The following is a 57671-nucleotide window of genomic DNA, read 5'->3' on the forward strand; positions in this document are numbered from 1 at the left end:
CGCGTGGATTGAGAGTGGGTCTTTGCCTTCCCGGGGGGGGCTCCTAGCGGGGCCGGGGCGGGGGTTGTTGTTCCCGGGAAAAAACCCCCCCGCGCCATGTCAGACAGAGGCCTAACCGATGCCTCGCCACCCCGCAGGATCCACTCCGCCGGGCACGGAAGCCCCCTCGTCGTACGGCTGCCGGGTGAACACGAACGAACCGAGGTCGAGATGGTCGACGGTTCCCTCAGGCCGCCGTACGACCTTCAGGACCTCGCCGTGGAAGTAGCCCTCCAGGCCAGTCCAGGTGCCGTCGTCGTTGGCCCGGAAGCTCGAGCGCCGGCCTGCGCCCGACAGGGGCTCCAGCGAGACGAGTCCATCCGCTGTGAGCCGTAGGGCGAATCCGTTCGTTCCCCAGTACCACTGGCCCGCCAACTCCAGTGCGGGCGAGTCGGCCTCGCGCATCGGACGCCACGGCTCGGGAATCCGGGGTTCGGCCGCGGCCACGATCCCTACGAGATCGGCCCCCACGACGGACAGCAGCGGGCCGGAGGTGCAGTTGGCCAGCACGACCGCGGCGACGTCGTCCGCCACGCTGATCGTGAGATTCGCGAGGAAACCCGGCAGCGAGCCCGAATGCCCCACGAGCAGCCGCCCGTCACGGTGCTGGACCTGCAACCCGAGCCCGTATGAGGCACCGTCGACGAGCTCGGCCGCCCCGGCCGGTGCCGCGGGCGTGCGCATCTCGCGCACGGTCTCCGCGCACAGCACCCGGTCGTCGCCGTTCGCCAGGAAGACCGCGAAGCGCGCCAGATCCGCTGTGGTGGACCAGAGTTGACCGGCAGGAGCCATCCGCCCCAGGTTCTCGGAGGGTTCGGGCAGCATCACATCCGCCCATGGATGGACCGCCCAGCCACCCGCGTGCGGCGCTTCCGGACCGAAAGTCGTGCGGGTAAGCCCCAGTGGTGCCAGTACTTCACGCTGGAGCACCTCCTCCCACGGAGCGCCGCGCAGCCGCTCGACCAGGGCACCCAGCAGGGTGTAGCCGGGGTTCGAGTAGTGGAAGAGGCGCCCCACCGGGTGCAGGAAGGGCTGCTCGCCCAGTACGTCGGCGAGTTCGGGACGCAGATCGCCCGAGGTACGCTCCCACCAGGGCGCAGGGGTCTCGGCCGCCAACCCACCCGTATGGGCGAGGAGTTCGGCGACGGTGGCCTCCCCCGCACCTGTGCCGGGCACGTGCTTCTCCAGCGGGTCGCCGAGGTCGAGCAGTCCCTCGTCCCGCAGTCGCAGGACGAGGACGGCGGTGAAGGTCTTGGTGATCGAGCCGATGCGGTACTGCACGTTCTCGTCCGGGCCGTGCCCGTCCACCGAGGTGCGCGCACCGTGCCACACGGTCCGTCCGCCCCGCACCACCGCCGCGACCAGGGAGGGCGCCCGCCCCTCCGACTGGGCCACGGCGATCCGGTGCAGCAGCGCCCGGCGCGTGCCGGGAAGCAGCTCTTCCTGAGATGTCGTCATGCCCCCAGTCCATCCCCTGGGGCACGCGGGCGTCGACTTCTTTAGTCCCAGGGGCGCGGTGTCGGCCCGCCGACGAGCGGTTGCTGTCGGCGTGACACGGACCTCAGGTCTGGGCCATATCCACGAAGCGCGAGTAGTGGCCCTGGAAGGCGACGGTGATCGTCGCCGTCGGGCCGTTACGGTGCTTGCCCACGATGATGTCCGCCTCGCCCGCGCGGGGCGACTCCTTCTCGTAGGCGTCCTCACGGTGCAGGAGGATCACCATGTCGGCGTCCTGCTCGATGGAGCCGGACTCACGCAGGTCGGACACCATGGGCTTCTTGTCCGTGCGTTGCTCGGGACCACGGTTGAGCTGCGACAGCGCGATCACCGGGACCTCCAGCTCCTTGGCGAGGAGCTTGAGGTTACGGGACATGTCCGAGACCTCCTGCTGACGGCTCTCGGAGCGCTTGGAGCCACCGGCCTGCATCAGTTGCAGGTAGTCGATGATCACGAGCTTGATGTCGTTGCGCTGTTTCAGCCGCCGGCACTTCGCCCGGATCTCCATCATCGACAGGTTCGGGGAGTCGTCGATGTAGAGGGGCGCGGAGGACACCTCGGGCATCCGGCGTGCCAGACGGGTCCAGTCCTCGTCCGTCATGGTGCCCGAACGCATGTGGTGCAGGGCCACTCGCGCCTCGGCCGACAGGAGGCGCATCGCGATCTCGTTGCGCCCCATTTCGAGGGAGAAGATGACGCTGGCCAGGTTGTGCTTGATGGAGGCCGCGCGGGCGAAGTCCAGTGCGAGCGTGGACTTTCCCATGGCGGGGCGGGCCGCGATGACGATCATCTGACCCGGGTGCAGGCCGTTGGTGAGGGAGTCGAGGTCGGTGAAGCCGGTGGGCACACCGGTCATCTCGCCGCTGCGTGAGCCGATCGCCTCGATCTCGTCGAGCGCGCCCTCCATGATGTCGCCGAGCGGCAGGTAGTCCTCACTGGTGCGCTGCTCGGTGACCGCGTAGATCTCGGCCTGGGCGCGGTTGACGATCTCGTCCACGTCGTCGTCGGCCGCGTATCCCATCTGGGTGATGCGCGTGCCCGCCTCGACCAGGCGCCGCAGGACCGCCCGCTCGTGGACGATCTCCGCGTAGTACTCGGCGTTCGCCGCCGTCGGCACGGTCTGGACGAGGGTGTGCAGATACGACGCGCCGCCGACCTTGTTGATCTCACCGCGCTTGGTGAGTTCGGCGGCGATGGTGATGGGGTCGGCCGGCTCGCCCTTCGCGTAGACGTCCAGGATCGCCTGGAAGATCGTCTCGTGGGCGGGCTTGTAGAAGTCGTGGCCCTTGATGACCTCGACGACGTCCGCGATGGCGTCCTTGGACAGGAGCATGCCGCCGAGGACGGACTGCTCGGCGTCCAGGTCCTGGGGCGGGACCCGCTCGAAGGCCGTGCCGCCGCCGTCCCACTCGCCGGTGTCCCTGCCGCGTTCGTGCTGTTCGTCGCGCCCCCGGCCCCCGTCGCCGCGGCGGCGCGAGGAAGGCAGACGATCACTGGGACCGCTGTCGGCCCACGGGTCGTCCAAGGGCTCGGAAATACTCACCGAGCCACCTCCTCCCGTCCGCCGAGCGGACCTCGCCGTGCTTCTCATTTCTACGGCACGGCACTGACAAATGAGACGCCCAACTCCGGTTCTGGCGCGTCGGGTTTGTGATGGTTTCCAGGCCGACGGACGGAGCGGGCGCCGGACCACGGTAGGCCCGCGGGCACCGTCAGCCAATCTGGTTATCCACAGGCCATGTGGACGACGGCCCGGATGCTGTGGAGAACTCCTCAAAACCTGTGCACGACCCGGTGGACAGGCCTGTGAACAAGCTCCGGACCTTTCCGAAAGAGGTGCTCCGACCTGCATCTTCGCCGTCCACCGGCTGTGCAGAAGAAAAACTTTCCCGGTCGGCGCAAGATCAGTTCGAACTGTACACAGCGACGCACACCCCATGAACACAAGTAAGGGTCCAAAGCGGATTGCATCTCTTACCTGTGGACGATTAGATTGGTGCACATGACACAGGCGTCCGTGACCCCCAAGGCCACCCGGCGACAGCACGACCGCGAGATCGTCGCACTCGCCGTTCCGGCCTTCGGCGCGCTCGTCGCCGAGCCGCTCTTCGTCCTGGCCGACAGCGCGATCGTCGGCCATTTGGGCACCGCCCAACTCGCCGGTCTCGGCATCGCCTCGGCCCTCCTCACGACGGCCGTCAGCATCTTCGTCTTCCTCGCCTACGCCACCACCGCGGCCGTCGCCCGGCGGGTGGGAGCGGGCGATCTCCCGGCCGCCATCCGCCAAGGCATGGACGGCATTTGGCTGGCCCTGCTCCTCGGGGCCGCTGTCATCGTCGTCGTCCTGCCGGCCGCACCGTCGATCGTGGAGCTCTTCGGCGCCTCTGACACCGCCGCCCCCTACGCGACCACCTATCTGCGGATCTCCGCCCTCGGCATCCCGGCCATGCTGGTCGTGCTCGCTTCGACCGGTGTGCTCCGCGGACTGCAGGACACCAGGACTCCGCTCTACGTGGCCATCGCCGGCTTCGTGGCCAACGCCGCGCTCAACGTCGGCCTCGTCTACGGCGCCGACCTCGGTATCGCCGGCTCCGCCTGGGGCACTGTCATCGCCCAGTGCGGCATGGCCGCCGCCTACCTCGTGGTCGTCGTCCGCGGAGCGCGACGGCACGGAGCCTCCTTGCGTCCTGACGCCGCAGGCATCAGGGCCTCCGCCCAAGCCGGTGTCCCGCTGCTGGTCCGTACGCTGTCCCTGCGAGCGATCCTCATGATCGCCACAGCCGTCGCAGCCCGCCTGGGGGACGCCGACATCGCTGCCCACCAGATCGTCCTGTCCCTGTGGAGCCTGCTCGCCTTCGCACTGGACGCCATCGCCATCGCCGGACAGGCCATCATCGGTCGCTACCTGGGCGCCGAGGACACGGAGGGCGCCCGTCAGGCATGCCGCCGAATGGTCGAGTGGGGCATCGCGGTAGGAATAGCTCTCGGCGTGCTGGTCGTACTCTCCCGACCGCTGTTCCTCCCGCTGTTCACCGGTGACTCCACGGTCAAGGACGCCGCTCTGCCCGCTCTGGTGATCGTGGCTCTGTCCCAGCCGATCTGCGGAGTGGTCTTCGTCCTGGACGGCGTGCTGATGGGGGCGGGAGACGGTCCCTATCTCGCCTGGGCCATGGTGATCACCCTGGCCGTCTTCGCCCCGATAGCCCTGCTCGTGCCTGCACTGGACGGCGGACTCACCGCCTTGTGGGCGGCGATGACACTGATGATGGTGATCCGCATGCTGACCCTCTGGCTGCGAACCCGGTCAGGCCACTGGCTCGTCACCGGCGCCACCCGCTGACCGTTTCACGTGAAACACCGTGGGCCGTCCCGTTTCACGTGAAACACCGGAAGCTCGGCGCTAGCGCCACAGCATGCAAGAGGGGCCGTACCCAGACGGGTACGGCCCCTCTCACCACTGCTCAGACAACCACTGGGGTCGTCAGGCCGCGACGACCTCGATGTTGACCTTGGCGGCAACCTCGGGGTGCAGACGCACGGACGTCTCGTGGGCGCCCAGGGTCTTGATCGGCGAGCCCAGCTCGATGCGGCGCTTGTCGACCTCGGGGCCACCGGAAGCCTTGATCGCGGAAGCGATGTCGGCCGGGGTGACGGAACCGAAGAGACGACCGGCGTCGCCGGAGCGGACGGCCAGGCGGACCTTGACGCCCTCGAGCTGGGCCTTCACCTGGTTGGCCTGCTCGATGGTCTGGATCTCGTGGATCTTGCGAGCACGACGAATCTGCTCGACGTCCTTCTCGCCACCCTTGGTCCAACGGATCGCGAAGTTCCGCGGGATCAGGTAGTTGCGAGCGTAGCCGTCCTTGACGTCGACGACGTCGCCCGCGGCACCGAGGCCGGAGACCTCGTGGGTGAGGATGATCTTCATTAGTCGGTCACCCTTCCCTTATCGCGCGGTGGAGGTGTAGGGCAGCAGCGCCATCTCACGGCTGTTCTTGACGGCCGTGGCGACGTCACGCTGGTGCTGCGTGCAGTTGCCGGTCACGCGGCGGGCACGGATCTTGCCGCGGTCGGAAATGAACTTCCGCAGCATGTTCGTGTCCTTGTAGTCCACGTACGTGACCTTGTCCTTGCAGAAAGCGCAGACCTTCTTCTTAGGCTTGCGCACAGGCGGCTTCGCCATGGTGTTTCTCCTGTGTGATCAAGAAGTGTGGGTACGACCCACCCCTCGGCCCGAGGCCTAGAAGGGGGGCTCGTCCGAGTAGCCGCCGCCACCGCCGCCGCCGCCGGAGTTTCCACCCCAGCCGCCGCCACCGCCACCGCCCTGGTTGCCACCGGCGGGAGCGCCGGTGGCCCACGGGTCGTCGGCGGGAGCGCCGCCGCCGCCCTGCTGACCGCCGCCGGAGCCACCGCCCCAGCCGCTGCCACCCTGGCCGCCGGCTCCGCCGCCGCCGTAACCGCCCTGGCCACCACGGCCGGCGCCGCCGGCAGTCTTGGTGACCTTGGCCGTGGCATTGCGCAGGCTGGCGCCGACTTCCTCGACGTCCAGCTCGTAGACCGTGCGCTTGACGCCCTCACGGTCCTCGTAGGACCGCTGCTTCAGCCGGCCCTGCACGATGACGCGCATGCCTCGCTGGAGCGACTCGGCGACGTTCTCCGCCGCCTGACGCCAGACCGAGCAGGTCAGGAACAGGCTCTCGCCGTCCTTCCACTCGTTGGTCTGACGGTCGAAGGTGCGGGGGGTGGACGCGACACGGAACTTCGCGACCGCCGCACCGGAAGGGGTGAAGCGCAGCTCGGGGTCGTCGACAAGATTGCCGACGACCGTGATGACGGTCTCGCCTGCCATGGGGAACCTCTCGGCGGGTTTGCTGCTCTGGCTGCTTGGTTGCTGCTACTCGGATCCCGGGATCATCTGAGCGTGAGCTCAGTGGGTCTCGGGACGGAGGACCTTGGTCCGGAGGACCGACTCGTTCAGGTTGAGCTGGCGGTCGAGCTCCTTGACGACCGCAGGCTCGGCCTGCAGGTCGATGACCGAGTAGATGCCCTCGGGCTTCTTCTTGATCTCGTACGAGAGCCGACGACGGCCCCAGGTGTCGACCTTCTCCACCTTGCCGTTGCCCTCACGGACGACGGAGAGGAAGTTCTCGATCAGGGGGGCGACAGCGCGCTCCTCCAGATCGGGGTCGAGGATGACCATCACCTCGTAGTGACGCATGTGGAACCCACCTCCTTTGGACTCAACGGCCACGGTCGTTCCGTGGCAGGAGGGTTGTGATGCGTACGCAACGGTATCGGCCGCCACTGACAATCGGGGCTTCCTCGCGGTAGTCCCGGTCGTGACATGGGCAGACACCGTGCAGACGCTACAGACTACCCGCACACCGGCTTCCGGTTGAAATCCGGCCCCGAGCGCGGTCACTCTGTACACATCGGGTGTGTATGGCGCTACGATGCGCCGCCTTCCGCAGGAGGTGCCCTATGGCACAAGCAATGCGACCCAACACCGCCGGAGGCCTTTTCGCCACGGACGGGAAGCCCCACCCCCTCCAGGACACGCTGCTCGCGGTGACTCTGGTGCTCGGCATCACGGCCTTCGTATCGGCGATGTTCCACAACCTGCACCTGCTCAGTTCCTGGGCCGGCCTGGTGGGCATCCTCACCGGCGCCTACGGCCAGTGGATCTCGGAGACGACCCGGGAGCGCTTCGGACTGATCCTCGGTCTGGGCGCGGCGGCGGTCGGCTTCTTCCTCGGCATGGCGCACGGCGGCCTCTTCGGCGGAGTCATTAGCTGACGCCACGGGCACCGTCCCCACAACACCACCCAAAGCACCGCGGAACACCTCGGCGGCCCATGAGCCGGGGCGCAGCTTCAGTACGCCCAGTCGGGGCGCCCGCAAGGCGCAGTAGGCTTCGGCGCGAGAGCCGGAGCCCCTGTACCCATGGGGACACACCAGCCCGAGGAGCGCCCCGAATGAGCCTGACCCTGAGGACGATCAGCCGCGAGCAGCATCTGGCATACATCCAGAGCCTGCCCTCGGCGAGCCACATGCAGGTTCCTGCCTGGGCAGACGTCAAGGCGGAATGGCGCTCCGAGAGCCTCGGCTGGTTCGACGAGAAGACCGGCGAACTGGTCGGCGCGGGTCTCGTCCTCTACCGCCAGCTCCCCAAGATCAAGCGCTACCTCGCCTATCTGCCCGAGGGCCCGGTCATCAACTGGTTCGCGCCGAATCTGACAGAGTGGCTGGAACCGATGCTCGCGCACCTCAAGCACCAGGGCGCCTTCTCGGTGAAGATGGGCCCGCCGGTGATCATCCGGCGCTGGGAGGCCACCTCCATCAAGGCCGGCATCCAGAACCCCGACGTCAAGCGCCTGCGCGACATCGAGGCCGACTTCATCGAGCCGCGCGCCTTCGAGGTCGCCGACAAGCTGCGCCGCATGGGCTGGCAGCAGGGTGAGGACGGGGGAGCCGGCTTCGGTGACGTGCAGCCCCGCTACGTCTACCAGGTGCCGCTCGCGAACCGCTCCCTGGAAGAGGTCCACAAGAACTTCAACCAGCTCTGGCGCCGCAACATCAAGAAGGCCGAGAAGGCCGGCGTCGAGGTCGTCCAGGGCGGTTACCAGGACCTCGAGGAATGGCAGCGGCTCTACGAGATCACCGCGGTGCGCGACCACTTCCGGCCCCGCCCGCTGTCGTACTTCCAGCGCATGTGGACGGCCCTCAACACCGAGGACCCCAACCGGATGCGGCTGTACTTCGCCCGGCACGAGGGTGTGAACCTGTCGGCGGCGACCATGCTGATCGTCGGCGGCCACGTCTGGTACTCCTACGGCGCCTCCGACAACATCGGCCGTGAGGTCCGGCCCTCGAACGCGATGCAGTGGCGGATGCTGCGTGACGCCTACGCGCTCGGCGCGACCGTCTACGACCTGCGGGGCATCTCCGACTCGCTGGACGAGACCGACCACCTCTTCGGTCTGATCCAGTTCAAGGTGGGCACGGGCGGACAGGCCGCCGAGTACCTCGGCGAGTGGGACTTCCCGCTCAACAAGCTGCTCCACAAGGCCCTCGACATCTACATGTCGCGCCGATGACGTCGCGTTCTTCGCTTCAATAGCTCGCATACCTCTGATACACCGCAGCCACTAGAAAGGTTCCGGGTCCGGCCATGGCGCTCACGCTCTACGTCGACACCGCGCGCTGGCGGGCGCACCACAAGCACGTGCAGGAGCAGTTCCCGGGCCTCGTCCCGGTCTGCAAGGGCAACGGCTACGGCTTCGGGCACGAGCGGCTGGCGGAGGAGGCCACCCGGCTGGGTTCGGACGTCCTCGCCGTCGGCACGACCTACGAGGCCGCCCGGATCAAGGACTGGTTCGGCGGCGACCTGCTGGTGCTGACGCCGTACCGTCGTGGCGAGGAGCCGGTTCCGCTGCCCGACCGGGTGATCCGCTCGGTGTCGTCCATCGACGGGGTCTACGGCCTGGTGGGCGCCCGCGTGGTCATCGAGGTGATGTCCTCGATGAAGCGGCACGGCATCAGCGAGCAGGACCTGCCCCAACTGCACTCCGCCATAGAGAACGTCCGCCTCGAGGGCTTCGCGATCCACCTTCCGCTGGACCGCACCGACGGCTCGGACGCCGTCGAGGAGGTCATCGGCTGGATGGACCGGCTGCGCGCGGCCCGGTTGCCGCTGCACACCATGTTCGTCAGCCACCTCAAGGCCGAGGACCTCGCGCGGTTGCAGCAGCAGTTCCCGCAGACCCGTTTCCGCGCCCGCATCGGGACGCGGTTGTGGCTCGGGGACCACGACTCCACCGAGTACCGCGGTGCCGTCCTGGACGTCACCCGTGTCTCCAAGGGGGACCGTTTCGGCTACCGGCAGCAGAGGGCGGCCTCCGACGGCTTCCTGGTCGTCGTGGCGGGCGGTACGTCGCACGGGGTGGGTCTGGAGGCCCCGAAGGCCCTGCACGGCGTCATGCCGCGCGCCAAGGGGGTCGCCCGGGCCGGCCTGGCCACGGTCAACCGGAACCTTTCTCCGTTCGTCTGGGGTGGCAAGCAGCGCTGGTTCGCCGAACCGCCGCACATGCAGGTCTCCATCCTGTTCGTGCCCTCGGACGCCCCGGAGCCGAAGGTCGGCGAGGAGCTGGTGGCCCATCTGCGGCACACCACCACCCAGTTCGACCGGATCGTCGACCGCTAGAGCGGTTCGAGAGACGCAGCGAAAAGGCCGTACACGGGGGTTCCCGTGTACGGCCTTTGGGGTGTGCGGGCCAACCGGCTTACGCCGCACGGGTGCTGTTCGCTCAGAGCGAACGGTCGGTGGCCTCCCGGTCGCTGCCCCACTCCACCGGTCCGTCGAAGTGGGCCGCGTGCCGGGGCGGATGGGCGGCGGGGCCGAGCACGAAGACGTCCTCGGCGCCGTCGAGCACACCGCCCGAGGGATCGTCGTCGCCGGCCCGGCGCACCACGTCCCGTTCCGGCATGAGGATGTCGCGCACGACCATCACGCACAGGTAGGCCGTGCCCAGCAGATGCAGCCCGATGGCCCAGTGGTAGCCGTCGGTCGGCAGACCCTTGTGGGCGTTTCCGCTGGTCGTGTACGCGAGGTACAGCCAGATCCCGAGGAAGTACGCCACCTCGCACGCCTGCCAGATGAGGAAGTCCCGCCACTTCGGCCGGGCCAGCACCGCCAGCGGCACCATCCACAGGACGTACTGCGGTGAGTAGACCTTGTTGGTGAGGATGAACGCGGCGACGATCAGGAACGCCAACTGGGCGAAACGCGGCCGGCGCGGAGCGGTCAGGGCGAGCGCCGCGATGCCCGCGCAGCACAGCAGCACCAGCAGGGTGGCGAGCGTGTTGACGGTGTCGGTGCTCAGCGGGTCGGTGGAGTTCTGGGCCAGGATCAGCCAGAAGGACCCGAAGTCCACGCCCCGCTCCTGGCTGAACGTGTAGAACTTCGACCAGCCGTCGAAGGCGAAGAGCATCACCGGCAGGTTCACCACGAGCCAGGAGACGACCGCTCCGCCCAGGGCCTTGCCGAAGTCCCGCCACTTGCCGGCCCGCCAGCACAGCACGAACAGCGGGCCCAGCAGGAACACCGGATAGAGCTTGGCGGCCGTGGCGAGCCCCAGGAGGACCCCGAAGGCGAGCGAACGACCCCGCGCCCACATCAGCATCGCGGAGGCCGTCAGAGCGACCGCCAGCAGGTCCCAGTTGATGGTGGCGGTCAACGCGAAGGCGGGCGCCAGGGCGACCAGCAGACCGTCCCAGGGGCGCCGGGCGTGGGTACGGCTCACGCAGACGACGATGACGGCCGCGCAGGCCATCAGCATCCCGGCGTTGACCATCCAGTACCACTGCTCCTGGTCCTGGATGCTGCCGCTGCCGGGCGTGAGCCAGGCGGCGACCTCCATGAACACACCGGTCAGCACCGGGTATTCGAGGTACTGCATGTCGCCGGGGAGCTTGTCGAAGTACGGGACGAGTCCGTCGGCGAAACCGCGTCCCTGGTAGAGGTGCGGGATGTCCGAGTAGCACGCGTGGGTGTACTGGGTGCCGGCTCCGAAGAACCAGCCGCCGTTGTAGCAGGGCGCCTTCTGGACCAGGCCGAGCGCGAACACGCCGATGGCCACGAGCGCGATGACCCGGACGGGCGTCCACCAGGAGGTCCCCAGCAGGGCGCGCCGCCCGAGAGGACCACCGATGAACTCGCTGCCGTTCCTGGAGACCTCGTCGTCCTGGGTCGGACGCACCGGGTCCGACTCGTGCACGCTCGCTGGCGTCGATTCAGCACTGGGCATGCGGCCCATCCTGCCGTACGAGGCTAGGAGTACGCCGAGGGCCGCCGCACCTGGTGGATGCGACGGCCCATGTTTCACGTGAAACACCCTCGACGGGGCATTTGGCGTCTAACCGCCTGATCCGCCGAAGAGGCCCCCATTGCCGTTGCCGTTGGTATTGCCGCCGTTCCCCTCGGTCGATGTGGCCGTGGGTGTCGAGGTCACACCGCCGTCGGTCCCGCCGTTGTCCGTACCGCCCGTGTCCTCGCACTGCCAGTCGAACCGGCAGGTCTCGGTAGCCGTGGGCGTCGGTGAGATCAGCGTCTGGCTGGGCGTCGGGGTCGGAGTCGGGGTCGGCGACTCGGTCTCGGTGGGCGTCGGGGTGGGCGTCGGGCTCGGCTCCTCGTTGACGATCTCACCGATGGGCTCCGGCGTCGGGAAGTCGATCGCCTTCTGGCCCTTCAGCGCCTTCTCCATGTAGTCGTGCCAGATCTCGGACGGGAACGACGCACCGTGGATCTTCTCCTGGCCACCCGTTCCGTACATCTCGAGGAACGTGCGGTTCTTCTTGGTCTCGTCGTCGTCGAGCCGGAACATGGTGATCGCCGTGGAGAGCTGCGGGGTGTAGCCGACGAACCAGGCGGACTTGTTGCCGTCGGTGGTACCGGTCTTGCCCGCCACATCACGTCCGGTCAACTGGGCGTTGGTACCCGTCCCCTTGTCGACCACGGTCTTGAGGACGTCGGTGACGTTGTCGGCGACCTTCTTCTCGAAGGCCTGCTCGGGCTTCGCCTTGTGCGTGAAGACGTCGCCGTCCTTGCTCGTGACCTTCTCGACGGAGTACGGCTCGTTCTGCTTGCCGCTGGCCGCGAAGGTCGCGTACGCGCCCGCCATGCGGATCGCGCTGGGATCGGAGATGCCGATGGAGAAGGACGGGAAGTTGGTGCCGGCCAGGCTGTTCTCCTTGAGGCCCGCGTCCGTGGCCGCCTCCTTCACCTTGTCCAGGCCGACGTCCATGCCGAGCTGCACGAAGGCGGAGTTCACGGACTCCCGCATCGCCTCACGAAGATCGATCTGGTACTTGGGCGGAGAGCCGTAGGACTGCTTGCCGTCGTTCTCCTGCAGCCACTCCTTGCCCTCCTCGTTCTTCCAGATCGAGCCGTCATAGTTCTTGATCTTGAGGTTGTTCTTGCCGCTGAACAGGCTCTTCGCGTTGACGACCGTGCGCTCGTCCTGTGCCTGGCTCTCGCCGAGGTCCGGGTCGCGCACACCCCACTTCATCGCCGCGGCGAGCACGAACGTCTTGAACGTCGAGCCGACCTGGGCACCGGTGGAGTCGCAGTTGTTGGTGAAGTGGGTGGTCGCGTCCTCGCCGCCGTAGCAGGCCCGGATCGCCCCGGTCGCCGGTTCCACCGACGCCCCGCCGAACTGGACGTAGGTGTCCTTGTCCGGGCGCTTCTTGGGGTCGATGTTCTCCTTGCGGACCTTCTTGACCGCTGCCTCGAGCTCCCCGACCTTCTTCTTGTCGAAGGTCGTGTAGATCGAGTAGCCGCCCTGCTGGAGCTGGTCGGCACTGAGGATCTTGTTGTTGACCAGATAGGCCTTGGCGAGGTCGACCAGATAGCCGATCTGCCCCTTGAGCTGGGTGTTGGACCGGGGGTTCTGCCACTTGGGCAGCGTGGTGTACTTCGCCCGCTCCGTCGCGCTGAGGTGGCCGTACTCGACCATCTTGCTGAGGGTGTCCTGCATTTGCCGCAGGGCCCGCCTCTGGTTGGCCTGAGGCGTGGCCTGCGTCGAGTCGATGGAGGTCGCGCCCGCCGGGTCGTAGTACGTGGCGCCCTTGAGCATGGCCGAGAGGAAGGCGCACTCGCCCGGATTCAGGTCCTTGGCGTCCTTGTTGAAGTACGCTCGCGCGGCTGCCTGGATGCCGTAGGCGTTGCGGCCGTAGTACGCGGAGTTCAGGTACCCCGCCATGATCTCGTCCTTGTTGACCGTGGCGCCCACCTTGATGGAGATGAAGATCTCCTTGAACTTGCGCGTGACGGTCTGGGACTGGTCGTTCAGGCGCGCGTTCTTGACGTACTGCTGGGTGATGGTGGAACCACCCTGGGTGTTGCCGCCCCTGGCCATGTTGAACACCGCGCGGGCGATGCCCTTGGGGTCAATGCCGCTGTCCGTGTAGAAGGTCTTGTTCTCCTGCGAGACGACGGCGTACTGCATCGCCTTCGGGATCTGCGCGAGATTGACGATCTGTCGGTTGGTCTCGCCACCGGTGGAGACCATCTCGGAGTCGTCGGACCAGTAGTAGACGTTGTTCTGAGCCGTCGCGGTCTCCGCGACGTTCGGAACGCTCACGAGCGCGTACCCGACGCCGGCGACCGCGACCAGGCTGCCGATGAAGCCGATGAACAGGCCCGTCACCAGCTTCCAGGACGGCACCCAGCGGGCCGCGCCGTACTTGCCCGCGCGCGGGTAGTCGATGAAGCGTTTCTTGCCCGGGTCGGACGCGCGTCCCCGGCCGGCCGGCGCCCCGCGCCTGCCCCCGCGCGCAGGCTCCGCCCCTCTGCGGCGACCACCGCCGCCCGTACTTCTCTGGGCAGCACGGCGGGCCTCGGCACGGCTGCCGTACTGCCGGTCCTCGCCTCCCGGACCGTGGGATGCCGACTCCTGGGAGCTGGTCCCATAGGAGTCGGCAAGAGACCCGGTGGCGCCTCGCGGAGCCGCGCGGCGACCGGAGGACGAGCCGGACTGGCCGCGTCGGGCCGCGGCACGTCCGCCTCCCTGCGGCTGCGGCGGTTTGCGACGGTGCTCGCTCATCGAACGACTACTCCTCGGGCAGGCGCACCCTTGCGCGCCTGGAAACGGCGGCTGGTTTCCGGTCCCCCCGAAGTACGGATGTGGTCGGTCGCGCATTCATCCGTACCGCACCGGGACAGCAACGCCCCCCAGGCGTCACTCGGTTCCCGGTGGTGTGCATGCCGCACAGACTACGCACCGTCAAAACCCGCCGAGCCCCGAAGTTCACCCCAAACCAGGCAACTTGGTTCCGATGAATCACTGATGTGATCCCGTTCACCGTCTTCCCACTTGTCGCTTCCGGAAGGGCGTTCTATCGTCTTGATGTATCGAGTCGATACATCGGGGCGAGACAGTGACGAGGAGGCGACGATGAGCCGGCGTTCCGGGATCCTCGAATTCGCCGTGCTCGGCCTGCTCCGCGAGTCCCCGATGCACGGCTATGAGCTGCGCAAACGTCTCAATACATCCCTGGGCGTGTTCCGTGCCTTCAGCTACGGCACGCTCTACCCCTGCCTCAAGACGCTGCTCGCCAACGGCTGGTTGATCGAGGAACCGGGGAACACCACCGAGGACGCCCTCGCCGCACCACTCGCAGGGCGTCGCGCCAAGATCGTCTATCGGTTGACGGCGGAAGGTAAGGAGCACTTCGAGGAACTGCTCTCGCAGACGGGTCCCGACGCGTACGAGGACGAGCACTTCGCCGCTCGTTTCGCCTTCTTCGGGCAGACCTCACGCGACGTCCGTATGCGAGTCCTCGAAGGCCGGCGCAGCCGGCTGGAGGAGCGCCTGGAGAAGATGAGTGCCTCGCTGGCACGCACCCGGGAGCGCCTCGACGACTACACGCTTGAGCTCCAGCGCCACGGGATGGAGTCCGTGGAGCGCGAAGTGCGCTGGCTGAACGAGCTCATCGAGAGCGAACGGGCCGGCCGGGACCGCAAAGGTCCCGGCCAGGGCGAAGCCGCTCGCGACACCACAGAGGGAGCGCCGGGCGTCCTGCCCCGGACCGGGGACACCCCCGGGCCGGATACGCCCGGCGACACCGCCACGTGAGGCCCCTGCCAGGGCCTCACTCGTACACACAGGGAGCAACCGGAATGGGTTCGGTTCGCGTAGCCGTCGTCGGCGTGGGCAACTGCGCTGCGTCGCTGGTTCAGGGAGTCGAGTACTACAAGGACGCCGACCCGGCGGCCAGGGTGCCCGGGCTGATGCACGTCCAGTTCGGCGAGTACCACGTGCGTGACATCGAGTTCGTCGCGGCGTTCGACGTCGACGCGAAGAAGGTCGGTCTCGACCTCGCCGATGCCATCGGCGCCTCCGAGAACAACACCATCAAGATCTGCGACGTGCCGAACACCGGCGTGACCGTCCAGCGCGGCCACACCCTCGACGGCCTCGGCAAGTACTACCGCGAGACCATCGAGGAGTCCGCCGAGGCCCCGGTCGACGTCGTCCAGATCCTCAAGGACAAGCAGGTCGACGTCCTCGTCTGCTACCTGCCCGTCGGTTCCGAGGACGCGGCGAAGTTCTACGCCCAGTGCGCCATCGACGCCAAGGTCGCCTTCGTCAACGCCCTCCCGGTCTTCATCGCCGGCACCAAGGAGTGGGCGGACAAGTTCACCGAGGCGGGCGTCCCGATCGTCGGCGACGACATCAAGTCCCAGGTCGGCGCGACCATCACGCACCGCGTCATGGCGAAGCTGTTCGAGGACCGCGGCGTCGTCCTGGACCGCACGATGCAGCTCAACGTCGGCGGCAACATGGACTTCAAGAACATGCTCGAGCGTGACCGCCTGGAGTCCAAGAAGATCTCCAAGACGCAGGCCGTCACCTCCCAGATCCCCGACCGGGACCTGGGCGAGAAGAACGTCCACATCGGCCCGTCCGACTACGTTGCCTGGCTCGACGACCGCAAGTGGGCGTACGTCCGTCTTGAGGGCCGCGCCTTCGGTGACGTCCCGCTGAACCTGGAGTACAAGCTCGAGGTCTGGGACTCCCCGAACTCCGCCGGTGTCATCATCGACGCCCTGCGCGCCGCGAAGATCGCCAAGGACCGCGGCATCGGCGGCCCGATCCTGTCGGCCTCCAGCTACTTCATGAAGTCCCCGCCGGTCCAGTACTTCGACGACGAGGCCCGCGAGAACGTCGAGAAGTTCATCAAGGGTGAAGTCGAGCGCTAAGGCTCACTCAGAACGCTCCTGCCAGGGCCGCCGAGGGTCCCCGGGCTTGTCGCCCGGGGACCCTCGCCGTATGTGAGGCTGTGCCCCATGTCCGTCGTCCGCGATCTGCGTGTCCTTCTCCGCCTCCGGGACTTCCGGCGCCTGCTCTCCGTGCGCCTGCTCTCCCAGGGCGCCGACGGCGTCTACCAGATCGCGCTCGCCGCCTACGTCGTGTTCTCCCCGGAGAAGCAGACCTCGGCCACGGCGATCGCCTCCGCGATGGCGGTCCTGCTGCTCCCGTACTCCTTGGTGGGCCCCTTCGCCGGCGTCCTCCTGGACCGCTGGCGCCGCCGCCAGGTCTTCCTCTACGGCAATCTCGTGCGCGCCCTGCTGGCATCGGCGACGGCCGCCCTGATGCTCAGCCACGTACCGGACTGGCTCTTCTACGTCTCCGCCCTCTGCGTCACCGCCGTCAACCGCTTCGTCCTGTCCGGCCTGTCCGCCGCACTGCCCCGGGTCGTGGACGAGGACCGTCTGGTGATCGCCAACTCCCTCTCCCCGACGGCCGGGACCCTCGCCGCGACGGCGGGCGGCGGCCTCGCCTTCCTGGTGCGACTGCTGGTCGCCGACTCCGACGCGGCCGTGGTGCTGCTGGGAGCGGGCCTGTACCTGTGCGGTGCGCTCGCCGCGCTGCGCATGCCACCGGAACTGCTGGGCCCCGACCGCCAGTTGGTCCGGCCCCGCCTCGGTGACGCTCTCACCGGCACCGCACGCGACCTGGCCGCCGGCGTACGACACCTGGCCGCACCCGCTCGCCGGTCGGCCGCCCGAGCGCTCGCAGCGATGTCGGTCATGCGGTTCTGCTACGGCGCTCTGCTCGTCATGGTGCTCATGCTCTGCCGGTACGCCCTGACGTCCGACCCGGACGACGGGCTGGCTCTGCTGGGGCTGGCGTTGGGCATTTCCGGCGCCGGGTTCTTCGCTGCCGCTGTCCTGACCCCCTGGGCCGCGGGCAAACTCGGACCGGAGTGCTGGATCGTCGTGTGCGCGGCGACCGCCGCGGTACTGGTGCCTGCCCTCGGGCTCCCCTTCGCCACCGTCCCCATGCTCGTCGCGGCGTTCGTGCTGGGCCTGATCACCCAGGGCGCCAAGATCGCCACGGACACGATCGTGCAGTCGTCCGTCGACGACGCATTCCGGGGCCGGATCTTCTCTGTCTACGACGTCCTGTTCAACATCGCTTTCGTGGGCGCCGCGGCCGTGGCTGCCCTGATCCTGCCGCCGGACGGTCGCTCGGCGGCCTTGGTGGTCACGGTCGCCGTCCTCTACGCGACGGTCGCTGTGGCGATGACGAGGCAGCGGCAGATGGCACCAGAACGCTGAAGGGGCGATGTTTCACGTGAAACACCGCCCCTCGATGCGCTCCGGGTCATGTTTCACGTGAAACATGACCCCGTTGCACAGCCTCAGCCCTGTGCGGCCCACCACTCCTTGAGGGCGGCCACCGCTTCGTCGCGCTCCATCGGCCCGTTCTCCAGGCGAAGCTCCAGCATGTGCTTGTACGCACGGCCCACGGCAGGACCGGGTGCCACGCCGAGGATCTCCATGATCTGGTTGCCGTCGAGGTCGGGCCTGATCGAGTCCAGCTCCTCCTGCTCCTGAAGCTGGGAGATCCGCTCCTCCAGACCGTCGTAGGCACGGGACAGCGCGGCTGCCTTGCGCTTGTTCCTGGTCGTGCAGTCCGAGCGGGTCAGCTTGTGGAGCCGGTCGAGCAGCGGACCCGCGTCCCGGACATAGCGGCGAACCGCCGAGTCCGTCCACTCACCGGTGCCGTACCCGTGGAACCGCAGATGGAGCTCGACGAGCCGGGAGACGTCCTTCACCAGCTCGTTGGAGTACTTGAGAGCCGTCATCCGCTTCTTGGTCATCTTCGCGCCGACCACCTCGTGGTGGTGGAACGAGACCCGGCCGTCCTTCTCGAAGCGGCGGGTGCGCGGCTTGCCGATGTCGTGAAGCAGCGCGGACAGGCGCAGGGTCAGGTCCGGCCCTTCCTTCTCCAGCGCGATGGCCTGCTCCAGAACGATCAGCGTGTGCTCGTACACGTCCTTGTGCCGGTGGTGCTCGTCGCTCTCCAGTCGCAGGGCCAGCAGCTCCGGCAGCACATGCTCGGCGAGGCCCGTGTCGACCAGCAGCGTCAGCCCCTTGCGCGGGTGGCCGGACAGGATGAGTTTGTTGAGCTCGTCCCTGATCCGCTCGGCCGAGACGATCTCCAGGCGTCCGCACATCTCCGTCATCGCGGTGACCACTTCGGGGGCCACCGTGAAGTCGAGCTGCGCCGCGAAGCGCGCGGCCCGCATCATCCGCAGCGGGTCGTCCGAGAAGGACGCCTCCGGAGTACCCGGCGTCCGCAGCACCCGCGCCGCGAGGTCGTCGAGACCGCCGTGCGGGTCGATGAACTTCTTCTCCGGGAGAGCGACGGCCATCGCGTTCACGGTGAAGTCCCGCCGGACGAGGTCCTCCTCGATGGAGTCGCCGTACGACACCTCGGGCTTGCGCGAGGTGCGGTCGTAGGCCTCGGACCGGTAGGTGGTCACCTCGATCTGATAGCCGTCCTTCTGCGCCCCCACGGTGCCGAAGGCGATCCCGACCTCCCAGACGGCGTCCGCCCAGGGCCGCACGATCTTCAGTACGTCCTGGGGACGGGCGTCGGTCGTGAAGTCCAGGTCGTTGCCGAGCCGGCCGAGCAGTGCGTCCCGTACCGAACCGCCGACCAGGGCGAGTGAGAACCCGGCCTCCTGGAACCGGCGGGCGAGCTCGTCGGCGACAGGTGCGACCTCGAGCGGTTCGTCCACCGCGCGGTCCTGCACCTGACTCGGGGCACTGAGGTTGTCTTCGTTGGCGTTCGGCACAACAGAAGAGGGTACGTGGCCCGGGCGTACCCGGGCGCCTCCATTAAACGTGCACAGACTCGCCATCCGGACCTGCACAAGGTCTGCCCCGGAGTCCCATGCGCGTGCTCCCCTCTATACATACACATTCGGGACAGTGCGGCAGGGTTCCCCGATCTTGTGGAGCGGTCCGCGGCACTTCCCCTCAGCGCGCATCGTTACCATGCGTGGACGCACATTCCGACGACCACTGACGACGACGAGGGACGGGCGAGCGCGTGGCCGAGGCGGCAGACTTCCAGGGGACGAGTCCCTCACCTGCCCGCCGCTGGCTGCGGCGCACCGGGGCCCTGCTCGCGGGGGCCCCTCTGCTGGCCGGTCTGTGCCAGCTCTCCGCCCCCGCGCCCGCCGAGGCCGCCGACAGCTCCGGATCGGTTTCCGTCGCAATCGACACGCTCAGCCCGAGCGCGCCTACGGAGGGTGACACCCTCACCGTGTCGGGGACGGTGACCGCCACCGGCAAGCAGGCCGTGTCGGGCGCCCATGTCGGCTTGCAGGTGGGTCCGGAGCTGAACACCCGCTCGTCGATCGACAGGGTCAGCGGGGACGCGGACTCGTTCCAGGGCGACACGGGCTCCGAGGTCGGCGCGAAGTACGAGGCGAAGTTCGCCAAGCTGACCCCCGGGGTGGCCCAGCCCTTCACCATCTCCGTCCCGGTCGACGAATTGGACCTCGGTGACGCCGGCGTCTACCAGTTCGCCGTCGCGGTGTCCGGCAGGACCGCGGCCCAGTCGTGGGACCACCCACTGGGCATCCAGCGGACTTTCCTGCCCTGGCAGTCCGACGAGGTGGACACGAAGACGAAGACGACGTTCCTGTGGCCGCTGATCTCCACCGTGCACATGACGGCGGAGACCGGCTCGAACGCCCAGCAGACACCGGTCTTCCTCAACGACGACCTCGCCGAGGAGATCTCGGCGGGCGGGCGGCTGGACCAGATGCTGTCGCTGGGCGAGAACCTGGACGTCACGTGGGTGATCGATCCGGACCTGCTGGCGTCCGTGGACGCGATGACCCGCAGCTACCGGATCCAGGGCGAGGGCGACACCACCATCGCCGGCACCCACCAGGCACTCGCCAAGCAGTGGCTGGCCAAGCTCCAGACAGCGGTGGAGGACAAGGAGGTCGTCGCGCTCCCCTTCGCCGATCCCGACCTCGCCTCCCTGGCTCACAACGGGACGAGCGTCACCGGCTCGCTCAGCCATCTCGACGAGGCCACCGACGTCGCGGCCACCACGGTGCGGACCGTGCTCCACGTGACACCGAGCACCGACTTCGCCTGGCCCGTGAACGGCGCGGTGGACCCGTCGATCGTCAAGGTCGCCACCTCAGCCGGTGCCGACAAGGTGATCGCCCGCAGCGACAGCCTCCAGGAGACCGCCGGACTGTCGTACACGCCTTCCGCGGCCCGTCCCATCGGCGGCGGCACCACTGCGGTCGTCGCGGACGCGCGGCTGTCCACGGCCTTCCAGGGCGATCTGACGAAGGCCTCGTCCGCCACACTCGCCGTCCAGCAGTTCCTCGCCCAGAGCCTCGCTCTCGACCTCCAGACGGACAAGCAGCGCAGCATCGTCGTCGCCCCGCAGCGCACGCCCACAGCCGCCCAGGCGGACGCCATGGCCGAGGCGATCACCGCGCTGCAGGGCGGCAACTGGTCGCAGTCCCAGAAGCTCACGGCGGCCGCCGCGGCCAAGCCCGACCCCGAGGCCACCACCAAGGTGCCCTCCGCGTCCGCCTACCCCGCCTCGCTGCGCAAGCAGGAACTGCCGAAGTGGGCCTTCCAGCAGATCGCGAGCACGCAGAACAAGCTCGACAACTTCAAGGTGATCCTCTCCGACCAGTCCCGCGTCGTGACCCCGTTCGGACGGGCCATGAACCGCGAGATGTCCACGTCGTGGCGGGGCCGCGCCTCCGAGGCGAGCGGCTTCCGCGCGGACGTCGAGGCCTACCTCGACGAACTGATCTCCCAGGTGAGCCTGATCGACAAGTCGGAGACCAAGCTCTCCGGACGCAGCGCCACGATCCCGGTGACGGTCCAGAACAACCTGGTGCAGGGAGTGGAGCACCTGCGGCTGCGGCTGACCTCGCTGAGCCCGAACAGGCTCGAGATCGGCGGCTCCTCCTACTACGAGCAGCAGGTCGAGGTCTCCGGCGGCCACAGCCAGACGGTGAAGTTCACCACGACGGCCAACGCCAACGGCAAGGCCTCGGTGATCGCCCAGTTGTACACGGAGGACGGCCAGCCGTACGGCGAGCCCGTGAGGTTCGACGTGAAGGTCACCGAGTTCACGGCTACGGTGATGCTCGTCATCGGTGGCGGTGTCCTGCTGCTGGTGCTGGCAGGATTCCGGATGTACACCCAGCGCAAGCGAGCAGCGGCCCGCGGGGCCGGGCCGCAGGGCCCGGACGACGAGGCGGGTGAAGCCGTGGACGGTCCGGAGAACCCGGATGGCTCCGAGGACCGTCTCAAGGAGGAGTCCGGCACCGGACCCCGTGCGGACGACCCGGAGCAGCCGAGTGACCTGACGGCGGACACCGAAGCGGAAAGCGCCGACCCGTCCGGCACGGGTGAGAGAGTGGACCGTTGAGGATGTCGTGGCCGGTGGGCCCGGGACGATGAGGTGGGGTAACCATGAACGCGCCGTACGACGGTGATCGCGGTCAGGGCGCGGACAACTCGGGTCGCCCCGAGGGGCCGCCGCCCGAGCACGGCCAGGTGCCGCCGCAGGCTCCCGCGGACATGTACCTCCAGGACGCCTACGAGCAGGACCCCTACCGGGCGCAGGACCTGCACGCCCAGGACCCGGTCGCGGAGGCCCTCTACGACCGCGCCGCGCATCCCCCGCCGCCGCCCGGCACCTATCAGCCGCAGCAGCCGCTCTACTCCCAGCCGCCGCAGTCTCCCTACGCCCCGGACCCGCACGTGTGGGCGCAGACCCCGGCTCCCGAGCCGGAGGGGCCGACGCAGTACCTGCCGTACGGCGACAACCCCCGCACCACGCAGTTCGTGGGGGTCGACGACCTGGTGAGCGAGGCCGGCGAGGAACGCCACGAACCGGACGCGTTCGCCCACCTGTTCCGCGACCAGCAGCAGCGTGGCGGCCGGCCGACGGACCCCCCGTCGGTACCGGGGCCGGGCGGGCCGGCCCAGCAGTTCCAGGTTCCCGCGGCGCCCGCGCCGTCGGCCGACGAGACCATGAACCTGGGGACCGCGCCGGTCGCGGCCGCGGCGGCCCCCGAGGCTCCCGCCGCCCCCGCGAAGAAGGGCGGCAAGGCGACCGGCCTGCTGAAGTCGAGCGCCGTGATGGCGGCCGGCACGATGGTCTCGCGCCTGACCGGCTTCATCCGTTCGGCACTCATCGTCTCGGCGCTCGGCACCGCCTTCCTGGGCGACTCCTTCCAGGTGGCCTACCAGCTACCGACCATGATCTACATCCTCACCGTCGGCGGCGGCCTGAACTCCGTCTTCGTGCCGCAGCTCGTTCGCGCCATGAAGGAGGACGACGACGGCGGCGAGGCCTTCGCCAACCGCCTGCTGACGCTCGTGATGGTGGCTCTCGCCCTGCTCACCGCGCTCACCATGTTCGCGGCACCGCTCCTGGTGCGGGCGCTGTCGAACCCCGTGGCGACCAACCCCGCGGCCAACGACGTCGCCATCACCTTCACCCGCTACTTCCTGCCCTCCATCTTCTTCATGGGCATCCACGTGGTGATGGGGCAGATCCTCAACGCGCGCGGCAAGTTCGGCGCGATGATGTGGACTCCGGTCCTCAACAACATCGTCATCATCGTCACGCTCGCGATGTTCCTGTGGGTCTACGGCACCGCCGGGCGCTCCGGCATGAGCGTCACGAACATCCCGGCGGAGGGCCAGCGGCTGCTCGGCGTGGGCATCCTGCTCGGCCTCGTGGTGCAGGCCCTCGCGATGATCCCGTACCTGCGCGAGACCGGGTTCCGGCTGCGCCTGCGCTTCGACTGGAAGGGCCACGGCCTCGGCAAGGCCGCGATGCTCGCGAAGTGGACGATCCTGTTCGTCCTCGCCAACCAGGCGGGCGCCCTGGTCGTCACCCAGCTCGCCACCGCGGCCGTCGCCGACACCAAGATCCCCGGCACCGGCTTCAGCGCCTACGCCAACGCCCAGCTCATCTGGGGCCTTCCGCAGGCCATCATCACCGTCTCGCTGATGGCCGCGCTGCTGCCGCGCATCTCCCGCTCGGCCGCGGAGGACGACGCCGGCGCGGTCCGCGACGACATCTCGCAGGGCCTGCGCACCACCGCGGTCGCCATCGTGCCCATCGCCTTCGGCTTCCTGTCGCTCGGCATCCCGATGTGCACGCTGATCTTCGGGGCCTCCAGCACCGGCGCCGCCACGAACATGGGCTACATGCTGATGGCCTTCGGCCTCGGCCTGATCCCCTATTCGGTCCAGTACGTCGTCCTGCGCGCCTTCTACGCCTACGAGGACACCCGGACGCCCTTCTACAACACCGTCATCGTGGCCGCCGTCAACGCCGCGGCCTCCGCCGCCTGTTACGCCGTGCTGCCGCCCCGCTGGGCCGTGGTCGGCATGGCCGCCTCGTACGGTCTCGCGTACGCGATCGGTGTCGGTGTCGCTTGGAACCGGCTGCGCAAGCGCCTCGGTGGCGACCTGGACGGCAACCGCGTCCTGCGCACCTACGCCCGCCTCTGCATCGCCTCCGTCCCGGCGGCCCTGCTCAGCGGAGCGGCCTGCTACGGCATCGGTCACTCGCTCGGCCAGGGAGTCGTCGGTTCGTTCGCCGCGCTGATCGTGGGCGGAGCGGTTCTGCTCGGGGTCTTCTTCGTCGCCGCCCGCAAGATGCGCATCGAGGAGCTGAACTCGTTGGTCGGCATGGTCCGGGGGCGTCTGGGGCGCTGAGGCAGGGGTACGCGCACAACCATCGACCGCCACCGTGTGTCGTGCATAGCGGCGGACTGTGGGCACAATTGGATTCTGCGTCGCACGGCGCGCAATGAATGGGGAGGCAGGGAACGACGGTGGCGGAACGGAGCACGGCTGCCGTCGACGTGGCAGACACCAGCGGTGACCAACCGCTGACCGCCAAGGCGGACCAGTCCACGGCCGACGGCGTGGCCAAGAACCGGGAGCGGGACACGGAAGACGTCGAGGCACAGGGGAGTGGCGGGACCGAGAGTCCTGGCAAGGCGTCACCGCCGGAGCTGCACAGCGGCCACAAACTCGCCAGACGCTACCGTCTCGAGGAGTGCGTCACCCGGTTGGACGGGTTCAGCAGTTGGCGTGCCGTGGACGAGAAACTCCGTCGGGCCGTCGGCGTGCACATCCTGCCCGCCGACCATGCGCGGGCGCGCTCCGTCCTGGCCGCGGCCCGTTCCTCCGCGCTGCTGGGTGACCCGCGCTTCGTCCAGGTCCTGGACGCCGTCGAGGAGAACGACCTCGTCTACGTCGTCCACGAATGGCTGCCCGACGCGACCGAGCTCACCACCCTCCTCGCCCCGGGCCCGCTGGAGGTGTACGACGCCTACCAGATGGTCAGTCAGGTGGCGTCCGCCATGGCAGCGGCCCACCGCGAGGGCCTCGCGCACCTGCGGCTGAACCCCAACGCGGTCCTGCGCACGTCGAGCGGGCAGTGGCGCATCCGCGGCCTCGCCGTGAACGCCGCGCTGCGGGGCGCCAGTTCGGAGAGTCCGCAGCGCACGGACACCGAGGCGATCGGCGCGCTCCTGTACGCGGCGCTCACCCAGCGGTGGCCGTACGAGAGCGACGCCTACGGTCTGGCCGGCCTGCCCAAGGACGTGGGCCTCATCGCCCCCGACCAGGTGCGGGCGGGTGTCCACCGCGGACTGTCCGAGCTCGCCATGCGGGCCCTCGCCAACGACGGGGCGACCGCCTCCCGCCACGAGTCGGCGTGCACCACACCCGAGGAACTGGTCAAGGCGATCGGGGAGATGCCCCGCATCCGCCCCCCGGAGCCGGCGTTCACGGCCCCGCCCGAGTACCAGCGCACGACGTACCAGCAGGGCACCTACGGCCGTCCGGCGCCGCCCGGTGTCACCCAGCCCGTGGTGCCTCCGCCCCCGCCGCTGCAGAGCCGTACCGGCCGGGCCCTGAAGTGGGCGGTCTCGGCCCTCCTCATCGCCGCGCTGGGCCTCGGCAGTTGGCAGCTCGCGGACGCCCTGATGGACCGGGGCGGCACGTCGGACGAGAACCAGACGCAGACGAACGACGACGGCGACAAGAACAGCACCGCGCCTAAGCCGACGAAGACCCTCAGCATCGAGAACGCCCAGGAGTACGTGGCCGAGGGCGACGCACAGCACCCCGCCGACGTGAAGCTCACGTACGACAGCAGCATGACGACGGGATGGCGGACCAGCAGTTACAAGGACGGTCCGAAGATAGTGATCAAGCCCGGCGTCGGCATCGTCTACGACCTCGGTTCCGCTCAGGAGGTGTCGGCCGCCACGCTGTCGCTCCGGTACGGCGGCAACCACACCACGGCCGAGCTGTACGCCTCCGACTCGCTCACGCCGTCCTCGCTGGACTCGCTGGACAAGATCGGTTCGGCCACGACGAACGGCACCACGGCCACGGTGAAGGTCGGCAAGCCGGTGAAGTCGCGGTACGTCCTGGTGTGGCTCACCGCGCTCCCTTACTCCGGAGCCGACTCCGCGAACTACAGCGACCCCGGCTACAAGCAGGCCATCACCAACGTGAAGTTCACCGGCTGAGCACTCACCGCAGACAAGGGGAGGGGGTCCGATGGCAGATGACACCGCATACGGCGACACCAGCGATCAGGACCTCCTGGCCCGTCACGTAGCGGGCGACCCCGACGCCTTCGGTGAACTCGTACGGCGGCACCGGGACCGGCTGTGGGCCGTCGCCCTCCGCACGCTCGGAGACCGCGAGGAAGCCGCTGACGCCGTCCAAGACGCGCTCGTGTCCGCCTACCGGGCCGCGCACACCTTCCGGGGGCAGTCGGCGGTCACGACCTGGCTGCACCGGATCACGGTCAACGCCTGCCTGGACCGGGCCCGAAAGGCCGCCTCCCGCAAGACCTCCCCGGTGGACGACACCGAGCGCCTGGAGCAGCTCTTGGAGCCGCACGAGGAGGCCTCGGCACCGGCCGAACGCAACGACCTCCACCGCCAGCTCGTGGAGGCCCTCGGTACGCTCCCACCCGACCAGCGCGCGGCCCTCGTCCTCGTGGACATGCAGGGCTACCCGGTCGCCGAGGCCGCCAGCATGCTCGACGTCCCGACGGGGACGGTGAAGAGTCGCTGCGCCCGGGGAAGAGCCAGACTGCTCCCGCTTCTCACCCATCTGCGGCCGGAAAACGCCGGAACAGGCAGAGAAGCGGGCGTCGGACGGAACCGGACGCAGGAGACATCCGTCCCACCCGCAGCGGGACCTCCGTCGGACGGCTCGCCAGATTCGGGACCAAGCGATTCAGCCGTAGTGAAGGGCGGAGGTGGGCGAGCGTGACTTCCACGACAGACACAGACGGGCACCCGGACGTCGCGGAGATCTCCGACCTCACTGAGGGCATCCTCTCCCCCTCCCAGACCGCTGACGTACGCCGGCATCTGGACGAGTGCGAACTCTGCGCGGACGTACACACCTCATTGCAGGAGATCCGCGGTCTGCTCGGCACGCTGCCGGGACCGCCGCAGATGCCCGCCGACGTCGCCGGCAGGATCGACGCCGCCCTCGCCGCGGAGGCGCTCCTCCAGGCCACCGCTCCCGAAGCGGTGAACGCACCGGCGCCGGTCGACAGCGCGCGTGTTTCACGTGAAACATCGCCCACCGCCGACCGCCCCACGGGGCATGCCCGTACTTCCAGCACCGGCCCGGGGCGGAAGGACCGCCGAAGGAACGGACGCCGCAAGGTCGCCGTCCTCGGAGCCGTCTTCACCGTCGCCGCACTGGGATTCGGTTCCGTCCTGCTGTCGTCGTTGGACGACGGCAAGCCGAACGACTCAGCACGCGGCCAGAGCACCGCCTCCGCCGACACCTTCTCCGCGAGCGGACTCGAGAAGCAGGTGTCGAAGCTGCTCATCGAGAAGAGCACAAGCGGTGGTTCCCGGGCTCCGCACAGCAGCATGGGCGCGGCGCAGAACATCCCCGGCTCCGAGGATCCCCGCATCCTGGTGACGCCCGAGGTTCCCCAGTGCGTCCAGAACGGCATCCACTCCAGCGATGCCCCGCTCGCGACCGAGGACGGCGTCTACAAGGGCACGGATGCGATTCTGGTCGTGCTGCGTGATCCCTCCGACAGCACCCGGGTCACCGTCTACATCGTGGATGCGTCGTGTGTGAAGAACGCCCCGACCGGCACCGCGAAGGTTCTCCTGAAGCGTTCCTACGCCCACTCCTGACCGAGCACGCTTCGTCTCCGCCCTGCGTGGTAATGCGTACGGTGTGGCCTCTCCGTGTGCCCGGACACACCGGGAATGCGCGCCCCTTAGGATCCGTTGGGTGGGGTGAGAGTTCTGCGAGGGGCTCCACCGGTCCGACGACGCAGTCCAGAGACGAGGAACCAAGCCGTGAGCGACGTCCGTAACGTGATCATCATCGGCTCCGGGCCCGCCGGCTACACGGCGGCGCTCTACACCGCGCGCGCGTCGCTGAAGCCGCTGGTGTTCGAGGGCGCCGTCACCGCCGGTGGCGCGCTGATGAACACCACCGAGGTGGAGAACTTCCCCGGCTTCCAGGACGGCATCATGGGCCCCGAGCTCATGGACAACATGCGCGCCCAGGCGGAGCGCTTCGGTGCCGAGCTCATCCCGGACGACATCGTCAACGTCGACCTGACCGGCGAGATCAAGACCGTCACCGACACCTCGGGTACGGTCCACCGGGCGAAGGCCGTCATCGTCACCACCGGCTCGCAGCACCGCAAGCTGGGCCTGCCGAACGAGGACGCCCTCTCCGGGCGCGGTGTCTCGTGGTGTGCCACCTGTGACGGCTTCTTCTTCAAGGACCAGGACATCGCCGTGATCGGCGGCGGTGACACCGCGATGGAGGAGGCCACCTTCCTCTCCCGCTTCGCCAAGTCCGTGACGATCGTCCACCGCCGTGACACCCTGCGCGCCTCCAAGGCGATGCAGGAGCGTGCCTTCGCCGACCCGAAGATCAAGTTCGTGTGGGACAGCGAGGTTGCCGAGATCCAGGGCGACCCGAAGCTCTCGGGCCTGAAGCTGCGCAACCTCAAGACCGGTGAGCTCTCGGACCTGGCGGTCACCGGCCTGTTCATCGCGATCGGCCACGACCCGCGCACCGAGCTCTTCAAGGGCCAGCTCGAGCTGGACGACGAGGGTTACCTGAAGGTGGAAGCGCCTTCGACCCGCACCAACCTGACCGGCGTCTTCGGCGCCGGTGACGTGGTCGACCACACCTACCGTCAGGCGATCACGGCCGCCGGCACCGGCTGTTCCGCCGCTCTCGACGCCGAGCGCTTCCTCGCCGCCCTCGCGGACGCGGAGAAGGCCGAGCCCGAGAAGACCGCTGTCTGACCCCCTTCCCGCCCCACCGCACCAACCCAGTTAAGGAGCCCGCCGTGGCCGGCACCCTGAAGAATGTGACCGACGATTCCTTCGAGCAGGACGTCCTGAAGAGCGACAAGCCCGTCCTGGTGGACTTCTGGGCCGCCTGGTGCGGACCGTGCCGTCAGATCGCTCCGTCCCTCGAGGCGATCGCCGCCGAGTACGGCGACAAGATCGAGGTCGTCAAGCTGAACATCGACGAGAACCCGGGTACGGCCGCCAAGTACGGCGTCATGTCCATCCCGACGCTGAACGTGTACCAGGGTGGCGAGGTCGCCAAGACCATCGTCGGTGCCAAGCCGAAGGCCGCGATCGTCCGCGACCTCGAGGACTTCATCGCCGAGTGATGTTTCACGTGAAACACGATGGGGCCGGTCCGAATGGACCGGCCCCATCGTGTTGTCAGCGGCTCCGCCGCATCACAGAGGACGCAGCGCCGGTTCCTTCTGTACAGCCCCCAGCAGCCGGTCCAGTGCCATCTCCACGTCTTCCTTCCAGGAGAGCGTGGTGCGCAGCTCCAGCCTCAGCCTCGGATACGTGGGATGGGGTCGGACCGTCTTGAACCCGACGGCGAGGAGATGGTCGGCGGGCAGCAGACAGGCGGGCTCCTTCCAGCGGGCGTCACCGAAGGCCTCGATGGCCTTGAAGCCCCGCCGCAGCAGATCCTTGGCGACCGTCTGCACCATCACCCGGCCCAGCCCCTGCCCCTGATACCCCGGCATGATGAACGACGTCATCAACTGGACGGCGTCCGGCGAGACAGGACTCGTGGGGAACGCGGTGGACCGGGGGACATACGCGGGAGGGGCGTAGAGGACGAAGCCGACCGGTACGTCGTCGACGTAGACGACACGGCCGCACGATCCCCAGTCCAGCAGGACGGCGGAGATCCAGGCTTCCTTCTCCAGGGCGGCTGTTCCCGCCTTTACCGCTGCTTCTCCGCTGACGGGGTCCAGCTCCCAGAAGACGCACGAGCGGCACCGCTGGGGTAGGTCCGGAAGGTTGTCCAGCGTGAGCGGTACGAGCCGACGCCCCATGAAGGCTGTTCCTCGCTTTCTGCGCCTGCCGCGTCGCGGGCGGCCGTCAGAGCGCTCCGTTCCCGGAGCAGGCTGCCGACGAAACCGCCGACCGCCCCCAGTCCCAGGCCCGCGCTCACCAGTCCGCTTCTGCTCATCGTTCGCATGGCCCCTCCCTCCCCTCAGAGGTGCTGCCGGGTGGATGTGCCGCACCCATTCGCATCGTATCCACACAGAGAATCCATCGATACCGCTCCAAAGCAAAGAGCGGGCCGTGTCCGGTACACACCGGACACGGCCCGCTCTTGATGCCAGACCTGGGCTGGGTCACTCTCGTGCGACCCGGCTCAGGCTTCCGTTTCCTCGTCCTCGCCGTCCAGCAGACTGTTCTGCAGAACCGGTCCCTCACCGGGGGCGAGGGAGCTGAGGATGCGCTCGAGATCCTCCATGGAGGCGAACTCGACGGTGATCTTGCCCTTCTTCTGCCCGAGGTCGACCTTCACCCGCGTCTCGAAACGGTCCGAGAGACGAGTCGCGAGGTCGGTCAGCGCCGGAGAGACCCGGGCGCCGGCGCGCGGCCCCTTGGATCGTTGGGCGGTCTGCGGCCGCGAACCCATGAGGGTCACGATCTCCTCGACCGCACGCACCGACAGCCCCTCGGCCACGATGCGATGGGCCAGGCGGTCCTGCTCCTCCGAGTCCTCGACGGAGAGCAGGGCACGGGCGTGTCCGGCCGAGAGCACTCCGGCAGCCACACGACGCTGCACCGCCGGCGAGAGCTTCAGCAGACGCAGGGTGTTGGAGACCTGCGGGCGGGACCGGCCGATGCGGTCCGCGAGCTGGTCGTGCGTGCAGTTGAAGTCCTTCAGCAGTTGGTCGTAGGCGGCTGCCTCTTCCAACGGGTTGAGCTGAGCCCGGTGCAAGTTCTCCAGGAGGGCGTCCAGGAGAAGCTTGTCGTCGTCCGTGGCCCGCACGATCGCGGGGATCGCCTCCAGGCCGGCCTCACGACTGGCCCGCCAGCGCCGCTCGCCCATGATGAGCTCGTAGCGGCTGGGCCCGACCTGCCGTACCACGACGGGCTGGAGGAGGCCGACCTCCTGGATGGAGGTGACCAGCTCCTGGAGCGCATCCTCGTCGAAGACCTCACGCGGCTGACGCGGGTTCGGCGTGATGGAGTCGAGGGGGAGTTCCGCGAAGTGGGCGCCCATGGGAGGCGCGGGCGTCTCCGGGTAGCCGTTGACCGCCGGCGCCTCGGTTTCATGTGAAACAGGCGGCAGCGTGGCCACCTTCGCCGCGGCCACCCCACGGTCCGTCGTCAACACCGGCACGGACGTCGGAGACGCGGAACCGGCGCCTCCCATCGCCGCCGGGGTCGGCGTCTTCTCGGTCGGGGCAGCAGGGATCAGTGCGCCGAGACCACGGCCCAACCCCCTCCGTCGCTCGCTCACTGGATCCCCTCCACCATGCTCGGGTTGCTCTGTGCGCCGATGTGCGCCTGCGTCGGGTCATAGCTGACACCGACGCCCTTCAGCGCGATCTCTCGCGCCGCCTCAAGGTAGGACAACGCGCCGCTCGATCCTGGATCGTAGGTCAGCACCGTCTGTCCGTAACTCGGCGCCTCGGAGATACGGACCGAGCGGGGAATGCTGGTCCGCAGCACCTCGTCGCCGAAGTGGGTGCGCACCTCGTCCGCGACCTGGGACGCGAGGCGCGTCCGGCCGTCGTACATGGTGAGCAGGATGGTCGATACGTGCAAGGTGGGGTTGAGGTGACCCCGCACCAGATCGACGTTGCGCAGGAGCTGTCCCAGCCCCTCCAGTGCGTAGTACTCGCACTGGATCGGGATGAGGACCTCCGCACCGGCCACGAGCGCATTGACCGTCAGCAGGCCGAGCGAGGGCGGACAGTCGATGAGGATGTAGTCCAAGGGCTGCTCGTACGCCTGGATCGCACGTTGCAGTCGGCTCTCCCGCGCCACCAGGGACACCAGCTCGATCTCCGCACCGGCGAGATCGATGGTGGCGGGGGCGCAGAAGAGACCTTCGACATCAGGAACCGGCTGAACAACCTCGGCCAGCGGCCTGCTCTCGACCAAGACGTCGTAGATGGACGGGACTTCGGCGTGGTGGTCGATACCCAGCGCGGTGGACGCGTTGCCCTGGGGGTCGAGGTCGATCACCAGGACACGGCCGCCGTGCAGAGCCAGCGAAGCAGCAAGATTGACGGTTGTCGTCGTCTTGCCCACTCCACCCTTCTGGTTGGCAACGACCATGATCCGGGTCTGCTCGGGCCGTGGCAGGCCCTCGCCGGCACGGCCAAGAGCCTCTACCGCCAGTTGGGCAGCACGACCGATCGGAGTGTCGTCCATCGGAGGCGGTGTTTCACGTGAAACATCCTCCCCCATCGACTCGGTTCGGGGACCGGGGACCGGATCGGTCATCGGTCCCGCGATGTTGGCGTCGGACCGCAAGGATTCACTCTCCTCGACTTCAGGCTCGCAATGAACAGAGCCTCCCATGTCTTCGGGGTCGTGAACCAGTGAGGCCTGTTGTTCTGTGGAGAAATCCACCTCTGTGGACAACTCCGTTACCTCTCCGAGTGACCCGAGAGGCTTTCGGTCGCGGGGTTCGGCCGCAGCGCGGCCCCGGCTGATGATGCCGTGCAGCAGTGAGCGACGTTTCACGTGAAACACGATGCAGGGCAGCCGTGCCCGTTCTGCCGCGACACTCCGGGATGCATAGGTTTGACAGCTTGTGTGGAGTAAGTCTCGTCGTCAGGGCGGATCAGCGACGTCGACGGGTCCGCCCCGTCCGGGCCGCCTTGGCACGCTTGGCCGCGAAGCGCACACCGCCGGGGCTTTCCCCGACTTCGACCCTCACCACGGTGGACAGGGGATCGACCACGCCCTCACCCACATGCAGGATCGACGTGCCCACGGCACCGAGCTTGCTCAGGGCGGTGTTTGCCGCCTTGAGCTCCTCCTCCGCGGTGTCGCCCTTGAGGGCGAGCATCTCCCCGTAGGGACGCAGCAGCGGGACACCCCAGGTCGCCAGGCGGTCCAGCGGGGCCACGGCTCGCGCTGTCACCACGTGCACGGGGGTCAGCTTGCCCATGACCTCCTCGGCGCGACCCCGCACGACCGTCACATGGTCCAGGCCCAGCAGCTCGACGACCTCCGTCAGGAAGGTCGTGCGCCTCAGCAAGGGTTCCAGCAACGTGATCTTGAGGTCCTCGCGGACGAGGGCCAGGGGAATGCCGGGCAGGCCGGCACCGGAGCCGACGTCGCACACCGTCACGCCCTCGGGAACGACCTCGGAGAGCACCGCGCAGTTCAGCAGGTGCCGCTCCCACAGGCGGGGCACTTCACGGGGGCCGATGAGACCGCGCCGCACACCCGCCTCGGCGAGCAGCTCGGCGTAGCGCACCGCGTTCTCGAAGCGATCGCCGAACACCTCGCGCGCCTGCTCGGGCGCGGGGGGAAGCTCCGCTGCCTCCGTCACGGGGAACCGTCCTTCCGTACCGCATCAGCGCACGGGGCGCCGACCATCAGAACTATCAGGCTGACAAAGTTCGGCCCCGCCTGCTCTACAGACGGGGCCGGAGGAACGTACGGACCGATCAGGCGGGAAGGACGACGACGAAGCGCTGCGGCTCCTCACCCTCGGACTCACTGCGGAGCCCGGCTGCCTTGATCGCGTCGTGCACGACCTTGCGCTCGAACGGCGTCATCGGCTTGAGCTTCACGGACTCGCCGGTGCTCTTCACCTCGGCGGCGGCCTTGGCACCCAGCTCGGAGAGCTCGGCACGCTTCTTGGCCCGGAAACCGCCGATGTCCAGCATCAGTCGGCTGCGGTCCCCGGTCTCCCGGTGCACGGCCAGGCGGGTGAGCTCCTGCAGGGCTTCCAGCACCTCGCCGTCACGACCGACCAGCTTCTGCAGGTCGCGGCTGCCCGAGTCGCTGATGATCGAGACAGCGGCGCGGTCGGCCTCGACGTCCATGTCGATGTCGCCGTCGAGATCGGCGATGTCGAGCAGACCCTCGAGGTAGTCCGCCGCGATCTCGCCCTCCTGCTCAAGGCGGGTCAGGGTGTCTGCACCCTCGGCAGCGGCGGAGGTGGTGCCTTCCGTCACGGGATGGACTCCTTCTTACTTCTTGGACGGGGACTTGGGCCGCTGCGGACCCTTGCGCTGTCCGGACTGGGCCTTGCTGCGGGTACCGCCGCCGGACTGCTTCTTGGCGGGAGCGGCGGGCTGGGCGTCCTCGGGCTCGTCGGACTTGGTCAGCGAGGTCGGCTCCGACGGGCTGTCGCCGGCCGCCTTCGAGCCGGCCGCGGCCGCACCCGACTGGCGCTGGGACTTGCTCTGTCGCTTGGGCTGCTGACGCTTGGGAGCCGCCGCGCTCGCCGTCGAACCGTCCTCGGTCTGCACCGCGGCCTGGGACTCGCTCTGGATGACCGAACCGTCGGCCTGGGCCGCGAGGCCGGCCTTGTTCAGACCGTTGATGAACTTGCGCTCGAACTCGTTGCGGTCGCGGCCCTTGGCGACGATCGCCTTGATGATGGTGCGCTCGCTGCGCTTGCGGGCCTTGCCGTGCTGCGTGACGTGCTTGGTCAGGCGCTCCAGGTAGGCGGCCTGCGCCTTGGAACCCGGGGTCGGGTTGTTGCGGATGACGTACATCTGCTGGCCCATGGTCCACACGTTGGTGGTCAGCCAGTAGACGAGGACACCGACCGGGAAGTTGATGCCGAAGACGGCGAACATGACCGGAAAGACGTACATCAGCATCTTCTGCTGCTGCATGAACGGCGTCTTGACCGTGGTGTCGACGTTCTTCGTCATCAACTGGCGCTGCGTGTAGAACTGCGACGCCGACATCAGGACGATCATGACCGCGGTGACGACCCGGACGTCGGTCAGCGAGGCGCCGAGGGCCTCGACCTTGCTCGAACCGTCCGTGAACTTCGCGGCCAGCGGGGCACCAACGATGTGCGCCTTACGGGCACTGGCCAGCAGCGACTCGTTGATGACGCCGATCGTCGAGCCGGTCGCGATGCCGTTGAGCACGTGGTACAGGGCGAAGAAGAACGGCGACTGCGCCAGGATGGGAAGGCACGAGGAGAGCGGGTTGGTGCCCGTCTCCTTGTACAGCTTCATCATCTCTTCGGACTGACGCTGCTTGTCGTTCTTGTAGCGCTCCTGGATCTTCTTCATCTCGGGCTGGAGCGTCTGCATGGCCCGCGTCGACTTGATCTGCTTCACGAAGAGCGGGATCAGGCAGATACGGATCAGGATCACCAGGGACACGATCGACAGGCCCCAGGCCCACCCGGTGTCGGGGCCGAAGATGGCGCCGTACACCTTGTGGAACTGGACGATGACCCAGGAGACGGGTGTCGTGATGAAGCTGAAAAGACTGGCAATCGTGTCCACTAATCATGCTCCTTGGGCATGGGACGGAGTCTCTGCGGCCGGGCTCGAAGGAGTCTGCCCCTCGGTGGCCGAGGCGGCGGAGGGCCCGCCCCTACGTGCACGCCAGGCGTTACGCAGCATTTCGTGCCACCGCGGACGCTTGCGCGGCGGGACATGGTCCACACCGCCCAGCGACCACGGATTGCACCGCAGGATGCGCCAGGCGGTGAGTGCCGTTCCCTTGATCGCACCGTGCCGGTCGATGGCCTGGTAGCCGTAGTGGGAGCACGACGGGTAGTACTTGCACACCGGCCCGAGCAGCGGGCTGATGGTCCACTGGTACAGCTTGATCAGTGCCAGCAGCGGGTACTTCATCGTGCGCCCCCTCCCAGCAGCCGCTGAACGGCGGCATCCAGGTCTCGGGCCAGTTGTTCCTGATCGGCGTCGCCCGCCTCGGGCAGCGCTCGTACGACTACCAGGCTACCGGGGGGAAACAGGGCGACCCTGTCGCGCATCAGATGACGAAGCCTGCGCTTCACCTTGTTGCGCACCACGGAACCACCCACGGCCTTGCTCACGACGAAACCCGCACGCGTCGGGGGAGCGCTCTCCCCAGGCGCGTGCGGGTCCGTGGCACCGCTACGAAAGTGAACGACGAGGGACGGGCGTCCGGCCCGGCGCCCTCGTCGTACCGCGGTCGCGAAGTCCTCGCGCCGCCTCAGCCGGTTCTCGGTGGGCAGCACGACGGCATGACCTGACCGGGATCAGGCGGACAGGCTGGCGCGACCCTTGCTGCGGCGGTTCGCCAGAATCGCGCGGCCGGCACGGGTACGCATCCGCAGACGGAAGCCGTGGGTCTTGGCGCGACGACGGTTGTTCGGCTGGAAGGTGCGCTTGCTCACTCGGGGGCTCCAGAAATCAATCGGTGGTGGCGGGTGCCGTCCTGGCTGTCACCGTGCGCCCACGAGTAGCTCGCAGTTACGCCCGTGTGCACCGCTTCCCGATCACCTGACGCGATCTGTGCCCATCGGAGGCAGGCGGCAGCAGCCATCGACAACTCGACCTGGTTACGGTACGCGCGGCTACGCCATCCGGTCAAACCAGTGGTCACCGGGAGACACTATCCACAGGCTGGGGACAACAACTTGAACCGCACCCGTCGCCCTGACTACCGTGGCTGAACTCCGATTCGTTCCCTTGACCCCTGTGTTTCGGCTCCACCCCATTTGAATCCCGACTCGTCCCACAACCACACGTTCGTGGGACCCGTGAGAGAGCGTGCCCTGTGGCTGACGTACCTGCCGATCTTGCCGCAGTGTGGCCACGCGTACTCGAGCAACTCCTCGGTGAGGGTCGCGTCCAGGGTGTGGAGGCGAAGGACGAGCACTGGATCCGCCGCTGCCAGCCGCTCGCGCTGGTCGCCGACACCGCCCTGCTCGCCGTACCGAACGAATTTGCGAAAGGCGTACTGGAGGGCCGGCTGGCCCCGGCCGTCAGCGAGACGCTGAGCCGGGAGTGCGGCCGCCCGATCCGTATCGCGATCACCGTCGACGACTCCGCGGGCGAGCCCCCGGCGGCGCCCGCGCCCCCGGCCCCCCGGCCCCAGCCGCGCTACGAGGAGCCCGAGCTCCCCTCCGGCCCGTACGACAACCAGTACGAGGGCGGTTACGGTCGCCACCGCGCCGACGACTCCCGTCCGGGCCGCGACCAGCGCTCCGGACACCAGGGCGACAACGCGCCCCGCCCGGACCAGCTCCCGACCGCGCGCCCCGCCTACCCCTCGGAGTACCAGCGCCCCGAGCCCGGCGCCTGGCCGCGGCCGCCGCAGGACGACTACGGCTGGCAGCAGCAGCGGCTCGGCTTCCCCGAGCGCGACCCGTACGCGTCGCCGTCGCAGGAGCCCTATCCCCAGGAGCCGTACAAGCCGGAGTCCTACAAGCCGGATTCCTACAAGCCGGATTCCTACAAGCCCGAGCCGTACCAGCAGGAGTCGTACCAGCAGGAGTCCTACGGCCCTCCGTCGCAGGACTACCGGCCGCAGCCGATGGAACGCTCCTCCTACGACGGCCCGCGCTCCGACTACGACCAGCGGCCGGACTACGACAAGCGGCCCGACTACGACCAGCGCGACGCCCGCCGGGAACTGCCCGATCCGCCCTCCGGCTCCGGGCATGTGCACCGCGGCGGCCCGATCGGCTCCAACCTGCCCACCACCGGCGCCCCCGGCCCGCTGGCCGCGCAGCCCGCGCCGGCGACCGGCCCCGGTGAGCCCACCGCGCGGCTGAACCCCAAGTACCTCTTCGACACCTTCGTCATCGGCGCCTCCAACCGCTTCGCCCACGCGGCCGCGGTGGCGGTCGCCGAGGCGCCGGCCAAGGCCTACAACCCCCTGTTCATCTACGGGGAGTCGGGGCTCGGCAAGACGCACCTGCTGCACGCGATCGGGCACTATGCGCGCAGCCTGTATCCCGGCACGCGCGTGCGGTACGTGAGCTCGGAGGAGTTCACCAACGAGTTCATCAACTCCATCCGTGACGGCAAGGGCGACAGCTTCCGCAAGCGCTACCGCGAGATGGACATCCTGCTCGTCGACGACATCCAGTTCCTCGCGGACAAGGAGTCCACGCAGGAGGAGTTCTTCCACACCTTCAACACGCTCCACAACGCGAACAAGCAGATCGTGCTGTCCTCCGACCGGCCGCCCAAGCAGCTCGTCACGCTGGAGGACCGGCTGCGGAACCGTTTCGAGTGGGGTCTGATCACCGACGTCCAGCCGCCCGAGCTGGAGACCCGGATCGCGATCCTGCGCAAGAAGGCGGTGCAGGAGCAGCTCAACGCCCCGCCGGAGGTCCTGGAGTTCATCGCCTCCCGGATCTCGCGCAACATCCGCGAGCTGGAGGGCGCGCTGATCCGGGTGACGGCGTTCGCGTCGCTCAACCGGCAGCCGGTGGACCTGGGCCTGACGGAGATCGTGCTGAAGGACCTGATCCCCGGCGGCGAGGACTCGGCGCCCGAGATCACCTCGACGGCCATCATGAGCGCCACGGCGGACTACTTCGGCCTGACCGTCGAGGACCTGTGCGGCACCTCGCGGGGCCGCGCGCTCGTCACGGCCCGCCAGATCGCCATGTACCTGTGCCGCGAGCTGACGGACCTGTCGCTGCCGAAGATCGGCGCGCTGTTCGGCGGCCGCGACCACACGACCGTGATGCACGCGGACCGCAAGATCCGCAATCTGATGGCCGAGCGGCGCTCCATCTACAACCAGGTGACCGAGCTGACGAACCGCATCAAGAACGGCTGACAGGACGGCCGCGAAGGCCGGGTCACGGCGTTTTCGACGCCGAGGGCGCCCTGGGGACGAGTTCCCGAGGGCGCCCTCGGCGTTTCTCGGGTCACGGCGCCGTAGCCCGGTGTTCGATTCCGCGCCGGGTTACGGCCTCCCTCCACAGATTCGGCAACTTTTTCCCGTCCACATCCTGGGGACTGCCGAGTTGTCCAGATCACGGTCCACAGGCGCGCTGCCGAAAGACCATCAGGCCAGGTCAGGTGGCTGTGGATTCGTGGACGAACGATCTCCACAGACTGTGGACAGCGGGAAGATCCACAGGCTGTGCACCGAGTTGTCCACGGACCGCCCACAGGTTGGGGCCGGTTGTCCCCAGCGATCAGCCGCTTCTCCACATGCCTGTCCACTGTTCGGCAACGCGACGCGCCTGATCACCGGGGCGAGTGAAAGGCGTCACACGAAGGTGCCGGGTTGGGCTGTGGGAAACGGGGGTAAAGCTGGGGACGGCGCTGGGGAGAAGTCGCCTCAGGCTGTGCACGGAGTGTGCAGAACTTTCTGTTCTCCACAGAAGAGCCCGGTTGTCCACCGGTGTCGCCCACAGGGCCCGTGGACAAAATTTCCCCTCTGAGCTGGGAAAACGGGGTTATCCACGGTATCCACAGCCCCTACTACTACTGACAACTAGAGAGAGCTGGGAATCCGTTTCGAAGGGGGTCCTGTGCACAACTCGCCGTCCGGTGCCCGGCTGCCCCTCGTCACGACTTGACCCCGAGAGGCACCTACTGTCAGTGGGGTGCGTCAGACTGTTCCCCGTGTCCTTCCCGTCACAGGGGCCGACGACACCGAGACAGACGACGAAGCCAGGCAGGCCGAGCAGCGCCGGCAACAGCAGGAGGCGGCAACAGTGAAGATCCGGGTGGAACGCGACGTACTCGCGGAGGCAGTGGCCTGGGCGGCGCGCAGCCTCCCGGCCCGTCCGCCGGCGCCGGTCCTCGCCGGCCTTCTCCTGAAGGCCGAGGAGGGCCAGCTCAGCCTGTCCAGCTTCGACTACGAGGTCTCCGCGCGGGTGTCCGTCGAGGCCGAGGTCGAGGAGGAGGGCACGGTGCTCGTCTCCGGCCGCCTGCTCGCCGACATCTGCCGCGCCCTGCCCAACCGCCCGGTGGAGATCTCCACAGACGGTGTACGGGCGACGGTGGTCTGCGGCTCCTCGCGGTTCACCCTCCACACCCTGCCTGTGGAGGAGTACCCGGCGCTGCCGCAGATGCCCAGCGCGACCGGCACCGTCCCCGGTGAGGTCTTCGCCTCCGCCGCCTCCCAGGTGGCCATCGCCGCCGGCCGTGACGACACGCTGCCCGTCCTGACCGGTGTGCGCATCGAGATCGAGGGCGACACCGTCACCCTGGCGTCCACCGACCGCTACCGCTTCGCGGTCCGCGAGTTCCTGTGGAAGCCGGAGAACCCCGAGGCGTCCGCGGTGGCCCTGGTGCCCGCCAAGACGCTCCTGGACACCGCCAAGGCCCTCACGAGCGGCGACAGCGTGATTCTGGCGCTGTCCGGCTCGGGCGCGGGCGAGGGGCTGATCGGTTTCGAGGGCGCGGGCCGCCGTACGACCACGCGTCTGCTCGAGGGCGACCTGCCGAAGTACCGCACGCTGTTCCCGACGGAGTTCAACTCCGTGGCCGTGATCGAGACCGCCCCCTTCGTGGAGGCCGTCAAGCGTGTGGCCCTGGTCGCCGAGCGCAACACCCCGGTGCGGCTCAGCTTCGAGCAGGGCGTGCTGATCCTGGAGGCCGGCTCCAGCGACGACGCACAGGCTGTGGAAAGGGTCGACGCCCAACTGGAGGGCGACGACATCTCGATCGCCTTCAACCCGACCTTCCTGCTGGACGGCCTGAGCGCCATCGACTCCCCGGTGGCCCAGCTCTCCTTCACGACGTCCACCAAGCCGGCGCTGCTGAGCGGCAAGCCGGCCCTGGACGCCGAGGCGGACGAGGCCTACAAGTACCTGATCATGCCGGTGCGCCTCAGCGGCTGAGTCAGAGCCAGGCTGAGTCAAAGCCCCAGGTGAGGGCATACGTTTGAGCGCGTATGCCCACAGGTGTGCGTGAGCGTCCGGGTTTAGGCTCGTACGTGGGTACGAAGGTGCCACACACGCCACAGCAACCTAAGGAACAACTGATGGAGCTCGGTCTCGTCGGCCTCGGCAAGATGGGCGGCAACATGCGCGAGCGGATCCGCCGCGCAGGCCACACCGTGATCGGATACGACCGCAACCCGGACCTCGCCGATGTCCACAGCCTCAAGGAGCTTGTGGACGCGTTGCACGGTCCGCGGGTCGTGTGGGTGATGGTCCCGGCCGGTGCGCCGACCCAGGCGACCATCGACGAGCTGGCCGAGCTCCTGGAGCCCGGCGACGTCGTGGTGGACGGCGGGAACTCCCGCTGGACGGACGACGAGAAGCACGCCGGGGAGCTGGCCGCCAAGGGCATCGGCTTCGTCGACTGCGGCGTCTCCGGCGGCGTGTGGGGCCTGGAGAACGGCTACGCGCTGATGTACGGCGGCGACGCGGAGAACGTCGCCAAGGTGCAGCCGGTCTTCGACGCCCTCAAGCCCGAGGGCGACGCCGGCTCGGTGCACGCCGGCAAGGTCGGCGCGGGCCACTTCGCGAAGATGGTCCACAACGGCATCGAGTACGCGATGATGCAGGCCTACGCCGAGGGCTGGGAGCTCCTGGAGAAGGTCGACTCCGTGACCGACGTCCGGGAGGTCTTCCGCTCCTGGCAGGAGGGCACGGTCATCCGTTCCTGGCTGCTGGACCTCGCGGTCAACGCCCTCGACGAGGACGAGCACCTGGACAAGCTGCGCGGTTACGCCCAGGACTCCGGCGAGGGCCGGTGGACCGTGGAGGCCGCCATCGACCACGCGGTGCCGCTGCCGGCGATCACCGCGTCCCTGTTCGCGCGGTTCGCGTCCCGCCAGGACGACTCACCGCAGATGAAGATGATCGCGGCGCTGCGCAACCAGTTCGGCGGCCACGCGGTCGAGACGAAGTAGTCCACAGGACTGTCACCACAGTCCACAAGCTGGGGGAGGTCGGCGACCGACCATGCACGTCACGCATCTGTCGCTGGCCGACTTCCGCTCGTACGCCCGGGTCGAAGTTCCGCTCGACCCGGGCGTCACCGCGTTCGTGGGCCCCAACGGACAGGGCAAGACGAACCTGGTCGAGGCGATCGGCTACCTCGCCACCCTGGGCAGCCACCGGGTCGCCTCCGACGCCCCCCTGGTCCGCATGGGCGCCGACCGCGCGATCGTCCGGGCGCAGGTCCGACAGGGCGAGCGGCAGCAGCTCGTCGAGCTGGAACTGAACCCCGGCCGGGCGAACCGCGCCCGTATCAACAGGTCCTCGCAGGTCAGGCCCCGTGACGTGCTGGGGATCGTGCGCACGGTGCTGTTCGCGCCGGAGGATCTCGCCCTCGTGAAGGGCGACCCGGGCGAGCGCCGCCGCTTCCTGGACGAGCTGATCACCGCCCGTTCCCCGCGCATGGCCGGCGTCCGCTCCGACTACGAGCGTGTCCTCAAGCAGCGCAACACCCTGCTGAAGTCGGCCGCCCTCGCGAGGCGGCACGGCGGCCGCTCGATGGACCTGTCCACCCTCGACGTCTGGGACCAGCACCTCGCGCGCGTGGGCGCCGAGTTGCTGGCCCAGCGGCTCGACCTGATCGCCGCGCTCCAGCCGCTGGCCGACAAGGCGTACGAGCAACTGGCCCCCGGCGGCGGCCCGGTCACCCTGGAGTACAAGCCGTCCGCACCGGGCGAGGCACACACGCGTGAAGCCCTCTACGAGCAGTTGACGGCGGCCCTCGCCGAGACGCGCAAGCAGGAGATCGAGCGGGGCGTGACCCTCGTGGGACCGCATCGGGACGACCTGCTCCTCAAGCTCGGCCCGCTGCCCGCCAAGGGCTACGCCTCGCACGGCGAGTCCTGGTCGTACGCGCTGGCGCTGCGCCTCGCGTCGTACGACCTGCTCAGGGCCGAGGGGAACGAGCCGGTGCTGATCCTCGACGACGTGTTCGCCGAGCTGGACACCCGGCGCCGCGAGCGCCTGGCCGAGCTGGTGGCGCCCGGTGAGCAGGTCCTGGTGACGGCGGCGGTCGACGACGACGTGCCGCATGTGCTGGCGGGCACGCGGTACGCCGTGGCCGAGGGGACGGTGGAGCGCGTATGACCGACGAACGGCCTGCCGCGGAGAACTCCGGGGTCCCCGGGCCCGCTGCCGAACCCTCCGGCGTCGACCTCGCGCGCGTGGCGCTCAGGGCCGCGAAGGAACAGGCACGCGCGCGTGGGGACGCGGCACAGCAGAAGAGGCAGGCGCGCCGCGGCGGGGGCCTGCGCTCCGGGGCGCACGCCGACGGGCGCGACCCCATGGCCTTCGGTGCCGCAATCAACCGTCTGATCACCGAGCGGGGGTGGGAGGCGCCGGCCGCCGTGGGCGGTGTCATGGGGCGCTGGCCGCAGATCGTCGGCGAGAAGCTGGCCGACCACTGCACGCCCCAGAGGTACGACGAGGACGAGCGCGTCCTGATCGTGCAGTGCGAGTCGCCGGTCTGGGCGACCGAGGTGCGCCGCCTCGCCCCGAGCCTGGTCGCCCGTCTCAACGAGGACCTGGGCCACGGCACGGTGCGACAGATCAGGGTCCTCGGACCCGGCGGTCCGCCCCGCAACTACGGCCCCCTGAGGGCCCCGGGAAGCAGCAGACCCGGCGACAGCTACAGGTGACTTACGTCACGTGGCCCGGGCGTGATCAGCGCCGTCGCGGCACTGCACGCGGTTGCGAATTCCGACCTGACTCCCAAGTAGCCAAGGGTAGACAGCCCGAAGCGCTGAGTGCCGCTGTGAGCCTCTTGGAGCCCCGCTCCGTATATGGGGACCCGGAAGACGCCGGTTCAGGGCGGCACATGCGGACTCAGGTACCGGCAAACCCCCATCACTGTCGGCGCTACCGGTAGACTGGAAGCCAATCCCGCCCCGACCGTGGGGACCGCCCGGGAGAAGCTGAGCAACGCTGATCAAGGCTTACCAACGCAACATGCCGCAGCCGCTCCGGCAACCCGCCGACGAGCCCGGCTCGTGCTGTGCCAGAAAGGGCGCTTCGTGGCCGATTCCGGCAACCCCAACGAGAACATTCCGTCCACCGACGCCGAGGCGACCTCGTCGAACGGCGAGGTAACCGCCTCGTACGACGCCAGCGCCATCACCGTCCTCGAGGGTCTGGACGCGGTCCGCAAGCGACCGGGCATGTACATCGGCTCGACCGGCGAGCGCGGTCTGCACCACCTGGTGCAGGAAGTCGTCGACAACTCCGTCGACGAGGCACTGGCCGGGCACGCGGACACCATCGACGTGACGATCCTCGCCGACGGCGGCGTGCGCGTGGTCGACAACGGCCGCGGTATCCCGGTGGGCATCGTCCCCTCCGAGGGCAAGCCGGCCGTCGAGGTCGTGCTGACCGTGCTGCACGCGGGCGGCAAGTTCGGTGGCGGCGGCTACGCGGTCTCCGGCGGTCTGCACGGCGTGGGCGTCTCCGTAGTGAACGCCCTGTCGACCAAGGTCGCCGTCGAGATCAAGACCGACGGCTACCGCTGGACGCAGGACTACAAGCTGGGCGTGCCGACCGCCCCGCTGGCCCAGCACGAGGCCACGGACGAGCACGGCACCACGGTCACCTTCTGGGCCGACCCGGACATCTTCGAGACCACGGAGTACTCCTTCGAGACGCTCTCGCGGCGCTTCCAGGAGATGGCGTTCCTCAACAAGGGCCTGCGGATCAACCTCACCGACGAGCGCGAGTCGGCGAAGGCCACCGCCGGCGCGGACGAGGCGGGCGAGGACGAGAAGCACGAGGTCAAGAGCGTCTCGTACCACTACGAGGGCGGCATCGTCGACTTCGTGAAGTACCTCAACTCCCGCAAGGGAGAGGTCGTGCACCCCACGGTGATCGACCTCGAGGCCGAGGACAAGGACAAGAACCTCTCCCTCGAGCTCGCGATGCAGTGGAACGGCGGTTACAGCGAGGGTGTGTACTCCTTCGCCAACATCATCCACACGCACGAGGGCGGCACGCACGAAGAGGGCTTCCGCTCGGCGCTCACCTCGCTGATCAACAAGTACGCGCGCGACAAGAAGCTGCTGCGCGAGAAGGACGACAACCTCACGGGTGACGACATCCGCGAGGGTCTGACCGCGATCATCTCGGTGAAGCTGAGCGAGCCGCAGTTCGAGGGCCAGACCAAGACCAAGCTGGGCAACACCGAGGTGAAGACCTTCGTCCAGAGGGTCGTGTACGAGCACCTCACCGACTGGCTGGACCGCAACCCGGTCGAGGCCGCGGACATCATCCGCAAGTCCATCCAGGCGGCCACCGCGCGCGTGGCGGCCCGCAAGGCCCGCGACCTGACCCGCCGCAAGGGCCTGCTGGAGACCGCGTCCCTGCCGGGCAAGCTCTCCGACTGCCAGTCGAACGACCCCACCAAGTGCGAGATCTTCATCGTCGAGGGTGACTCCGCCGGCGGCTCGGCCAAGTCCGGCCGCAACCCCGAGTACCAGGCGATCCTCCCGATCCGCGGCAAGATCCTGAACGTCGAGAAGGCGCGGATCGACAAGATCCTGCAGAACCAGGAGATCCAGGCGCTCATCTCGGCCTTCGGCACCGGGGTCCACGAGGACTTCGACATCGAGAAGCTGCGCTATCACAAGATCATCCTGATGGCGGACGCCGATGTCGACGGCCAGCACATCTCCACCCTCCTGCTGACCTTCCTGTTCCGCTTCATGCGGCCGCTGGTCGAGGCCGGGCACGTGTACCTCTCCCGTCCCCCGCTGTACAAGATCAAGTGGGGCCGGGACGACATCGAGTACGCCTACTCCGACCGCGAGCGCGACGCGCTGATCGAGATGGGCCGCCAGCGCGGCAAGCGCATCCGCGAGGACTCCATCCAGCGCTTCAAGGGCCTCGGCGAGATGAACGCCGAGGAGCTGCGCGTGACCACCATGGACCAGGAGCACCGCGTCCTCGGCCAGGTCACCCTCGACGACGCCGCCCAGGCCGACGACCTGTTCTCCGTCCTGATGGGCGAGGACGTCGAGGCCCGCCGCCAGTTCATCCAGCGCAACGCCAAGGACGTCCGCTTCCTCGACATCTGAGTCGGTCTCAGCCTGACCGCACCAGGAAGGATCTTCACCAGCAATGGCCGACGAGAACACTCCCGTCACCCCTGAAGAGGGCGGCGAAGTCGCGATGCGTGTCGAGCCCGTCGGGCTCGAGACGGAGATGCAGCGTTCGTACCTGGACTACGCGATGTCCGTCATCGTGTCCCGCGCGCTGCCGGACGTCCGGGACGGTCTCAAGCCCGTCCACCGCCGCGTCCTCTACGCGATGTACGACGGCGGCTACCGCCCCGAGCGCGGCTTCTACAAGTGCGCGCGCGTGGTCGGCGACGTGATGGGCAACTACCACCCGCACGGCGACTCCTCGATCTACGACGCACTGGTGCGCCTCGCCCAGCCGTGGTCGATGCGGATGCCGCTGGTGGACTCCAACGGCAACTTCGGCTCCCCGGGCAACGACCCGGCGGCCGCCATGCGGTACACCGAGTGCAAGATGGCGCCGCTGTCGATGGAGATGGTCCGTGACATCGACGAGGAGACCGTCGACTTCACGGACAACTACGACGGCCGCTCCCAGGAGCCGACCGTCCTGCCGGCCCGCTTCCCGAACCTGCTGATCAACGGCTCGGCCGGTATCGCGGTCGGCATGGCGACCAACATCCCGCCGCACAACCTGCGCGAGGTCGCGGCCGGCGCCCAGTGGTACCTGGAGAACCCGGAGGCCTCGCACGAGGAGCTCCTGGACGCTCTCATGGAGCGCATCAAGGGCCCCGACTTCCCGACCGGCGCGCTCGTCGTCGGCCGCAAGGGCATCGAGGAGGCGTACCGCACCGGCCGTGGCTCGATCACCATGCGCGCGGTCGTCGAGGTCGAGGAGATCCAGAACCGCCAGTGCCTGGTGGTCACGGAGCTGCCGTACCAGACCAACCCCGACAACCTCGCGCAGAAGATCGCCGACCTGGTGAAGGACGGCAAGGTCGGCGGCATCGCGGACGTCCGGGACGAGACGTCCTCGCGCACGGGCCAGCGGCTCGTGATCGTGCTGAAGCGCGACGCGGTCGCCAAGGTCGTGCTGAACAACCTCTACAAGCACACGGACCTCCAGTCGAACTTCGGCGCCAACATGCTGGCGCTCGTCGACGGCGTCCCGCGCACGCTGTCCCTGGACGCGTTCATCCGGCACTGGGTGGCGCACCAGATCGAGGTCATCGTCCGCCGTACGAAGTTCCGGCTGCGCAAGGCCGAGGAGCGGGCGCACATCCTGCGCGGTCTGCTCAAGGCCCTGGACGCCATCGACGAGGTCATCGCGCTCATCCGGCGCAGCGACACCGTCGACATCGCGCGCACGGGCCTGATGGAGCTCCTGGAGATCGACGAGATCCAGGCCAACGCCATTCTCGAGATGCAGTTGCGCCGACTCGCCGCCCTGGAGCGCCAGAAGATCGTCCAGGAGCACGACGAACTCCAGGCGAAGATCACCGAGTACAACGAGATCCTGGCCTCGCCGGTCCGCCAGCGCGGCATCGTCAGCGCCGAACTCGCCGCGATCGTCGAGAAGTACGGCGACGACCGCAAGACCATGCTGGTGCCCTACGACGGTGACATGTCCATCGAGGACCTCATCGCCGAGGAGGACATCGTCGTCACGGTCACGCGCGGCGGTTACGTCAAGCGCACCAAGACCGTCGACTACCGCGCCCAGAAGCGCGGCGGCAAGGGCGTACGCGGGACGAAGCTCAAGGAAGACGACATCGTCGACCACTTCTTCGTCTCCACCACGCACCACTGGCTGCTGTTCTTCACCAACAAGGGCCGCGTCTACCGCGCCAAGGCGTACGAGTTGCCGGACGCCGGCCGTGACGCCCGTGGTCAGCACGTCGCCAACCTGCTGGCCTTCCAGCCGGACGAGGCGATCGCCGAGATCCTCGCGATCCGCGACTACGACGCGGCGCCGTACCTGGTGCTCGCCACGAAGGCGGGTCTGGTCAAGAAGACGTCACTGAAGGATTACGACTCTCCGCGTTCCGGTGGTGTCATCGCCATCAATCTGCGGGAGCGCGAGGACGGTTCCGACGACGAACTGATCGGCGCCGAACTCGTGTCGGCCGATAGTGATCTGCTTCTGATCAGCAAGAAGGCGCAGTCGATCAGGTTCACCGCCTCGGACGACACTCTGCGTCCCATGGGCCGCGCCACCTCGGGCGTCAAGGGCATGAGCTTCCGCGAGGGAGACGAGCTGCTCTCGATGAATGTTGTTCGACCCGGTACGTTCGTGTTCACTGCTACGGACGGTGGGTACGCGAAGCGGACCGCCGTCGACGAGTACCGCGTCCAGGGTCGCGGCGGCCTCGGCATCAAGGCTGCCAAGATCGTGGAGGACCGCGGGTCGCTCGTCGGCGCGCTGGTGGTCGAGGAGACGGACGAGATCCTCGCCATCACCCTGTCCGGCGGTGTGATTCGTACGCGAGTCAGCGGAGTCAGGGAGACGGGCCGTGACACCATGGGCGTCCAACTGATCAACCTGGGCAAGCGCGATGCCGTGGTCGGCATCGCACGTAACGCCGAGGCGGGACGTGAGGCGGAGGAGGTCGACGGCGATGTGGCCGACGACGAGACCGTCGACGGTGCCGCCGAGACCATCGGCACGGACGAGGGTGAGGCACCCTCGTCCGAGTAGCACGAGGAGAGAGTCATCGTGAGCGGAGCCACGGGCGCCGGATCGACCGGAACCTCTAGGGGGTCCTCCCCCGGCACGGAGGCGGACGGCGGCGGCCGTGGCTCTGCCGCGCGTGCGGCGGAGGCGCGGGCGGCGGAAGCGCACCCGACAGATACGCACACGACCCAACTCAAGGCGATCAAGCCGCCCGCGACGGAGTCGCGCTCGCCCGAGACTCATGGATCCCAGGGGGGACCTGTGACGGACACCCAGCCGCCGGTCCAGCCGACGGCGCCGGCCGCACCGCCGAAGGCGGCCCAGCCGCAGCCCCAGCCCTCACCCTCCCCGCTGCCGGGGGAACGGCAGCCGCAGCAGCAGGCCGGGCCGTACCACCCGCCGCAGGCCTACCCGACCCAGGCCGCACCCGCCGGTGCCGTACGCCGTCCGCGCACGGGTGCGCGCACCGTGCCCCGCACCCGCAAGGCACGTCTGCGGGTGGCCAAGGCCGACCCGTGGTCGGTCATGAAGGTCAGCTTCCTGCTCTCCATCGCGCTCGGCATCTGCACGATCGTCGCGGCCGCCGTGCTGTGGATGGTCATGGACGCGATGGGCGTCTTCTCGACGGTCGGCGGGACGATCTCCGAGGCCACCGGCTCGAACGAGTCGAACGGCTTCGACCTCCAGGCCTTCCTCTCCCTGCCGAACGTCCTGATGTTCACGACGATCATCGCGGTCATCGACGTCGTCCTCGCGACGGCGCTCGCGACCCTCGGCGCGTTCATCTACAACCTCTCCGCGGGCTTCGTCGGCGGCGTCGAGCTGACGCTGGCCGAGGACGAGTAACGCTGCCGCGAACCCACGTGGGCGGTCCCCGGGGAACCGATTTTGGGACTGCCCACGTCGTGCGCTAATCTTCAGGAGTCAGCGCGCGGGACACACTCCGCAGAGCGCGGCGGGGCTATAGCTCAGTTGGTTAGAGCGCATCCCTGATAAGGATGAGGCCACAGGTTCAAATCCTGTTAGCCCCACCAGCACGAAGACCCCCGGCCGATACGGCTGGGGGTTTTTGTCATCCACGAGCGACATCGGTCCTCGGTGCCGTGTCGTTCGGCTTTCCTTCAGCGCTGGTCTTGAGGCTCATGGCGCGAAGCGCGTAGGCATCGGCCGGGGTGACCAGTCGTGTCTGCGTCCCGAGCCAACTGTGTCGGTGGGAAACCCTGAGGGGCACGGGGGCACGGGGGCAGGCGGACACGGATGGCGCGTCCATCGTGTGCGATGCCCTCCGGAGCACGTCCTCACGGTGTGGTGCTCGGTTCTGCGGTGCGGTGTGCGACGTCGTCACTTCTTCGGCGCTTCTTCGGTACGTCTTTGCGGCTGCGGCTGTGGTGTCTCTCGCATGCGTCTTTGCTTACGTGTGTGCTGTGTGCTGCGTGCGTCTTCATTACGTCTGTGCTGCGGCTACGGCGTTTCGCGGTGCGTGCCGTGGCGTCACGTGCAGGCCGGTCCAGCCGGTTCGGCCGTGTCCTTCGTATCTGTGCCCTGGTCCGTGTCCGGGGCCGCGGCCGTGTCCGTGTCGGCGAGGGAACGGGGGCGACAGCCGGGAGTCTTGCCGTGGGCCTCGGCCCGGATCCGCTGCTTCATCGTGGGCGGCAGGGATCTGACGTAGGACCAGAGGCCGTGGGAGGCCGCCGGGGGCCCCGCGTGGGTGGCGGCGGTGTTGCGGGCCGGCTGGGTCTGCGGTACCGCAGCGGCGGCGGTCGTCGTGATCAGGCCGAGCGCCGTGAACAGCGCGAGGACGGCGGTGATGACGACCGTCCACAGCTTCATGACCTTGTTCCTGGCCATGGTCCCTCACTTTCGGGTTGGGCGATTTGCGTACTTTCCTCATGATGTGTATGGGCGGCGCGAAAGCACGGACCTGAGCCTGTGGCGCGTCGATCTTCAGATGAACACCACACGGATGGGTGCATGAAAGGCGAAAAAGTGGAGAAGCAGGGCGAAAGAGGCTGAGGAGGGCTGCCTGCGGGGGTGTGACCACCCGTGTGATCACCCGCTGATCGGAGGTCCCTGCTCCGCTTCTAATGGGGCGTTCCCGACGGGAGTTGAGGGCCCGGACACAGGTCACCGATCGGTATCGGTCGGTGTGTATAGTCGGGCGCCAGAGGTCCCCTACGTCAAGGAAAGACGAGGTCGCGCGGTGAAGAAGCTTCTCCTGGTCGCACTGGCCGCCATCGGCGGGCTCCTCGTGTACCGCCAGATCCAGGCGGATCGCGCCGAGCAGGATCTGTGGACGGAGGCGACTGACTCCGTGCCCACGGGTTCGTGAGTACCGAGATCGGATTCTGAACAGACCCCGGCCGTTGTTGCGGTCGGGGTTTTGTGTTGTCCGAGGTCCGGGCCAGTGAGGGCGGGGGTTTCGGACGGTCGTACGGATTGCGAGGTGGGCGGCGGCCCGGCGGGGCAGGATGGGCCACGGCCGCCCGGCCTGGCGGCCGGACCGACGGTCATTCGAGGACGGTCGTAGGGGCGCGGAGGGGTGGCGCGGGATGGGGTGGCGTACGGCGTGGTGGCGGGTGGCCGTCGTGGGGGGCGTGCTGGGCGCCGTGATCGGCGGCCCGGGATCGCGGGGCTTCGCCGCCTCTCCTTCCCCCTCGGTCTCTCCCTCCTCTGCTTCCCCTTCTCTTTCTACGGCCTCCTCGTACGCCTTCGCCGCAGACGCCCCCTCGGTCACCGGGGCGACGGAGACCGCGGACGCCGGGCGTCTCGAACCCGGCACCACGTACCGGAGTTCGCTGCCGAGCGACGGCAAGGTCTACTACCGCCTCGAACTCGACGGTTCGTCGACGGTGTACGTGGCCGCGACCGCCGTACCCCCGGCGGACGCCGCGGTGACCCCCACCGAAGGAGTCCGGGTGTCCGTACAGGATGCCGAGGGCCGTTCCTGCTCGGCGGCGGACACGGCCGGCATCGGCGCCGGCCGGAGCCCGCGTCCGCTCACCGTGTGGGGCGCGCGAGAGCTCCCGTCGAGCCGGTCGTCGTGCCAGAGCGCCGGTACGTACTACGTCGTCGTCGAACGGGTGCTGCGCACCGAGTCCACACCGGGCGACTGGGACCTGGAACTCGCGCCCGTGCTGGAACCGCGGTTGCGGAAGGCGGATGCGACCAGTGCGCCCCCCGAGTCCTGGGACTCGGCCACGCCCTCACCGCCGCCCGGCGGTGAGGCCGTACGGCTGCGGGGCGGCGGGGGCTTCGACTCGGCCGCGGCGCTGGAGCAGGGGGCCTGGCGCGACGACGTACGGCCGGGGCAGACGCTGTTCTACGAGGTTCCGGTCGACTGGGGACAGCAGGTGTACGCCACGGCCGATCTCAGCAGTGCGGGCGGTGCTGGGGCGGGCGGGGGCTTTGTGCCGGGGGGCGTGAATCTGGCGCTGTACAACCCCGTGCGCGGACTCGTCGACGACACGAGCATCAGTTACAACGGCGACCGGAAGTCGGGTGCGCTCGCCGCGCTGCCGCCGGTCGGCTACGCCAACCGGTACGCCGTTTCCGACCGGGTGGGCGGGATGCGGTTCGCCGGGTCCTACTACCTCGTCGTGCATCTCGCGGCGCGGGTCGGCGAGGAGTTCGGGGACGGGCCGTACGGGCTGACGCTGCGGGTGCGGGTGAAGGGGGAGGCGGCGGCCGGGCCTGGTTATGCGGGGCAGTCCGAGCCTGCGGGGATCTTCCAGGTGGGGGTTCTCGGGCGGGGTGGCTCGGCGGCGGTGGGGGACGCGGGTTCCGACGGTGCCGGGGCCGGGGGCGGCACCGGGATGAAGCTGGTGGCCTTCGGGGGGATCGGGGTGGGGACCCTGCTGTTGGTGGTTCTCGGGGTGTGGGTCGTGGTGGGGCGGCGGAGGGCTGCCGGGGTGTAGCGCCTCGGTTCTCAGACCTGCGTGAGCGCCCAGAACCCCACGGCGTAGCAGGCCAGGGCCAGGAGCAGCAGAGAGATCGCCACCTTCGCGGGTGGGCCGCTTCGGCGTGCCCGCGAAATCGGGGAGGCGGGAGGGGGAACCTGCGGGCTCTGAGCGGTGTACGAAGCAGTAGAGGTGTCAGCGGGGAGCTGATGCGGGGCCGCGTGAGCGTGGGGGGAGGGCAGGACGTGAGTGGACGGTGTGGGGTCCTGAGGGGAGACGTAGGCCGGGTACGGCGGTGGTGCGGCAGGCCGCTGCGGGTGTGGCTGTGGCTGTGGTTGTGCTTGGGCCTGTTGGTGAGGGTGGTGCTCCGATGGAGTGCGCTGCGCGGACTGGAACGGGCTGGGGGGAGTGGGCCAGGAGGTGCCGTGGCCCGGCACGGGGGAGGACTCGTCGGTGCCAGGGGAGGGGGAGGTCTCGCGGGGCCAGGACGGCGTAGCGGGCTGTGCGGGCCACGGGGTCGATTCCCTGGGCCAGGACGCCGAGTTCGCCTGCGCAGGCCCTTCGGCAGGTCTTGGTGCCGGGCTGCTTCCGCCGGCGCGCCGGGAGACCTCGTTGTCCTGGCCGGGCCAGTTCGGCTGGGCGGGGTGGTGGGCCGACCCGGGCGCGCTCCCGGGCTGGTAGGCGGAGCCGTTCGGCTCGCCGTGCCCGTAGGCGGCTCCCGCCACGCCATCTCGCTGGTAAGGCGTCTCACCGGGCTCGGGGGGCGGGGAAGGGAATCCGCTTCCGCTAGCGTCACTGTGCCAGTAGGGCACCTGACCGGGCCTCTCGGGGTAATGGGACTGCCCACCGCCCTCGCCGGACCAGTTGGGGGCTCCGCCTTCCTCTCCGGGCCGGAGGTCAGGGTGGGACCCCGTCCCCAACCCGTCGCCCTCGCCGGACCAGTTGGGCGTCCCGCTCACACCGCCAGGCTGGAAGGCTCCCGGCCCGTTTCCTCCGCCGTCGGACTGGAAGGAGCCGTCGCCCCCGTCAGCAGGCCGCACTCCCACCCCGTTGCCTTCGCCGAACCAGGAGGACCCCCCACCTGCCCCACCGGCCCGGGAATCCACACCGTTCCCCTGGCCAGGCCAGGAGGGCACGCCGCCTGCCTCACCAGCACCGGAGCGGTCGCCTTCGCCGGGTCCAGCAGCACCACCGGGCAACGCCCCGGAACCCCATCCCGTACCGGGCCCCGATCCCGCACCGGAACCCGGCCCACGAACCCCCGCACCCGGCCCAGCCCAATCAGCCCCGGCACCGAAACCGGCCCCAGCCCCAGCCCCAGGCCCATGCCGACCAGCCTCGTGACCCGAACCCGCCTCAGCACCACCGGCCCCGCCCCCGGAACCGGCCCCCGCACCACTGCCCCCGCGACCGGCGCCGGGCCAGACGGCACCCCCGTCCCCGTCCCCAGAGGCAAAAGCACCCGAGTCCGCTCCGCCACCCTCAGAAGGCACCCCACTCCCCCCGGAGGGAACCCCGCTCACACCGGAAGGGAGCCCGCTCTCGTCACCACCCCCGGCAGGAACCCCACTCCCCCTACCACCCTCAAACGACCCGCCACCATCCCCCGCCCACGCCCCAGCCTCTTCCCGCGCCCACGCCCCGGCCTCTCCCCCCGTCCCGAACCGAGCCCCCGCGCCCGACCCGAACTGAGACCCTCCCCCTGGCCCGAACTGCGACCCTCCCGTCGCAGAACCCCCGTTCCGCGTTCTGTTCGGGTCCACCCCCGGGGCCTGCTTGAGGGGTCCCTGGGGGCCGAATCCAGGTGGCAAGGGGCCGAGTTGGTCGAAGATTTCGATCGACTCGTCGTCGGGGCCCGGGTCCGGGAGGAGCTCTCTCGCGGCGGCGAGGGCCTTGCGGGCCCCCGTGGCGGTGCGGAAGCGGGCCTGCGGGTCCGGCTGGAGGAGGGAGGCCACGACCTGCCAGAGCGGGTCGGGGACGCTCTGGGGCGCGCCAGGGGTGCCGTGGGCGGAGAAGTACTCGATGAGTGCCTTGGCGTCGGGCTTGGCACCCTCCAGGAGGTACAGCGCGACCAGGCCGACGGCGAAAAGGTCGGCGGGGTAGTCGGGTTCCGCGCCCTGCATCTGCTCGGGGGCGAGGTAACCGGGCGTGCCCACGACGAGGTTGGTCTCGGTCAGGCGCGGTTCGCCCAGCCGCATGGCGATGCCGAAGTCGGACAACCGCAGCCGCGGACGGGTGGTGCCGGTGGCTTCGAGCAGGATGTTGGCCGGTTTGATGTCACGGTGCACGACACCTTCCGCGTGCACCGCGGCCAGCCCCGCGAGGAGCTGGTCGAGCAGGGTGCAGACGAACGCGGGCGGCAGGGGACCGTAGTCGCCGACCAGGTGGACCAGGGAGCCGCCGGCGACCAGGTCCATGGTGAACAGGACCTTGTCGTCGTCGGCGGCCCAGCTCGCGGGCGCGAGGACATGGGGGTGGTCGATCCGCAGGGCCTGTTCGCGGACGAAGCGCAGCAGGGAGTGGGCGTCGCTCTGCAGCAGCACCTTGGCGGCCACATACCTGCGGCGCCGGTGGTCCCAGGCACGCCAGACGGCGCCGACGCCTCCGCGTCCGATCGGATCGGCCAGTTCGTACCGGCCGGCGAACACCTCACCCATGACTGCGCGTCGCTCCTCCCCCTGCGGCTACCCCCCTTGCTTCCCCCTCGATGAGCGATACGACCCCTCGTGGCCTCCCGGATGAGAGATACGGCCCCGTGTTCCAGCCCCCGTGTTCCTCGTCCGCCCGGCGGCCGACACACCCCCGCGTGTCGAGCGCCGCCGCCCGGCCCGGCTGCCGAACCCCCTTCGGCGACCGGACGGACGGCTCAGTTCTGGTGGGACTGGTAGTGCGTGACGGCGTCGGAGGTGCGGCCGGCGCCGTAGACCCGGAGGAACTCTGCCAGCTCCGGGTGGGTCGGGGCGAGGGTGTCGGCGGCGTCGATGATGTCTCCGGCGGCGGCCACCGAGCGCAGCAGCGACTGGATCTCGCGGACGACCCGCTTGACCGTCGGCGCACCCGAACTGCTGGTCGTGGTCGTAGTGTTGCTGAGCACCGAGCCCCCCTGCGACTTCTTGATCTCGTCCATGCGCTCGGTCGCCTCGGCCGCGCTCACGCTGCCGTCCGCGACCTGCCCCGCCAGGTCCTGCAGCAGTTGCACCCGCTGGACCACGGCGGGATTGCCGATCTTTGCCCGCTGGCCGCTCATGAGCTGCGACAGCATCGGAGCGGACAGTCCCAGCACCCCCGCGAGACGAGCCTGGTTGAGGCCCAGGTCGTCTATGAGCTTACGGAAGAGCGCCCCCAGCGGCTCCCCGTACCAGTTCCGCTGCAGTTCCCGCGCTCTTGCGGTCGCTTCCTGCTGTGCGGCGTCCATGTGCGTCTCCCCATCGCTTCCCCAAATACCGCGGTTCGCGACAGCGAACCACGGTTGAGCATCTTACGGAGAGTGGTCGTTCGCGGGGACCCCCAATCTTTTTGCGGAATACCGGGGATGACCCGGTACTCTGGTCTGCGGCGCCCACCGGCAAGCGGTTCTTCCGGCGGACGTCCCTCTTCCCGGGGCCTTAGCTCAGTTGGTAGAGCGCTGTCTTTGCATGGCAGATGTCAGGGGTTCGACTCCCCTAGGCTCCACTTCAGGAGACCCCTCCGACCTGCGGATTCGCGGGCGGAGGGGTTTTTCGTGCCCCGGCCGTGGACGGGCCGGCCCCCACCCCGGCCGCCTACCGCATCAGCGAGCGGTACACCGCGGAGGACCTCGGGTGGGTCCGGCAGCCCCACACTCCGTGCGGGCAGTAGTCGGTGATGGTCTGGTAGAGGGGACGCTGCCGGGCGAACCAGGTGAGCATGCCGCGCAGGTAAGCCGGGTCGTCGCCGTTCTCGTACAGGCCCCACTCCGGGTAGGAGAACGGTTTGCCGTGGGCGCGGGCGAAGCGGACGTGGGCGCGCAGCCCGTACGGCTCGCGCACCTGGTCGGCGAAGCGCAGGCCGAACGGGGCGTCGTAGGCGTCCATGCCGATGATGTCGACGACCTCGTCGCCCGGGTAGCAGCGCGGCCACGGGATCGCGTCGCGGCCGCGGTTGGGCGTGAACTCGAAGCGGAAGCGCTGACCGGGCACCGAGCGCATGGCGCGCACGATGCGCGTCCAGTACGCCTTCCAGGCGGCCGGGTCCGGGGCGCAGCGGTGGGTGTAGGTGGTGCCGTTCATCTCCCAGCCGAGGACGAGGATCGTGTCCGGGACGCCGAGAGCCGTCAGTCGCCGGGCCAGGGTGCGGAAGTGGCCGTCGTAGTCGCCGCGCGCCCCGCGCCGGAGCTGCTCGCGGACCGTGCTGTCGGGGAGATGGGCCTCCGTGCGTTCCAGCAGGGGCACGTTGAGGACGAACATGCGGTGCGGGCCGGACCGCCGCCAGGTCGCCCAGGAGTCCAGGTAGCCCGGCGCCCCCTCGATGTTGCTCCAGCGGTCGCCGGGCAGGTACACGTGCCCGACCCGGGGCGGGGGGCCGCCGAGCCAGGCGCCCAGGGCGTCGAGCCGCTCCACGTCGGCGGGTTCGTAGCCGACGTACGCGCCGTACGCGGGAGCCGCCGCGGGCTCGGGGGCGCGGCTGGTGCAGGCCGCGGCCAGGAGCAGCAGGACGACGGTCAGGGCGAGCGGCCCGCGGCGCGTGGGCTTCATCAGGGCGGCGGTCCGTCCGGTGCGAGGAGGTGTCCCCGCGACTGTGGCGCACGGTGGCCGTGCCGCACCGGTTTGGCCACCCCGTCGGGTGAACACGACGGTGGGGCGGAGAATCTCCGCCCCACCGGTGGTACACGCCGGGATCGGCGTCAGCGCCCTTCGTCGTGCCTCGCGGCGTCCTCCTCGGCCTCCTTCGCCTGGACCTCCGGGTCCAGGACGGACGTGCCGGTGCCGTCCACGGACGTCAGGCGGCCCGTCTCCGGGACCTCGGTCGCTGCGGGCGGTTCGACCAGCCAGTCGGGGTTGGCCTGCTTGTCCCACCACTTCCAGGCGGCGTAGGCGCCGCCCGCGACGAGGCCCGCGACCGCCAGTGCCTTGGCGAGCCGTCCTGCACGGGCCCGCCGCTCGTGCTTGCGGACCAGCTTCTGGACCTCCTTGGGCGAGATCTGGCCGCGCAGGGCGGCCAGTGCGGCCACGCTGCGGGCGGTGGCCTCCTCACGGACCGGGCCGGCCGCGGCGACGGCCTGCTCGATCCTCGGGCGGGAATAGTCGGCGGCCTGCCGAGCGGCCTTGCGGGTGCGTACGGCGGCCTCGTGGGCTGCCTGGTCGACCTTCGGCGGAACATGCGTACGGGCCTGCTCCAGGCGCGGCGCGACGTAGGCGCCGTACTGGACACGTGCCTGCTCGGCCGCCTGCGAGACCTTAGGCGCGAGCCGTACGCGTGCTTCCGTCGCGTAGTGCGAGGCCTTGTCCTTTGCC

General features: G+C 68.9%; 46 protein-coding genes, 2 tRNA genes and 1 pseudogene (1 of these 49 only partly in view). 26 read left to right on the top strand and 23 right to left on the bottom strand.

Features of this window, described 5'->3' with window-relative positions; translation table 11 throughout:
• Positions 1 to 111: 111 nt before the first annotated feature.
• Positions 112 to 1497, bottom strand: a complete 1386-nt coding sequence (locus tag ACZ66S_RS18350) for a serine hydrolase domain-containing protein (RefSeq protein WP_469902555.1) — start codon at positions 1495 to 1497, stop codon at positions 112 to 114.
• A gap of 103 nt (positions 1498 to 1600) precedes the next feature.
• Positions 1601 to 3079, bottom strand: a complete 1479-nt coding sequence (gene dnaB / locus ACZ66S_RS18355; RefSeq protein ID WP_469902556.1) for a replicative DNA helicase — start codon at positions 3077 to 3079, stop codon at positions 1601 to 1603.
• A 459-nt stretch (positions 3080 to 3538) separates the two neighbouring features.
• Here dnaB and ACZ66S_RS18360 point away from each other — a divergent pair, with 459 nt between their 5' ends.
• Positions 3539 to 4876, top strand: coding sequence for an MATE family efflux transporter (locus tag ACZ66S_RS18360; RefSeq protein ID WP_469902557.1), 1338 nt, complete (start codon positions 3539 to 3541; stop codon positions 4874 to 4876).
• A 141-nt stretch (positions 4877 to 5017) separates the two neighbouring features.
• Here ACZ66S_RS18360 and rplI read toward each other — a convergent pair whose 3' ends face one another.
• The 4 genes from rplI to rpsF form a co-directional block, all read right to left on the bottom strand.
• Positions 5018 to 5464, bottom strand: a complete 447-nt coding sequence (rplI, locus tag ACZ66S_RS18365) for a 50S ribosomal protein L9 (RefSeq protein WP_020134131.1) — start codon at positions 5462 to 5464, stop codon at positions 5018 to 5020.
• A gap of 18 nt (positions 5465 to 5482) precedes the next feature.
• Entirely contained in the window at positions 5483 to 5719 is a 237-nt protein-coding gene (gene rpsR, locus ACZ66S_RS18370) for a 30S ribosomal protein S18 (protein ID WP_003949403.1), read from the bottom strand.
• 57 nt (positions 5720 to 5776) lie between these two features.
• Positions 5777 to 6385 carry a single-stranded DNA-binding protein gene (locus tag ACZ66S_RS18375; RefSeq protein WP_469902558.1) on the bottom strand — a complete coding sequence of 203 codons (609 nt, stop codon included), beginning with the start codon at positions 6383 to 6385 and terminating at the stop codon, positions 5777 to 5779.
• 78 nt (positions 6386 to 6463) lie between these two features.
• On the bottom strand, positions 6464 to 6754 hold the full coding sequence (rpsF, locus tag ACZ66S_RS18380) for a 30S ribosomal protein S6 (RefSeq protein ID WP_007383258.1): 291 nt from the start codon (positions 6752 to 6754) through the stop codon (positions 6464 to 6466).
• A 263-nt stretch (positions 6755 to 7017) separates the two neighbouring features.
• On the opposite strand from rpsF, the gene ACZ66S_RS18385 reads away from it, so the two are divergent.
• From ACZ66S_RS18385 to ACZ66S_RS18395, 3 genes are all read left to right on the top strand, one after another.
• Entirely contained in the window at positions 7018 to 7332 is a 315-nt protein-coding gene (locus ACZ66S_RS18385) for a hypothetical protein (protein WP_359427080.1), read from the top strand.
• Between the two features lie 179 nt (positions 7333 to 7511).
• The gene (gene femX, locus ACZ66S_RS18390; protein ID WP_020134135.1) at positions 7512 to 8633 is read left to right on the top strand and encodes a peptidoglycan bridge formation glycyltransferase FemX; all 1122 of its coding nucleotides are present in this window, start codon (positions 7512 to 7514) and stop codon (positions 8631 to 8633) included.
• Between the two features lie 74 nt (positions 8634 to 8707).
• Positions 8708 to 9739 carry an alanine racemase gene (locus ACZ66S_RS18395; RefSeq protein WP_469902559.1) on the top strand — a complete coding sequence of 344 codons (1032 nt, stop codon included), beginning with the start codon at positions 8708 to 8710 and terminating at the stop codon, positions 9737 to 9739.
• A 103-nt stretch (positions 9740 to 9842) separates the two neighbouring features.
• Here the strand turns inward: ACZ66S_RS18395 and ACZ66S_RS18400 are convergent, their stop codons facing one another.
• Together ACZ66S_RS18400 and ACZ66S_RS18405 are read right to left on the bottom strand one after the other, a co-directional pair.
• On the bottom strand, positions 9843 to 11342 hold the full coding sequence (locus ACZ66S_RS18400; RefSeq protein WP_469902560.1) for a glycosyltransferase family 87 protein: 1500 nt from the start codon (positions 11340 to 11342) through the stop codon (positions 9843 to 9845).
• Positions 11343 to 11450: 108 nt separating this feature from the next.
• Positions 11451 to 14138, bottom strand: coding sequence for a transglycosylase domain-containing protein (locus ACZ66S_RS18405; protein WP_469902561.1), 2688 nt, complete (start codon positions 14136 to 14138; stop codon positions 11451 to 11453).
• A gap of 351 nt (positions 14139 to 14489) precedes the next feature.
• Between ACZ66S_RS18405 and ACZ66S_RS18410 the strand changes: the two genes are divergently transcribed.
• The 3 genes from ACZ66S_RS18410 to ACZ66S_RS18420 all read left to right on the top strand — a co-directional run bounded on the left by ACZ66S_RS18410 (position 14490) and on the right by ACZ66S_RS18420 (position 17659).
• Positions 14490 to 15170 carry a PadR family transcriptional regulator gene (locus ACZ66S_RS18410; protein ID WP_469902562.1) on the top strand — a complete coding sequence of 227 codons (681 nt, stop codon included), beginning with the start codon at positions 14490 to 14492 and terminating at the stop codon, positions 15168 to 15170.
• 44 nt (positions 15171 to 15214) lie between these two features.
• A complete protein-coding gene (locus ACZ66S_RS18415) occupies positions 15215 to 16297 on the top strand; it encodes an inositol-3-phosphate synthase (RefSeq protein ID WP_469902563.1) in 1083 nt (360 codons plus the stop codon).
• An 87-nt stretch (positions 16298 to 16384) separates the two neighbouring features.
• Positions 16385 to 17659: an MFS transporter gene (locus tag ACZ66S_RS18420; protein WP_469902564.1), complete on the top strand. Its 1275-nt coding sequence runs from the start codon at positions 16385 to 16387 to the stop codon at positions 17657 to 17659.
• 83 nt (positions 17660 to 17742) lie between these two features.
• On the opposite strand, the gene ACZ66S_RS18425 is transcribed toward ACZ66S_RS18420, so the two are convergent.
• The gene (locus ACZ66S_RS18425) at positions 17743 to 19185 is read right to left on the bottom strand and encodes a CCA tRNA nucleotidyltransferase (protein ID WP_469902565.1); all 1443 of its coding nucleotides are present in this window, start codon (positions 19183 to 19185) and stop codon (positions 17743 to 17745) included.
• Positions 19186 to 19442: 257 nt separating this feature from the next.
• Between ACZ66S_RS18425 and ACZ66S_RS18430 the strand changes: the two genes are divergently transcribed.
• From ACZ66S_RS18430 to trxA, 7 genes are all read left to right on the top strand, one after another.
• Positions 19443 to 21812 (top strand): DUF6049 family protein, encoded by a 2370-nt coding sequence (locus ACZ66S_RS18430; RefSeq protein ID WP_469902566.1) that lies wholly within the window; start codon positions 19443 to 19445, stop codon positions 21810 to 21812.
• Positions 21813 to 21856: 44 nt separating this feature from the next.
• Entirely contained in the window at positions 21857 to 24121 is a 2265-nt protein-coding gene (gene murJ, locus ACZ66S_RS18435) for a murein biosynthesis integral membrane protein MurJ (RefSeq protein ID WP_469902567.1), read from the top strand.
• A gap of 119 nt (positions 24122 to 24240) precedes the next feature.
• Positions 24241 to 25953: a protein kinase family protein gene (locus ACZ66S_RS18440; protein ID WP_469902568.1), complete on the top strand. Its 1713-nt coding sequence runs from the start codon at positions 24241 to 24243 to the stop codon at positions 25951 to 25953.
• 31 nt (positions 25954 to 25984) lie between these two features.
• Positions 25985 to 26710, top strand: coding sequence for an RNA polymerase sigma factor SigM (sigM, locus tag ACZ66S_RS18445; RefSeq protein WP_469902569.1), 726 nt, complete (start codon positions 25985 to 25987; stop codon positions 26708 to 26710).
• A complete protein-coding gene (locus ACZ66S_RS18450) occupies positions 26707 to 27603 on the top strand; it encodes an anti-sigma factor family protein (RefSeq protein ID WP_469902570.1) in 897 nt (298 codons plus the stop codon). The genes sigM and ACZ66S_RS18450 overlap by 4 nt, the downstream gene beginning before the upstream one ends.
• Before the next feature lie 168 nt (positions 27604 to 27771).
• Positions 27772 to 28740, top strand: a complete 969-nt coding sequence (trxB, locus tag ACZ66S_RS18455; protein ID WP_469902571.1) for a thioredoxin-disulfide reductase — start codon at positions 27772 to 27774, stop codon at positions 28738 to 28740.
• 44 nt (positions 28741 to 28784) lie between these two features.
• Positions 28785 to 29117 (top strand): thioredoxin, encoded by a 333-nt coding sequence (gene trxA / locus ACZ66S_RS18460; protein ID WP_003991504.1) that lies wholly within the window; start codon positions 28785 to 28787, stop codon positions 29115 to 29117.
• 72 nt (positions 29118 to 29189) lie between these two features.
• On the opposite strand, the gene ACZ66S_RS18465 is transcribed toward trxA, so the two are convergent.
• The 9 genes from ACZ66S_RS18465 to rpmH form a co-directional block, all read right to left on the bottom strand.
• On the bottom strand, positions 29190 to 29807 hold the full coding sequence (locus tag ACZ66S_RS18465; protein WP_469902572.1) for a GNAT family N-acetyltransferase: 618 nt from the start codon (positions 29805 to 29807) through the stop codon (positions 29190 to 29192).
• 326 nt (positions 29808 to 30133) lie between these two features.
• On the bottom strand, positions 30134 to 31234 hold the full coding sequence (locus tag ACZ66S_RS18470; protein ID WP_469902573.1) for a ParB/RepB/Spo0J family partition protein: 1101 nt from the start codon (positions 31232 to 31234) through the stop codon (positions 30134 to 30136).
• Entirely contained in the window at positions 31231 to 32304 is a 1074-nt protein-coding gene (locus tag ACZ66S_RS18475) for a ParA family protein (RefSeq protein WP_078935937.1), read from the bottom strand. Before ACZ66S_RS18475 ends, ACZ66S_RS18470 begins: the two co-directional genes overlap by 4 nt.
• Before the next feature lie 265 nt (positions 32305 to 32569).
• Complete coding sequence (rsmG, locus tag ACZ66S_RS18480) at positions 32570 to 33286, bottom strand: 16S rRNA (guanine(527)-N(7))-methyltransferase RsmG (RefSeq protein WP_469902574.1); 717 nt, start codon at positions 33284 to 33286, stop codon at positions 32570 to 32572.
• 118 nt (positions 33287 to 33404) lie between these two features.
• Entirely contained in the window at positions 33405 to 33917 is a 513-nt protein-coding gene (locus tag ACZ66S_RS18485) for a Jag family protein (RefSeq protein WP_469902575.1), read from the bottom strand.
• 15 nt (positions 33918 to 33932) lie between these two features.
• On the bottom strand, positions 33933 to 35216 hold the full coding sequence (yidC, locus tag ACZ66S_RS18490; protein WP_469902576.1) for a membrane protein insertase YidC: 1284 nt from the start codon (positions 35214 to 35216) through the stop codon (positions 33933 to 33935).
• Between the two features lie 3 nt (positions 35217 to 35219).
• Complete coding sequence (yidD, locus tag ACZ66S_RS18495) at positions 35220 to 35570, bottom strand: membrane protein insertion efficiency factor YidD (RefSeq protein ID WP_037707204.1); 351 nt, start codon at positions 35568 to 35570, stop codon at positions 35220 to 35222.
• Complete coding sequence (rnpA, locus tag ACZ66S_RS18500; protein ID WP_469902577.1) at positions 35567 to 35938, bottom strand: ribonuclease P protein component; 372 nt, start codon at positions 35936 to 35938, stop codon at positions 35567 to 35569. Before rnpA ends, yidD begins: the two co-directional genes overlap by 4 nt.
• A 21-nt stretch (positions 35939 to 35959) precedes the next feature.
• On the bottom strand, positions 35960 to 36097 hold the full coding sequence (gene rpmH, locus ACZ66S_RS18505; RefSeq protein WP_005482975.1) for a 50S ribosomal protein L34: 138 nt from the start codon (positions 36095 to 36097) through the stop codon (positions 35960 to 35962).
• Between the two features lie 383 nt (positions 36098 to 36480).
• Here rpmH and dnaA point away from each other — a divergent pair, with 383 nt between their 5' ends.
• The 9 genes from dnaA (at position 36481) to ACZ66S_RS18550 (ending at position 49338) form a co-directional block, all read left to right on the top strand.
• Positions 36481 to 38499 carry a chromosomal replication initiator protein DnaA gene (gene dnaA, locus ACZ66S_RS18510; RefSeq protein ID WP_469902578.1) on the top strand — a complete coding sequence of 673 codons (2019 nt, stop codon included), beginning with the start codon at positions 36481 to 36483 and terminating at the stop codon, positions 38497 to 38499.
• 889 nt (positions 38500 to 39388) lie between these two features.
• Complete coding sequence (dnaN, locus tag ACZ66S_RS18515) at positions 39389 to 40519, top strand: DNA polymerase III subunit beta (protein WP_037707198.1); 1131 nt, start codon at positions 39389 to 39391, stop codon at positions 40517 to 40519.
• 143 nt (positions 40520 to 40662) lie between these two features.
• The gene (gene gnd, locus ACZ66S_RS18520) at positions 40663 to 41538 is read left to right on the top strand and encodes a phosphogluconate dehydrogenase (NAD(+)-dependent, decarboxylating) (RefSeq protein ID WP_469902579.1); all 876 of its coding nucleotides are present in this window, start codon (positions 40663 to 40665) and stop codon (positions 41536 to 41538) included.
• A 52-nt stretch (positions 41539 to 41590) separates the two neighbouring features.
• Positions 41591 to 42712, top strand: a complete 1122-nt coding sequence (recF, locus tag ACZ66S_RS18525) for a DNA replication/repair protein RecF (RefSeq protein WP_469902580.1) — start codon at positions 41591 to 41593, stop codon at positions 42710 to 42712.
• Positions 42709 to 43263, top strand: a complete 555-nt coding sequence (locus ACZ66S_RS18530; RefSeq protein WP_469902581.1) for a DciA family protein — start codon at positions 42709 to 42711, stop codon at positions 43261 to 43263. Before recF ends, ACZ66S_RS18530 begins: the two co-directional genes overlap by 4 nt.
• A 375-nt stretch (positions 43264 to 43638) precedes the next feature.
• Positions 43639 to 45687 carry a DNA topoisomerase (ATP-hydrolyzing) subunit B gene (gene gyrB / locus ACZ66S_RS18535; RefSeq protein ID WP_469902582.1) on the top strand — a complete coding sequence of 683 codons (2049 nt, stop codon included), beginning with the start codon at positions 43639 to 43641 and terminating at the stop codon, positions 45685 to 45687.
• A gap of 43 nt (positions 45688 to 45730) precedes the next feature.
• A complete protein-coding gene (gene gyrA / locus ACZ66S_RS18540) occupies positions 45731 to 48328 on the top strand; it encodes a DNA gyrase subunit A (RefSeq protein WP_469902583.1) in 2598 nt (865 codons plus the stop codon).
• Between the two features lie 18 nt (positions 48329 to 48346).
• Complete coding sequence (locus tag ACZ66S_RS18545; protein ID WP_469902584.1) at positions 48347 to 49150, top strand: DUF3566 domain-containing protein; 804 nt, start codon at positions 48347 to 48349, stop codon at positions 49148 to 49150.
• Between the two features lie 111 nt (positions 49151 to 49261).
• Positions 49262 to 49338 (top strand) — tRNA-Ile (locus ACZ66S_RS18550).
• A gap of 457 nt (positions 49339 to 49795) precedes the next feature.
• Here the strand turns inward: ACZ66S_RS18550 and ACZ66S_RS18555 are convergent.
• Positions 49796 to 50152, bottom strand: coding sequence for a DUF6344 domain-containing protein (locus ACZ66S_RS18555; protein WP_469902585.1), 357 nt, complete (start codon positions 50150 to 50152; stop codon positions 49796 to 49798).
• Between the two features lie 352 nt (positions 50153 to 50504).
• Here ACZ66S_RS18555 and ACZ66S_RS18560 point away from each other — a divergent pair, with 352 nt between their 5' ends.
• A complete protein-coding gene (locus ACZ66S_RS18560; RefSeq protein WP_003999697.1) occupies positions 50505 to 50633 on the top strand; it encodes a DLW-39 family protein in 129 nt (42 codons plus the stop codon).
• 220 nt (positions 50634 to 50853) lie between these two features.
• Positions 50854 to 52218, top strand: coding sequence for a hypothetical protein (locus ACZ66S_RS18565; protein ID WP_469902586.1), 1365 nt, complete (start codon positions 50854 to 50856; stop codon positions 52216 to 52218).
• Between the two features lie 1741 nt (positions 52219 to 53959).
• Here ACZ66S_RS18565 and ACZ66S_RS18570 read toward each other — a convergent pair.
• Together ACZ66S_RS18570 and ACZ66S_RS18575 are read right to left on the bottom strand one after the other, a co-directional pair.
• Positions 53960 to 54857: pseudogene (locus tag ACZ66S_RS18570) on the bottom strand (serine/threonine-protein kinase); the annotation flags it as partial.
• Positions 54858 to 55066: 209 nt separating this feature from the next.
• Positions 55067 to 55615, bottom strand: a complete 549-nt coding sequence (locus ACZ66S_RS18575) for a helix-turn-helix domain-containing protein (RefSeq protein WP_031036313.1) — start codon at positions 55613 to 55615, stop codon at positions 55067 to 55069.
• Between the two features lie 184 nt (positions 55616 to 55799).
• Between ACZ66S_RS18575 and ACZ66S_RS18580 the strand changes: the two genes are divergently transcribed.
• Positions 55800 to 55872: transfer RNA gene (locus tag ACZ66S_RS18580), tRNA-Ala, on the top strand.
• A gap of 89 nt (positions 55873 to 55961) precedes the next feature.
• Here the strand turns inward: ACZ66S_RS18580 and ACZ66S_RS18585 are convergent.
• Positions 55962 to 56912, bottom strand: a complete 951-nt coding sequence (locus tag ACZ66S_RS18585) for a glycoside hydrolase family 26 protein (protein WP_469902587.1) — start codon at positions 56910 to 56912, stop codon at positions 55962 to 55964.
• A gap of 149 nt (positions 56913 to 57061) precedes the next feature.
• Positions 57062 to 57671 carry the 3' portion of a DUF5324 family protein gene (locus ACZ66S_RS18590; RefSeq protein WP_469902588.1) on the bottom strand. Its footprint extends 92 nt past the window's final position, so the window shows 610 of its 702 coding nt (coding positions 93–702); its start codon lies beyond the right edge, outside the window — the gene reads right to left on this strand; its stop codon occupies positions 57062 to 57064.

Source organism: Streptomyces sp. NPDC107471 (genome assembly GCF_055582845.1).

Bases quoted from the DNA above. Each gene is read 5' to 3' on its own strand.
- ACZ66S_RS18350 (WP_469902555.1), bottom strand. From the start codon at position 1,497: ATGACGACATCTCAGGAAGAGCTGCTTCCCGGCACGCGCCGGGCGCTG.
- ACZ66S_RS18360 (WP_469902557.1), top strand. From the start codon at position 3,539: ATGACACAGGCGTCCGTGACCCCCAAGGCCACCCGGCGACAGCACGAC.
- rplI (WP_020134131.1), bottom strand. From the start codon at position 5,464: ATGAAGATCATCCTCACCCACGAGGTCTCCGGCCTCGGTGCCGCGGGC.
- rpsR (WP_003949403.1), bottom strand. From the start codon at position 5,719: ATGGCGAAGCCGCCTGTGCGCAAGCCTAAGAAGAAGGTCTGCGCTTTC.
- ACZ66S_RS18375 (WP_469902558.1), bottom strand. From the start codon at position 6,385: ATGGCAGGCGAGACCGTCATCACGGTCGTCGGCAATCTTGTCGACGAC.
- rpsF (WP_007383258.1), bottom strand. From the start codon at position 6,754: ATGCGTCACTACGAGGTGATGGTCATCCTCGACCCCGATCTGGAGGAG.
- ACZ66S_RS18385 (WP_359427080.1), top strand. From the start codon at position 7,018: ATGGCACAAGCAATGCGACCCAACACCGCCGGAGGCCTTTTCGCCACG.
- femX (WP_020134135.1), top strand. From the start codon at position 7,512: ATGAGCCTGACCCTGAGGACGATCAGCCGCGAGCAGCATCTGGCATAC.
- ACZ66S_RS18395 (WP_469902559.1), top strand. From the start codon at position 8,708: ATGGCGCTCACGCTCTACGTCGACACCGCGCGCTGGCGGGCGCACCAC.
- ACZ66S_RS18400 (WP_469902560.1), bottom strand. From the start codon at position 11,342: ATGCCCAGTGCTGAATCGACGCCAGCGAGCGTGCACGAGTCGGACCCG.
- ACZ66S_RS18405 (WP_469902561.1), bottom strand. From the start codon at position 14,138: ATGAGCGAGCACCGTCGCAAACCGCCGCAGCCGCAGGGAGGCGGACGT.
- ACZ66S_RS18410 (WP_469902562.1), top strand. From the start codon at position 14,490: ATGAGCCGGCGTTCCGGGATCCTCGAATTCGCCGTGCTCGGCCTGCTC.
- ACZ66S_RS18415 (WP_469902563.1), top strand. From the start codon at position 15,215: ATGGGTTCGGTTCGCGTAGCCGTCGTCGGCGTGGGCAACTGCGCTGCG.
- ACZ66S_RS18420 (WP_469902564.1), top strand. From the start codon at position 16,385: ATGTCCGTCGTCCGCGATCTGCGTGTCCTTCTCCGCCTCCGGGACTTC.
- murJ (WP_469902567.1), top strand. From the start codon at position 21,857: ATGAACGCGCCGTACGACGGTGATCGCGGTCAGGGCGCGGACAACTCG.
- sigM (WP_469902569.1), top strand. From the start codon at position 25,985: ATGGCAGATGACACCGCATACGGCGACACCAGCGATCAGGACCTCCTG.
- ACZ66S_RS18465 (WP_469902572.1), bottom strand. From the start codon at position 29,807: ATGGGGCGTCGGCTCGTACCGCTCACGCTGGACAACCTTCCGGACCTA.
- ACZ66S_RS18475 (WP_078935937.1), bottom strand. From the start codon at position 32,304: ATGGGAGGCTCTGTTCATTGCGAGCCTGAAGTCGAGGAGAGTGAATCC.
- yidD (WP_037707204.1), bottom strand. From the start codon at position 35,570: ATGAAGTACCCGCTGCTGGCACTGATCAAGCTGTACCAGTGGACCATC.
- gnd (WP_469902579.1), top strand. From the start codon at position 40,663: ATGGAGCTCGGTCTCGTCGGCCTCGGCAAGATGGGCGGCAACATGCGC.
- recF (WP_469902580.1), top strand. From the start codon at position 41,591: ATGCACGTCACGCATCTGTCGCTGGCCGACTTCCGCTCGTACGCCCGG.
- ACZ66S_RS18530 (WP_469902581.1), top strand. From the start codon at position 42,709: ATGACCGACGAACGGCCTGCCGCGGAGAACTCCGGGGTCCCCGGGCCC.
- gyrA (WP_469902583.1), top strand. From the start codon at position 45,731: ATGGCCGACGAGAACACTCCCGTCACCCCTGAAGAGGGCGGCGAAGTC.
- ACZ66S_RS18555 (WP_469902585.1), bottom strand. From the start codon at position 50,152: ATGGCCAGGAACAAGGTCATGAAGCTGTGGACGGTCGTCATCACCGCC.
- ACZ66S_RS18565 (WP_469902586.1), top strand. From the start codon at position 50,854: ATGGGGTGGCGTACGGCGTGGTGGCGGGTGGCCGTCGTGGGGGGCGTG.
- ACZ66S_RS18575 (WP_031036313.1), bottom strand. From the start codon at position 55,615: ATGGACGCCGCACAGCAGGAAGCGACCGCAAGAGCGCGGGAACTGCAG.
- ACZ66S_RS18585 (WP_469902587.1), bottom strand. From the start codon at position 56,912: ATGAAGCCCACGCGCCGCGGGCCGCTCGCCCTGACCGTCGTCCTGCTG.